At 39.1% G+C, this 57,671-nt stretch carries 55 protein-coding genes and 1 tRNA gene (2 of these 56 running past the window's edge); 21 read left to right on the top strand and 35 right to left on the bottom strand.

The annotated features are described in order from the left end of the window. Positions 1-989, top strand: partial view of an adenylate/guanylate cyclase domain-containing protein gene (locus tag K345_RS0102600; RefSeq protein ID WP_028972855.1) — the 3' portion only. Its footprint begins 1,024 nt before the window's first position; 989 of the gene's 2,013 nt are visible here — the last part of the coding sequence; the start codon falls outside the window, past its left edge; the stop codon is at positions 987-989. Here the strand turns inward: K345_RS0102600 and K345_RS0102595 are convergent, their stop codons facing one another. Both K345_RS0102595 and K345_RS22065 read right to left on the bottom strand, forming a co-directional pair. Next, positions 990-1,385 carry a hypothetical protein gene (locus K345_RS0102595; protein WP_028972854.1) on the bottom strand — a complete coding sequence of 132 codons (396 nt, stop codon included), beginning with the start codon at positions 1,383-1,385 and terminating at the stop codon, positions 990-992. It abuts the gene before it with no gap. Beyond that, complete coding sequence (locus K345_RS22065) at positions 1,378-1,962, bottom strand: pentapeptide repeat-containing protein (RefSeq protein WP_053228000.1); 585 nt, start codon at positions 1,960-1,962, stop codon at positions 1,378-1,380. Before K345_RS22065 ends, K345_RS0102595 begins: the two co-directional genes overlap by 8 nt. Before the next feature lie 137 nt (positions 1,963-2,099). Between K345_RS22065 and K345_RS0102585 the strand changes: the two genes are divergently transcribed. Genes K345_RS0102585 through K345_RS0102570 form a run of 4 tightly spaced genes read left to right on the top strand, consistent with a single transcriptional unit; the run spans position 2,100 to position 5,752 of the window. Next, on the top strand, positions 2,100-3,569 hold the full coding sequence (locus tag K345_RS0102585) for a phytoene desaturase family protein (RefSeq protein ID WP_028972853.1): 1,470 nt from the start codon (positions 2,100-2,102) through the stop codon (positions 3,567-3,569). Beyond that, positions 3,547-4,380 (top strand): phytoene/squalene synthase family protein, encoded by an 834-nt coding sequence (locus K345_RS0102580; protein WP_028972852.1) that lies wholly within the window; start codon positions 3,547-3,549, stop codon positions 4,378-4,380. The genes K345_RS0102585 and K345_RS0102580 overlap by 23 nt, the downstream gene beginning before the upstream one ends. Further along, entirely contained in the window at positions 4,380-5,039 is a 660-nt protein-coding gene (locus K345_RS0102575; protein ID WP_028972851.1) for a lycopene cyclase domain-containing protein, read from the top strand. Before K345_RS0102580 ends, K345_RS0102575 begins: the two co-directional genes overlap by 1 nt. Beyond that, positions 5,036-5,752 (top strand): tyrosine-protein kinase family protein, encoded by a 717-nt coding sequence (locus K345_RS0102570; RefSeq protein ID WP_028972850.1) that lies wholly within the window; start codon positions 5,036-5,038, stop codon positions 5,750-5,752. Before K345_RS0102575 ends, K345_RS0102570 begins: the two co-directional genes overlap by 4 nt. On the opposite strand, the gene K345_RS19380 is transcribed toward K345_RS0102570, so the two are convergent. The 7 genes from K345_RS19380 to pyk are packed head-to-tail and all read right to left on the bottom strand — an operon-like array spanning position 5,745 to position 13,807. Then, entirely contained in the window at positions 5,745-7,502 is a 1,758-nt protein-coding gene (locus K345_RS19380) for a putative glycoside hydrolase (RefSeq protein ID WP_053227999.1), read from the bottom strand. The two genes, K345_RS0102570 and K345_RS19380, sit on opposite strands and share 8 nt — an antisense overlap. Next, the gene (locus K345_RS0102560; protein WP_028972849.1) at positions 7,483-8,517 is read right to left on the bottom strand and encodes an A/G-specific adenine glycosylase; all 1,035 of its coding nucleotides are present in this window, start codon (positions 8,515-8,517) and stop codon (positions 7,483-7,485) included. The genes K345_RS19380 and K345_RS0102560 overlap by 20 nt, the downstream gene beginning before the upstream one ends. Positions 8,518-8,522: 5 nt before the next feature. Continuing rightward, the gene (locus K345_RS0102555; RefSeq protein ID WP_028972848.1) at positions 8,523-9,356 is read right to left on the bottom strand and encodes an EamA family transporter; all 834 of its coding nucleotides are present in this window, start codon (positions 9,354-9,356) and stop codon (positions 8,523-8,525) included. Between the two features lie 9 nt (positions 9,357-9,365). Then, positions 9,366-9,824 carry a phosphohistidine phosphatase SixA gene (sixA, locus tag K345_RS0102550; RefSeq protein ID WP_169714748.1) on the bottom strand — a complete coding sequence of 153 codons (459 nt, stop codon included), beginning with the start codon at positions 9,822-9,824 and terminating at the stop codon, positions 9,366-9,368. An 18-nt stretch (positions 9,825-9,842) separates the two neighbouring features. After that, positions 9,843-11,387, bottom strand: coding sequence for a 4-alpha-glucanotransferase (gene malQ, locus K345_RS0102545; RefSeq protein WP_028972846.1), 1,545 nt, complete (start codon positions 11,385-11,387; stop codon positions 9,843-9,845). A 26-nt stretch (positions 11,388-11,413) separates the two neighbouring features. Next, positions 11,414-12,370, bottom strand: coding sequence for a serine/threonine protein kinase (locus K345_RS0102540; protein WP_028972845.1), 957 nt, complete (start codon positions 12,368-12,370; stop codon positions 11,414-11,416). Next, positions 12,371-13,807 (bottom strand): pyruvate kinase, encoded by a 1,437-nt coding sequence (gene pyk, locus K345_RS0102535; protein WP_028972844.1) that lies wholly within the window; start codon positions 13,805-13,807, stop codon positions 12,371-12,373. It lies immediately after the preceding gene. 131 nt (positions 13,808-13,938) lie between these two features. Between pyk and K345_RS0102530 the strand changes: the two genes are divergently transcribed. Then, the gene (locus K345_RS0102530) at positions 13,939-14,808 is read left to right on the top strand and encodes a VIT1/CCC1 transporter family protein (RefSeq protein ID WP_028972843.1); all 870 of its coding nucleotides are present in this window, start codon (positions 13,939-13,941) and stop codon (positions 14,806-14,808) included. Here the strand turns inward: K345_RS0102530 and K345_RS0102525 are convergent. Then, positions 14,805-15,374, bottom strand: a complete 570-nt coding sequence (locus K345_RS0102525) for an HDIG domain-containing metalloprotein (protein WP_028972842.1) — start codon at positions 15,372-15,374, stop codon at positions 14,805-14,807. The two genes, K345_RS0102530 and K345_RS0102525, sit on opposite strands and share 4 nt — an antisense overlap. A 53-nt stretch (positions 15,375-15,427) precedes the next feature. Continuing rightward, positions 15,428-18,355 (bottom strand): helix-hairpin-helix domain-containing protein, encoded by a 2,928-nt coding sequence (locus tag K345_RS0102520; RefSeq protein WP_028972841.1) that lies wholly within the window; start codon positions 18,353-18,355, stop codon positions 15,428-15,430. 87 nt (positions 18,356-18,442) lie between these two features. Between K345_RS0102520 and K345_RS0102515 the strand changes: the two genes are divergently transcribed. Further along, positions 18,443-19,663 (top strand): MFS transporter, encoded by a 1,221-nt coding sequence (locus K345_RS0102515; RefSeq protein ID WP_028972840.1) that lies wholly within the window; start codon positions 18,443-18,445, stop codon positions 19,661-19,663. A gap of 17 nt (positions 19,664-19,680) precedes the next feature. Here K345_RS0102515 and purU read toward each other — a convergent pair whose 3' ends face one another. From purU to K345_RS0102475, 8 genes are all read right to left on the bottom strand, one after another. Continuing rightward, positions 19,681-20,526 carry a formyltetrahydrofolate deformylase gene (gene purU, locus K345_RS0102510; RefSeq protein ID WP_028972839.1) on the bottom strand — a complete coding sequence of 282 codons (846 nt, stop codon included), beginning with the start codon at positions 20,524-20,526 and terminating at the stop codon, positions 19,681-19,683. Between the two features lie 97 nt (positions 20,527-20,623). Next, a complete protein-coding gene (gene rd, locus K345_RS22730; protein ID WP_083963590.1) occupies positions 20,624-20,788 on the bottom strand; it encodes a rubredoxin in 165 nt (54 codons plus the stop codon). A gap of 74 nt (positions 20,789-20,862) precedes the next feature. Then, entirely contained in the window at positions 20,863-21,351 is a 489-nt protein-coding gene (locus tag K345_RS0102500) for a ferritin (RefSeq protein ID WP_028972838.1), read from the bottom strand. Positions 21,352-21,353: 2 nt separating this feature from the next. Next, a complete protein-coding gene (locus K345_RS0102495; RefSeq protein ID WP_028972837.1) occupies positions 21,354-21,728 on the bottom strand; it encodes a desulfoferrodoxin in 375 nt (124 codons plus the stop codon). A gap of 11 nt (positions 21,729-21,739) precedes the next feature. Next, a complete protein-coding gene (gene rbr, locus K345_RS0102490; RefSeq protein WP_028972836.1) occupies positions 21,740-22,315 on the bottom strand; it encodes a rubrerythrin in 576 nt (191 codons plus the stop codon). A gap of 72 nt (positions 22,316-22,387) precedes the next feature. Further along, the gene (locus K345_RS0102485) at positions 22,388-23,194 is read right to left on the bottom strand and encodes a TIGR02757 family protein (protein WP_169714747.1); all 807 of its coding nucleotides are present in this window, start codon (positions 23,192-23,194) and stop codon (positions 22,388-22,390) included. Then, the gene (locus tag K345_RS0102480) at positions 23,166-23,543 is read right to left on the bottom strand and encodes a Fur family transcriptional regulator (RefSeq protein ID WP_037570971.1); all 378 of its coding nucleotides are present in this window, start codon (positions 23,541-23,543) and stop codon (positions 23,166-23,168) included. Before K345_RS0102480 ends, K345_RS0102485 begins: the two co-directional genes overlap by 29 nt. 52 nt (positions 23,544-23,595) lie before the next feature. Then, the gene (locus K345_RS0102475) at positions 23,596-24,165 is read right to left on the bottom strand and encodes a glucosaminidase domain-containing protein (protein ID WP_028972833.1); all 570 of its coding nucleotides are present in this window, start codon (positions 24,163-24,165) and stop codon (positions 23,596-23,598) included. Positions 24,166-24,271: 106 nt separating this feature from the next. Between K345_RS0102475 and K345_RS0102470 the strand changes: the two genes are divergently transcribed. Continuing rightward, a complete protein-coding gene (locus K345_RS0102470) occupies positions 24,272-24,850 on the top strand; it encodes a LiaF domain-containing protein (protein WP_028972832.1) in 579 nt (192 codons plus the stop codon). Here the strand turns inward: K345_RS0102470 and K345_RS0102465 are convergent. Next, positions 24,828-26,663, bottom strand: coding sequence for a glycosyltransferase (locus K345_RS0102465; protein WP_053227997.1), 1,836 nt, complete (start codon positions 26,661-26,663; stop codon positions 24,828-24,830). The two genes, K345_RS0102470 and K345_RS0102465, sit on opposite strands and share 23 nt — an antisense overlap. A gap of 257 nt (positions 26,664-26,920) precedes the next feature. On the opposite strand from K345_RS0102465, the gene K345_RS0102460 reads away from it, so the two are divergent. Next, the gene (locus K345_RS0102460; RefSeq protein ID WP_028972830.1) at positions 26,921-27,190 is read left to right on the top strand and encodes an RNA recognition motif domain-containing protein; all 270 of its coding nucleotides are present in this window, start codon (positions 26,921-26,923) and stop codon (positions 27,188-27,190) included. Positions 27,191-27,245: 55 nt separating this feature from the next. Here K345_RS0102460 and K345_RS0102455 read toward each other — a convergent pair whose 3' ends face one another. Beyond that, positions 27,246-27,554, bottom strand: coding sequence for a putative quorum-sensing-regulated virulence factor (locus K345_RS0102455; RefSeq protein WP_037570969.1), 309 nt, complete (start codon positions 27,552-27,554; stop codon positions 27,246-27,248). Between the two features lie 53 nt (positions 27,555-27,607). Between K345_RS0102455 and K345_RS19375 the strand changes: the two genes are divergently transcribed. From K345_RS19375 to adhE, 7 genes are all read left to right on the top strand, one after another. Further along, positions 27,608-27,970, top strand: coding sequence for a thioredoxin domain-containing protein (locus K345_RS19375; protein WP_053227996.1), 363 nt, complete (start codon positions 27,608-27,610; stop codon positions 27,968-27,970). Positions 27,971-28,119: 149 nt separating this feature from the next. Beyond that, a complete protein-coding gene (locus K345_RS0102445) occupies positions 28,120-29,706 on the top strand; it encodes an ABC transporter substrate-binding protein (RefSeq protein WP_037570967.1) in 1,587 nt (528 codons plus the stop codon). A gap of 78 nt (positions 29,707-29,784) precedes the next feature. Beyond that, entirely contained in the window at positions 29,785-30,801 is a 1,017-nt protein-coding gene (locus tag K345_RS0102440) for an ABC transporter permease (protein WP_028972827.1), read from the top strand. A 9-nt stretch (positions 30,802-30,810) separates the two neighbouring features. Then, complete coding sequence (locus K345_RS0102435) at positions 30,811-31,683, top strand: ABC transporter permease (RefSeq protein ID WP_053227995.1); 873 nt, start codon at positions 30,811-30,813, stop codon at positions 31,681-31,683. Between the two features lie 13 nt (positions 31,684-31,696). Continuing rightward, positions 31,697-32,686, top strand: coding sequence for an ABC transporter ATP-binding protein (locus K345_RS0102430; RefSeq protein WP_028972825.1), 990 nt, complete (start codon positions 31,697-31,699; stop codon positions 32,684-32,686). Beyond that, positions 32,679-33,659 carry an ABC transporter ATP-binding protein gene (locus K345_RS0102425; protein WP_028972824.1) on the top strand — a complete coding sequence of 327 codons (981 nt, stop codon included), beginning with the start codon at positions 32,679-32,681 and terminating at the stop codon, positions 33,657-33,659. Before K345_RS0102430 ends, K345_RS0102425 begins: the two co-directional genes overlap by 8 nt. A gap of 325 nt (positions 33,660-33,984) precedes the next feature. After that, positions 33,985-36,573 (top strand): bifunctional acetaldehyde-CoA/alcohol dehydrogenase, encoded by a 2,589-nt coding sequence (adhE, locus tag K345_RS0102420; RefSeq protein WP_028972823.1) that lies wholly within the window; start codon positions 33,985-33,987, stop codon positions 36,571-36,573. A 385-nt stretch (positions 36,574-36,958) separates the two neighbouring features. Here adhE and K345_RS0102415 read toward each other — a convergent pair. The 4 genes from K345_RS0102415 to K345_RS0102400 all read right to left on the bottom strand — a co-directional run bounded on the left by K345_RS0102415 (position 36,959) and on the right by K345_RS0102400 (position 41,444). Further along, positions 36,959-37,042, bottom strand: a tRNA-Leu gene (locus K345_RS0102415). Positions 37,043-37,089: 47 nt separating this feature from the next. Beyond that, entirely contained in the window at positions 37,090-38,484 is a 1,395-nt protein-coding gene (locus K345_RS0102410) for a glycosyltransferase family 4 protein (protein ID WP_028972822.1), read from the bottom strand. Positions 38,485-38,521: 37 nt separating this feature from the next. Beyond that, a complete protein-coding gene (locus tag K345_RS0102405) occupies positions 38,522-39,223 on the bottom strand; it encodes a 5'-methylthioadenosine/adenosylhomocysteine nucleosidase (protein ID WP_028972821.1) in 702 nt (233 codons plus the stop codon). Continuing rightward, positions 39,213-41,444, bottom strand: coding sequence for a methyl-accepting chemotaxis protein (locus tag K345_RS0102400; protein WP_028972820.1), 2,232 nt, complete (start codon positions 41,442-41,444; stop codon positions 39,213-39,215). Before K345_RS0102400 ends, K345_RS0102405 begins: the two co-directional genes overlap by 11 nt. A gap of 106 nt (positions 41,445-41,550) precedes the next feature. Here K345_RS0102400 and K345_RS0102395 point away from each other — a divergent pair, with 106 nt between their 5' ends. After that, complete coding sequence (locus tag K345_RS0102395; RefSeq protein ID WP_028972819.1) at positions 41,551-42,285, top strand: lysophospholipid acyltransferase family protein; 735 nt, start codon at positions 41,551-41,553, stop codon at positions 42,283-42,285. 480 nt (positions 42,286-42,765) lie between these two features. Beyond that, positions 42,766-44,262, top strand: coding sequence for an acyl-CoA dehydrogenase family protein (locus K345_RS0102390; protein WP_169714746.1), 1,497 nt, complete (start codon positions 42,766-42,768; stop codon positions 44,260-44,262). 1 nt (position 44,263) lies between these two features. Here K345_RS0102390 and K345_RS0102385 read toward each other — a convergent pair whose 3' ends face one another. The 9 genes from K345_RS0102385 to K345_RS0102345 form a co-directional block, all read right to left on the bottom strand. Next, positions 44,264-46,672, bottom strand: coding sequence for a DEAD/DEAH box helicase family protein (locus K345_RS0102385; RefSeq protein WP_028972817.1), 2,409 nt, complete (start codon positions 46,670-46,672; stop codon positions 44,264-44,266). Positions 46,673-46,737: 65 nt separating this feature from the next. Beyond that, positions 46,738-47,421, bottom strand: coding sequence for a LipL32 family surface lipoprotein (locus K345_RS0102380; protein WP_028972816.1), 684 nt, complete (start codon positions 47,419-47,421; stop codon positions 46,738-46,740). Between the two features lie 27 nt (positions 47,422-47,448). Next, complete coding sequence (locus tag K345_RS0102375; protein ID WP_037571024.1) at positions 47,449-47,892, bottom strand: hypothetical protein; 444 nt, start codon at positions 47,890-47,892, stop codon at positions 47,449-47,451. A 109-nt stretch (positions 47,893-48,001) separates the two neighbouring features. Beyond that, positions 48,002-49,477 carry a helix-turn-helix domain-containing protein gene (locus K345_RS23410; RefSeq protein ID WP_211227817.1) on the bottom strand — a complete coding sequence of 492 codons (1,476 nt, stop codon included), beginning with the start codon at positions 49,475-49,477 and terminating at the stop codon, positions 48,002-48,004. Between the two features lie 131 nt (positions 49,478-49,608). Next, entirely contained in the window at positions 49,609-51,351 is a 1,743-nt protein-coding gene (locus K345_RS0102365; RefSeq protein WP_028972813.1) for an NADH-dependent [FeFe] hydrogenase, group A6, read from the bottom strand. A gap of 14 nt (positions 51,352-51,365) precedes the next feature. Beyond that, positions 51,366-53,159: an NADH-quinone oxidoreductase subunit NuoF gene (locus K345_RS0102360; protein WP_028972812.1), complete on the bottom strand. Its 1,794-nt coding sequence runs from the start codon at positions 53,157-53,159 to the stop codon at positions 51,366-51,368. Between the two features lie 11 nt (positions 53,160-53,170). Beyond that, positions 53,171-53,557, bottom strand: coding sequence for a (2Fe-2S) ferredoxin domain-containing protein (locus K345_RS0102355; protein ID WP_028972811.1), 387 nt, complete (start codon positions 53,555-53,557; stop codon positions 53,171-53,173). Positions 53,558-53,567: 10 nt separating this feature from the next. Continuing rightward, complete coding sequence (locus K345_RS19370; protein WP_037570964.1) at positions 53,568-54,116, bottom strand: ATP-binding protein; 549 nt, start codon at positions 54,114-54,116, stop codon at positions 53,568-53,570. A 5-nt stretch (positions 54,117-54,121) separates the two neighbouring features. Continuing rightward, the gene (locus K345_RS0102345) at positions 54,122-54,730 is read right to left on the bottom strand and encodes an NADH-quinone oxidoreductase subunit NuoE family protein (protein WP_483852531.1); all 609 of its coding nucleotides are present in this window, start codon (positions 54,728-54,730) and stop codon (positions 54,122-54,124) included. A gap of 171 nt (positions 54,731-54,901) precedes the next feature. On the opposite strand from K345_RS0102345, the gene K345_RS0102340 reads away from it, so the two are divergent. From K345_RS0102340 to K345_RS0102330, 3 genes are all read left to right on the top strand, one after another. Further along, entirely contained in the window at positions 54,902-55,246 is a 345-nt protein-coding gene (locus tag K345_RS0102340) for a DRTGG domain-containing protein (RefSeq protein WP_028972809.1), read from the top strand. After that, positions 55,247-56,185, top strand: a complete 939-nt coding sequence (locus K345_RS0102335; RefSeq protein ID WP_028972808.1) for a CBS domain-containing protein — start codon at positions 55,247-55,249, stop codon at positions 56,183-56,185. Between the two features lie 61 nt (positions 56,186-56,246). After that, the gene (locus K345_RS0102330; protein WP_028972807.1) at positions 56,247-56,678 is read left to right on the top strand and encodes a flavodoxin family protein; all 432 of its coding nucleotides are present in this window, start codon (positions 56,247-56,249) and stop codon (positions 56,676-56,678) included. Here K345_RS0102330 and K345_RS0102325 read toward each other — a convergent pair. Next, a protein-coding gene (locus K345_RS0102325) for a methyl-accepting chemotaxis protein (protein ID WP_028972806.1) crosses the window boundary here: on the bottom strand, positions 56,665-57,671 show its 3' portion. Its footprint extends 862 nt past the window's final position; the window shows 1,007 of its 1,869 coding nt (coding positions 863-1,869); its start codon lies beyond the right edge, outside the window; the stop codon is at positions 56,665-56,667. The genes K345_RS0102330 and K345_RS0102325 overlap by 14 nt on opposite strands.

Here is a 57,671-nt window from a genome sequence, read left to right as displayed (position 1 = left end):
TGTTGTTTCTATCTTACCTAAGTAAGAAAATCTCCAAACCCATTATCCTACTGGCTAAGGAGACGGAACACATCAAAGGTTTTCATCTTGAACGTGTGCGCTCTATTGAAAGTCCTTTTAAAGAAGTGCATATCCTCAATCAGTCTATACTCTCTATGACCAAAGGATTAACAGCCTTCGGCAAATACGTTCCTTCAGATATTGTGCGTCAATTAATACAAACAAAGAAAGAAGCCCGATTGGGAGGAGAACGTCAGGAACTCACCCTATTCTTTTCCTCTATTAATGGCTTTACCAAGGCGAGTGAATCATTGACCCCGGAAAGTCTCTTTCTCCATCTATCAGATTACATGGAACAAACCTCCCAGATCATCATGAACCATGAAGGGACCATAGACAAATACATTGGGGATACAATCATGGCCTTCTGGGGAGCCCCGCTACCTCAGGAGAATCATGTCTTTAATGCTTTGAAAGCCTCCCTGGCTCTTCAGGAATTGATTCATACACTGAACTCTCGCTGGTTAGGGGAAGTTAAACCCATTATGGATACACGTATCGGGATTCATACGGGACCTGTAATGGTGGGTAACGTAGGTTCCCGTGATAGGATGAATTATACAGTACTAGGTCATTCGGTGAATATTGCCAGCCGTTTAGAAGGTTTAAACAAATACTATGGAACAGACATCCTCGTTTCTGAAGATACCTATCTAAAGGGACGTGACCATTTTGCCTTTGTTCCTATTGATGATATTCGTTATAATAAGACTGAAAAGATAACCCTGTACTGGTTATTGGGGGAAGGTTATGCGGAGAACTTATCTCCCCACAAAAAGGCGATTCATCATTTATGCTGGAAAGTATACGATGCTTACCACAACCAGAACTGGTCAGAAGCGAGAGCCATATATGAAGAGCTTAGGGAATACCCCTTAACAAAGCCCCTCAGCACGTATATGATCCCCCGCATTGACAGACATAAATAATTAAAAAGCTTTCTTATCGACTAGTATCTTCATAATAAACTGAAGAGTGTCCAAATCAAGGTCCTCAGCAAAATCATTAATAATAGCCCCTAAGAACTGCCAGAAGGAATCTTCCAGAAGACTGGATTCTGGAGAGTATTCTTCATTAAGAAGATCGATCACATCCATAAGTTTGGCTGTTAAATCAAAATACTTATCCCAGTTAGCTTCCCCTTCTGCTATCAACAGGGAAGGTCTAAAGTGTAGATAGATCTCTTTTACAAAATCCTCTGGATAACGTTTAAGACTATCCTTGAAGATAACCCCTACTTCATCAGTTATGTTCGTCAGATTTTCTTGAAATAATCGTTTCTTCAACTGCTTGAGCTGCTGTTCAAATCGATGGGTATTACTCATTGTCCGGTTCCTCATCCAGTTCAAATAATCGGGAATCCTTCTGAAGCTTATGAGCATCCTCTTCCTGCTTCTTCTTGGCGGCTTCTCTTTGAACTTCTTTGTTATAGGCTACTGCACTTTCCTGCATTTCTAATTGCTTAAGCTTACGCCATAGGGGATCGTCTTTATCAAGATCATCGGGAATCTTTGTCTTGGGAATAGCTTTGACTTTAACCTTCCGACCTAAGACAATACCCCTTAGTTCGGTATCCTCAAAAGAAGCGGCTTTGATATTGACTCCCCCAAAGTTAGCCCCTGATAGATTACAACTGTTAAAGGTGGCATCTGTGATATCAGAACCGGAAAAATTAGCACCTGTCAGATCACACTGCTTGAAAAAAGCCCCTTGAAGACGAGCAAAACGCAAGTTAATCTTAGCCAGAGCTTCTGCTTCCAGGATTAATCCTTTGAGGTCAGCCTTAAAGTAAGGGCCCTGCTTACGGACAAATGAATTCCATATACTGACATCACTTTTTTCGATACAGTCTAAGAGCACCTTTAAGTGTTTTCCATTGCCAATGAAATTATCCTGCTCCATATCCCTCCCTCATCTATATAAGAATAGCATTTTTACTGCATTTTACCTCTTTTGTAAAGGTCGTATCAAATCTATATTGCCAAATTACCTATTTGGAATCACACTCTATATAGATTATAGCTTGAAGGAGTGTTTTCATGGATATTATTGTTATCGGTGCTGGTTTTGCAGGTCTTAGTTGTGCAGCTCGTCTAGCCGCTGAGGGTAACAAAGTAACAATACTGGAAAAAAACGAATCCCTCGGTGGCCGGGCCCGGGAATGGAAGACAGAGGGATTTACCTTCGATATGGGTCCTTCCTGGTATTTGATGCCCGAGGTATTCGACGAGTTATTTAAGGACCTTAATCTCAATAGGGAAGATTACTATGAACTGGTAGAATTGGACACTTATTATAAGGTGTTTTTTGAAAACCATCCTCCCCTGACTATATCCAGTGATTTTGAAAATACCTTAGAAGTCTTTCGCTCCCTGGAGGACCAGGGTGACAAAAAGCTCAAAGACTATCTTGATAAAGCAGCCTATAAATACAATGTGGCCATGTCAGAGTTTCTTTATAAGGACTATAAACATATCGGCCAGTTTTTTAACAGAAAGATGATGACAGAAGGTCTGAAGTTGGACATATTCTCACCTCTTGATAAATTTGTATCCAAGTACTTTAAAGATATCCGAGCCAAACAGATATTAGAATATGCTATGGTTTTTCTCGGGAACAGTCCTAAGAATGCTCCTGCGCTCTATAGTTTAATGAGCCATGTGGACTTAAATCTGGGGGTTTATTTCCCCAAGGGCGGAATGCATGCCGTAGCCAAAGGCTTAGCCCGTGTCTGTATGGAAAAGGGAGTAAGCATTCATGTGAATCAGGAAGTCACTTCCTATAAGATGGAGGGAAAGCGTATTCGTTCGGTAGTCACAAGGAATAAAGAATATCCAGCGGATCTGGTGATCATGACCGGAGATTATCATCATGGGGAAACAGAACTTCTTCCTCCCTCTCATCAAACCTACCCTTCCAAGTATTGGAAGAAGAAGACCATGGCCCCTTCTATGCTCCTTGCCTACATTGGAACTAATAAGAAGTTTCCCGAACTGGAACATCATAACCTTTACTTCAGTGAAGACTGGGATGCCCATTTTGATACTATATTCAAGACTAAGACATGGCCTGATAATCCCTGCTTTTACTTGAGTGTGATCAGTAAAACAGATCCTGAAATGGCTCCTTCGGAGGGAGACAATCTTTTTCTCCTCTTTCCTGTAGCTCCCGGGATGGATGATAGTCAAAGAGAAGCCTACTTTGATAAAGCCCTGGCCCATGTGGAACAGCGGACAGGACAAACCATCAAAGATAGTATTATTGTCAAACGTCTCTATAGCCATAGGGATTTTACAGAGGATTATAATGCTTATAAAGGAACCGCTCTGGGTTTAGCCCATACCCTGTTTCAAACCGCAGTCTTCCGACCAGGACATAAGAGTAAAAAAGTCAGGAATCTGTGGTATAATGGACAGTACACTCATCCAGGAGTGGGAGTCCCTATGACTTTAATCAGCTCCAAGATACTAGCTCAGGAGATCAAAAATGAAAGCAAAAGACTTACATAGACAGACTTTTAAGAAGGGAAGTAAAACTTATTTCAATTCCAGTCTGTTCTTCCCCCCAAAGGTAAGGGATAAAGTCTTTATATTATATGGTTTTGTAAGGGTAGCTGACGATTATGTAGATGCCACCCCCCAGCAAGCACAAGAATTCGAAGACTTCTGTCAGGCTTATAATCAGGCGATGGAGGGAAAACCTTCAGGCAATCCGATTATCGATGACTTTGTAGAACTTTGTAAACAGGAAGAGATCCCTCCCCGATGGACAGAAGGTTTTCTTAAGTCTATGAGAATGGACTTAACAAAGACAGAGTACAATACCATCGATGAGACCTTAGAATATATCTATGGATCTGCCGAGGTTATCGGTTTATACATGTCCAAGCTTTTAGGTTTGGAAGAGGCTAGTTATCATGCCGCCCAGATGCAGGGTCGTTCTATGCAGTATATCAACTTCATAAGGGATATTGCAGAAGATATTGATTTAGGCAGACGCTATATTCCTCTTCCCGAAGAAGGGCTTAATAGCTTTGAGGAAGAACATACGAAGGAGCATCCTAAGGAATGGGAGGACTTTCTGGTTAAGGAGATAGATCGGTATAATAAGTGGCAGGCAGAAGCGGAATCGGGCTACCACTATATCCCCTATCGCTATCTTGTTCCTATCAAAACAGCATCGGATATGTATAACTGGACAGCAAGGCGTATGGTGAAGCATCCCTACCTTCTTTATAAGGGTAAGATCAAACCTTCCAAGGGAAGGATTATCCTACAAATTCTCAAAAATAGTATTATCTTATTATTCAGGAGGCATTAATGAGCTTATATATCATTCTCAACATTATCATATTGGGTTCCACACTCATCTTTTCTTTTGATAAAAGAGTGAGTTTTTATAAGGTATGGCCCAAAATGGGATTGATATATCTAACGGTTAGTGTGTTCTTTATTGTTTGGGATATGTGGGCGACTCATCAGGGGCATTGGAGCTTCAATCCCCGCTATACAGGTGTTAAGATTGGGAATCTACCCTTAGGAGAGATTCTCTTTTTTATATCTGTCCCTTATAGCTGTATGTTCCTCTGGGAGATTGTTAATTATTTCTTCCCTAAAACACATAACAGGAAGAAATCCAAATCTATCGTAGTAACAGTTATTGTTATGCTTCTCTTTGCTGTGGCGGCTATTGTCTTCTGGCAGTATGAGTACACACGCACCGTTTGTATAGTGGCAATTCCCCTTCCTTTGCTTTTGTATTTTTACTACCCCTACCCTCTTGTTGACACAAGGTCAATCGTATATTGTGGGGCTATTACAGTAGCCTTTGTTATAACCAATGGAATCTTAACAGGTTTGCCAGTAGTTAATTACGGTGAAGGGCATTATCTGGGACTGCGGGTACTAACTATCCCTGTTGAAGATTTTGTCTACAACTTCTGCCTCATTGGTTATAGTTTGCTGATTAGGATTAAATGAAAGCACATAACATTTACATAACGTCTATGAGGGGAGGTTCAGGCTGTTCCTTAATTGCGGCTCATCTGGCCATTGTCCTGTATCAACACAATAAGAAGGTTCTGGTTGTTGATGGGGACCCTCTGAATCCAACCCAGGCTTTGTATTATCATATTAATGAAAACTACCCCGCAGAAGCTTATCTGACCGAGGGTAAGAGCCTAAGCCAACTCATACAAAAAGGTTTGGGAGGGGTAGATGTTCTGACCAATCTTCATCCTATTAAGAAGAACAAATTCGACTTAACAGCTTTTTATAATAAGCTAGATGATATCAAATCAGAGTGTTCTGGACTTTATGATTATATTGTCTGGGATATTCCTGCCCTGGCTTTTGTGTCTTCTTCCTTTACCTGGAACAAGAGAGATATAATCACCTATGTAGGTAGCCCGGGGGATTTTGCCTATCTATCCCGCTTTATTGAACACTATCGTAGAATGACAACAAAAGGGGATATGACTTATCTGGTTAATGGATATACCCAAAAGGCAGATGTGATCGCCTATCAGGATATATTGGGACAGGACAGTGATGTTACCTATTTAGGTTATGTATCCCATGATGAACAGGGTGTTCAGGAAGCACTCACCAAAGGAATGCTTCTCACCTACAACGAGGAGACTAGCCCTATTATGGAATCTTTGGAACTACTCTCCTCTTATTATCTTACTTAGTCTGGGAGTGATATTCACTCAGATCTTTCTTGACCATATAATAGCGGCCGGAAGCATTCCATAAGAGGAATCCTCCTGCACCGGCCTTCTTATTACCAGTTAATTGTTTGTATAAATAATCCGTATACTCAGGTTCTTCCATTTTAAGTTCTTTATAGATCAGAAAGGATTGGACATAAGGACGAATGAGGGCTTTGTTGTTCACGATTCTCTTGGCCCGTGTTACTCCTGTGAAGTAGAGTTTTTCTCCCCATTCATTGTAACTTTCCTCTCCTCTCATAAAGGCGCCATTAAAGTGACTGGGATAAGTCATAGGACTGATAACGTCTACATAGGAACTGATGCGCTGGATATTCTGGCCTAGATAATCCATGACATACCAACCATTAAATCCAAAGACATCTGTTCCAATAGGAATGGATATATTTTCCCGGCTCTTTTTAAGGAAGGATTCCAGGGCATCCATATAATCCATATTACTCTTCTGATAGCGGAATGTTATGTTCTGGGTAGGCCCTTCTGAGGGAAAACGTATGTAGTCAAACTGTATCTCACTAACTCCGGCAGCTTCCATCTCCTTGGCTATGGCGATGTTGTAGTCCCAGACTTCTTCAGAATATTCATCAACCCAGAACTCCCGCTGTTCTAACTTATCTTCTCCCGTTTCCTCATCTTTGACCTTGATGAAGTGGCCCCAGGGGGCTTTACGGGTCTCATCCCAGAGGGCGTATTTATTATTATCATAGGCATAGAGCTTAGGATCCTTGAAGACCACCACTCTTCCTATCAAATACAGTCCCGCTGCTTTTGTCTTAGCCACTATGGTATCAATGTCCAGGAGGGAATAGAGCGCTTTCGTATCCTTGACCATAGGCAGCTTGGAATTATAAGTGACACGTCCGAGGTCATCTTTGAAGTCAATGACGATAGCATTAAGTCCATGGGATTTGGCAAAGGCAATATGTTCATCTAAATGGGCACTAGCCTGCCATGCAGATAGATAAAGCCCTGCCTTGTCATTGGCTAAGGCACGTCTGGCCTTTTCCTCTGCTGTCAGTGTTAGACCTTTATCCCAGGCCGTAAGCTTAGTAGCCTCACCGTCAGCATATCCGTAATGGCCCCAATCCGTGTCAAAGCGAAGTCCCTCTTTCCAGGAGAGCCCTCTGATTTGTTCATTCAGCGTATACTTTAACTTGTCAAATTGAAAGCTTGTCACATTGTATTTATATAACTCGGATCCTAGTCGGACTGTCATATACAGATTGTCCTGTCCATCAAAGACAAGACTGTCTATATCATCAAAATAACCAGCCCCGGAACTTAACCCTGGAACATGTTCAGAATGATCAGTCCATTTCTTTTGAGCGGCATCAGATAAATACAAACCATGAAAACTGGTTCCTATAGCAATACGGTTCTGACTGTCTATTGCAATAGCCGTTAAGTAAGCCCATCGTCCGAATTGGGAGCGATAAACGATACTTGTCCAGGATTGACCAGCATCGATACTCTTATAGATCCTAAAGGGACTTGTCACATAGATAGTATTAGCATCCACCTGAGCCAAGGAGGTTAGGAGAATAGGCTCTGTCCCGTTAAAGGGATAGATCTGTCTTTGGGGGAGGGTTGTAACAAGGGTTCCCCCGGCCTCTGTTTGTTTATATAAATGTCCTTGCTCCAAATAAAAGTCATTGGACCAGAGACTAAAGTGGCAGAGAACTATAATTAAACTAAGTATGATTTTCTTCATGATGATCGATAGCCCTAAGGGCTTCCTCCAGAATTTTGCGGTACACCGAAGGCATGGGGTAAGTGTTGATTTGATGAAAGGGTACCCATTGACTACCCGGATAAACAACGCTTTTATTATCACTTCGGTAGAGGCTAGGATATAATAGATCTTTGTATTTTGTATAGGTATGCGTACGTTCCTTAAGGTCAAGTAAATGAACGAATCCTGATCTTAGTAGTTCCTCTCCTTTTTCGTAGGGCCGTTGGGGAAAGCCCCACATTCCCCGGAAACGTCCCTGACCAAAGGGAGTGATCAAAAGGGAATCTCCATGAACCAGCAGAAGAAGAGCCGTCTTCTTCGTGGTGATAGTTCGGACTTTCTTCTGAGGGATAGAATCTACCAGGTTCTGATCCAGGGCAGAACAGAGCTGTTGTAAAGGACAGTTATCACATAGGGGGTTGGTAGCACGACAGACTTGCTGGCCCAATTGCATGAGGGCTTCACTCCAAAAGCGGGGGGTCCCTTCTTTACTCCAGGACTCATACATTTGCTGAACCTGGGTTTCAAAGGTCGAGCTCCATTCCTTCTGAAGGAAGAGCCTCATGAAGATCCTCTTCACATTTGCATCCAGGACCAGATAAGCTTTGTTATAAGACATACTCATTATAGCGGAAGCCGTATAAGGACCTATGCCGGGTAGCTTAATCAGCTGATCATATTCCCGGGGCATTCCCCTTTGCTGATCATGTAATAATTGAGCAGTCTTAAGTATATTCCTGGCCCGGCTATAGTAACCTAATCCTTCCCATAACCTAACCACTTCCTGTTCAGAGGAGGAGGCGAGGCTCTCCAAATCCGGGTAGGTCTCCATCCATTTATCAAAGTAGGGAACCACAGCGGTACGGACTGTTTGCTGGAGCATGATCTCTGAGATCCATACTTTGTAGGGAGAATAGTCCTTCTGCCAGGGAAAGAGGACTTTATTCTTATCAAACCAATTTTTGAGATTCTTATAGGGGGATATCAAGGACATAGTTCTTAATATAACAAATAAAGCCCTATCAGACTGGCCCCAAGGAAGATAAAGTTATGGCGATACCATTTTTCCTGCCATATTAAGATTCCTGAGAGAAGACTTCCCAGAATGACTCCGATACCATTAATGGGATAAGCGGCCATACCTGGTATGCTTTTTAACCCTACTAATAAGAATTGAGCCGATCCAAAGTTAAATAAACCAACCACAGCTCCTAACAGAATTCCCACCAGGGTAACCCTTTTTCGCTCTATAACGAACCAGACCAGGGAGATCAGGAGGGCCGCCCCAAAGACATAAAAAAGAAAGTTCTGAGAACCGACGTGAGAGAAGAGTTCCGTTTTGAGCTTAAGAGAAAAGTCACTCAACCCTACCACAATGAATAGTACGATTCCCCAGAGGAGTGCCTGACGAACTTCTTTTGTACTATTACGCCAAGGAAGCTGAGAACCGGCAAAGAGTAATCCCACAAAAATCAAACCAATGGCGATCACCTGAGAAATCCCTAACTGCTCATGGAACAGGATGACCGATCCTATTGTAGGAATAAGGGCAGATAAACGCATGTAGATAGAAGCCAGTCCCACACCTTGTAACTTGATGTTATAACTAAAAAGGAAGAACCCCAGAACAAAAAAGACACCTACAAACGTTCCCATAGCCACAACGGGAAGGGAATAGACAAAAGGGTCTCTGATTAATAAATAAGCGGTTACAGTAGCAACCAGATAATTAACAACGAAAACATGAGATTGGGGAACATGATACTTACTAGCCACTTTGAAAAGATGTCCTAATATGATGGAACAGATAATGGCTAAGAGTAGATAAAACATGAAGAGCTCCTAATTAGTTTCTTTGACGAATAGAATTTGGCCGGCTCCTGCCTCAACTTGATGAGGGAATTGAAGACCAACTGCGGTTGCCGTTCCTAGAGCATAGACCTTATTCTGTCTATCAAGAGCAGTTACAAGATAGCTAAGGTGAGGATTATGTCCCACCAGCATTATCCGCTCTTCCCCATGACTATTAATCTCATCCAGGATATCAAAGATTTCAGAGGAAGGAACCAGATCGGGACTTATATAGAGATGGGATGACTTAACATACTCCTTGAGAAGCTTCGCTGTCTGACTGGCTCTCATGTAGGGACTATGAATAATCACATCGATAGGTTCCTGCTTTTGAAGGAAGGTCCCTAATTGATGGACTTTATCTAGCCCCCTTTGGGTTAGTTCCCGATAATAATCGCCTCGGGAATGGTATGTATCTGCTTCACTATGCCTGACAACAATGAGTTTCATCCCGGCCATACTAAACAATTACTCAGGTAAGCGTCCATATAGTTGTACAAGATATCTTATGCTTCCTGCTAATTCATGATGCATATGATCCTCATACATTCGCCAACCCCAGTTGCCTCCCAACTTACCGGGAAGATTCATACGGCAGTCACTCTCCAGGTTGAGCAAATCCTGCATGGGTATGATGGCATATTGGCACACAGAAGCAATGGCCGCCCGTACAAAGGCCCAGACCACATCCATGTCATTACAAACAAAATAACTCTTAACGTGATCCCTGTCTGCTTCACAAGCTTTATCATACCAACCTCTGGTGGTATCATTGTCATGGGAGCCTGTGTATACCACAGCATTAGGGTTATGATTATGAGGAAGAAAGGGATTCTGTCCATCAGGATCGGAAGCGCTTCCTTCAAAGGCAAACTGAAGAACATTCATACCAGGAAAACCAAAGAAATCCCGTAATTCAATAACTTCCTCTGTGATCTCGCCGAGATCCTCCGCCAGGATAGGTAAGACTCCTAACTTGGAACGGACCTTGGTGAAGAGATCCTTACCAAGAGCTTTTACCCATCGTCCTTTGACAGCGGTTTTTTCTTCAGCAGGAATCTCCCAATAGGCCTCAAAACCTCTAAAGTGATCCACCCGAATGATGTCGACTAGTTCCAGGGTAGCTTCAATACGTTCAATCCACCATTTAAATCCGGTAGATTTCATTTTGTCCCAGTCGTAGAGGGGATTCCCCCAACGTTGTCCTGTGGCACTGAAGTAATCCGGGGGAACACCTGCCACAACAGAGGGACTGCCCTTCTCATCCAGACAGAAGATATCCCTGTGAGCCCAGACATCAGCACTGTCAGGGGCAACAAAGATGGGAATATCACCTATGATTTGGATGCCCTTAAGATTGGCATATCCCTTGAGATCCATCCATTGGCAAAAGAAAAAGAACTGCCAGACTTTCTGAATCTCTATCTCTGATTTCAATTCACTCTTCCATTTTTTGATAGCTAGAGGATCTCTGAGGGCAATATCTTCATCCCAATAGTTACTCCAAATAGCCCCGTCCACCCCTTCTGATTGAGCCTTGGCCTGGAAGTGTTCCTTTAAAGCCATGAAGAGAGCAAAATCATCTAGCCATTTTTTTTTGGACTTGCAAAAATGTTTATAAGCTTCATGTCGTGTTTGTTTGTTTTTATGGCTGAGGAAATTCTCAGCGGCTAAACGTAGCTTGGGGATTTTCCATTCTATGACCTTACCATAATCTATGCGATCTTCCGGAAAATCAGGACGATCAGCCAGATCAATCATGGACAGATCTTCATAACCGACAAGGTTATCTAAACTAATTAATAAGGGATTACCTGCAAAGGTTGAAAAACTGGAATAAGGACTATCACCATACCCAGTAGGGCCTAGTGGTAATACTTGCCAGATGCTCATTCCTGATTGTTCCAGGAAATCTATAAAACGATGAGCTTCGTAACCCAATTCACCGATGCCGTACTTGCTGGGCAAAGATGTAGGATGAAGTAGAACGCCGCAATGCCTATTATGCCTCATGAAAACCTCCCGGGTAAGCTATTATATCAAATTCTATTCAACTGTTCTTGTAAGTCAATGATTTCCTTATTCCAGAAGGCATTAGTCCCCCAATCAGGGAAATGTTTATCAAAACCTTTGTCCTGTCGCTGTTTAACCTGCCACGCGAGGAAATAAATCATACGCATAGCTCTTAGGGGTTCTATCAGATCCAGTGTTTTGTAATTAAAATCACAAACAGAAGTATAGCCCTCCAACAAGGCATTGATTTCGGATTTACAAAACTCCCTGTAATCCGGAAGGAGTAGCCATAGGTCCTGAACAGGGGGACCCATCATCATATCATCAAAGTCAATGAGAAGTAGTCCCTGTTCCATGCGATCCAAAATATTGGCTCTGTGCAGATCTCCATGGATACGCTGCAGGGGTACATTGTGAAAGGCTTCCGTTAAGCGTTGAACCAGTATGTCACTTAAAGATTGAAAGGTTTTGCCCAGTCCAGAGGGCATGAGGTCTTCCTCTATAATGTTTTTCAGATATTCATGCACAGAAGAAGGTTTCATTCGGAACCTATGTTCTGCGGGCTTTTGACGCCCTATAAGATGAACCCGCCCAATAAGGGTGCCCAATCGCCTGTAACTGTTGAAATCTTCTGCTTCAAAACCACGACCTGAGCGTTTGGGGAACAAAGCAAAGGGAATGCCCTCAGCCGAGACAAGAGAGGTTGTGTCCTGCAGATAAAAGGGAGCCACCACAGGGATTTCCGCTTCGTCCAGTTCGTAGAGAAAGTGATGTTCCTCTAATAGACCGGCTCTGGACCACCGTCCAGGCCGGTAAAATTTAGCAATAATACGTTCACCATCTTCTGTGTGTACTTCATAGACTCGATTTATGTAGGACGGATAGGCCTGGGTAAAACCTGTGAGGTTCTCATCCAGGGCGGCTTCTACAGAGTCAATAATCAGATCAGGAGATAGCTTTTCAAAACCAATGCTGTTGCTCAACTAGCGTACCGTCTCAATGCGGAGCATATTGGTATCCCTTTTTGCTGTAAAAGGTAGTCCTGCTGTTACAACAAGGATGTCACCTTCCTTGGTCATTCCTTCCTTCTTTAATTCATCAATGACTTCTTGAACAGCATGGTCAATATTGTCATTAAAGTCCGGAACAAGAACACCTCTCACACCCCAGTACACAGCTAGAGACCTTAGGGTCTCCAATTTATTACTTAAAGCAATGATGGGCTTTGAAGGACGAAAGTGACTTATAATTTTAGCGGTAGATCCGCTGGTTGTTAAACAAACAATGGCCTTAGCCCCTACGACTTCCGCTGTCAGACTGGAGGCATCACCAATAGCCAGGGGAACAGAGTACTCGCCCTTATGCTTTGGCTTACGCCGATCCAAAGGAATAATATCCTTGCTTTCAATAAGGCTGATTATTTTGCCCATGGTAGCGGCTGCTTCCACAGGGAACTTACCTGCGGCTGTCTCTCCTGACAACATAACCGCATCAGATCCGTCTAATACAGCATTAGCTACATCAGCTGCTTCTGCGCGGGTTGGTCGAGGGTTGTATATCATAGACTCAAGCATCTGAGTGGCTGTTATGACAGGTTTTCCTAGATTGTTACATTTCCTGATAATCTCTTTTTGAATAGCCGGTACAACTTCTGTAGGCATTTCCACCCCTAAGTCACCACGGGCAATCATCACACCGTCTGTTAGATCAATTATCGCGTCTAATGATTCAACAGCCTGGGGTTTCTCGATTTTGGCAATGACGGGAGTCTTTTTGCCATAACCACTGATTAGTTCTTTGATCTCAGTAATATCTTCAGGCTTTTGAACAAAGCTCAATGCCACATAGTCCACACCAAGGGACATACCAAACTCTAGATCCTTTTTGTCCTTCTCTGTTAAAGCAGCGATAGACACGATGCTTTCAGGAAGGTTTACCCCTTTGTTATTCTTCAGAATGCCTCCGAAGACTACTTCGCAATGAACATCCTGATTTTCAATGCTTAAAACTTTGAGTCTTAAGTTACCGTCATCAAGAAGCACACTTTGACCTACACTTACATCATTATGCAGATTTTTGTGTGATACAGAGACAATGTCCTTCGTTCCCGGAACATCTCGTGCCGTTAAAGTGAATCGAGCTCCTTCAACTAACTCTACCTGTCCTTCTTCGAACTTCTGAACACGAATCTTTGGACCTTGAAGATCCTGGAGAATAGCGATAGGGTGCTTTAGGTCATCAGCCACTTTACGAACGATATCATAATTTCTTTTGTGATCATCGTAGCTACCGTGGGAAAAGTTAAATCTCGCCACATCCATTCCAGCCTTACCCAACGCCAAGATAGTCTCATAGTCGGAGGAAGCTGGACCTAAGGTACACACCATCTTAGCTCGTCGCTTGGTGAAATCGATTTTCATTTCCCTTACCTCTTTATTTTGGTTATTCTTCATTACTCGCATGGAATTATATATTTTGTGACTATCCAAAGCAAGCAAAACAAACTGTTCAACTCACGCTATATTGAATATAATGACTAGGGAGGGCAAAAATGAATATTTCTAAAGAAGCGCGTAAAATTATACTTAAAGCTCAAAAAAGTGAAATAACCGAGCATTATATCTATTTAAAACTAGCAAAAAGAGTTAAGGATGAAAACAACAAGCAAGTTTTGATTCGTATAGCTAATGAAGAAAAAAATCATTATGAGATCTGGAAGGAATATACCAATATTGAAATAAAACCTAACCATTTCAAAATTATTTTCTTCTATCTAATAGCAAGAATACTAGGCCTTACCTTTGGTATTAAGTTGATGGAAAAGCGTGAGGAAATAGGTAAAACAGGTTACAGGCAATTAGCCAAAGAAGTCCCGGAAGCACTTCAAATAGCCAATGAAGAGGATGAGCATGAGCAGACCCTCATCAATATGCTTCAGGAAGATCTGCTTAACTATGTAGGTTCCATTGTTCTGGGCTTAAACGATGCTCTTGTCGAACTGACAGGAACCCTGGCGGGATTAACCTTTGCCCTTCAGAATACAAGGCTCATTGCAACAGCCGGTTTAATCACTGGGATTGCTGCTAGTTTTTCTATGGCAGCCTCAGAGTATTTGTCTAATAAAGCTGATGAAAATGAGAACGCCCTGCGAGCTTCCATTTATACGGGTTTTGCCTATATTACAACGGTCATCGCCCTCATATTGCCTTACTTGTTATTTAACAACCTCTACCTTTGTCTAGGTGCGACACTAACCATAGCCATCGCCATTATCTTCTTCTTTAACTTCTATATTTCAGTAGCTAAGGACCTTAATTTTGGTAAAAGATTCCTTGAAATGGGAGCTTTAAGCTTGAGTGTGGCAGCCATATCCTTTGGTATTGCCGTTGTCATCAGACAAGTTTGGGGAATCGATATTTAAGATTCCCCGGCAAGTCCTAATTCGGGAGCTATGCTTTTCATAGCTTCCAGGGACTCTTTAATAACTTGATCCAATTCCATGCCCATCATATCGCATCCTTTTTGAATAATAGATCGATCGACACCAGCAGAAAAGGCAGGGGTCTTCCATTTCTTTTTCACAGACTTGAGTTGTACTTCCCTTATGTCCTTACTAGGTCGAACCAGGGCTGTCGCCGTTATAAGACCTGATAATTCATCAATAGCATAGAGAACCTTTTCCATATCATGTTGAGGTTCTACATCTGTCACGATATTCCAACCATGACTTTCTATAGCCCTTATGAGTTTATCTGAATACCCTTCTTGTTTTAGGATCTCAGAAGACTTGCGACAATGTTCTTCTGGATATTTTTCCCAATCCAGGTCATGAAGTAATCCTACATTACCCCAAAATTCTGGATCTTCCTTCTTTATCTTGGCAAAATGTCTCATAATGCTTTCAACAGCTAAGGCATGTTTGAGCAAGCTGTCCGATTCATTATACTGTTTTAATAAGGCCCAGGCTTTCTCTCTGTCTTTATCCATACTTCATTCCTCTCCAGTATAACATAATTCCCATTTAGCCTTAAGGAAAGTGATTATGTTGTAACTTTCATGCGGCTAATGGGAATAAGGTGGTCCACCTGAACAGACAATGCGCCTAACTCATCCTTGACCTCCCCTGAGATAAGAAAGGCTGAATAATCATCAAAGTAATAAGCATAATCTGACCAACTATCAGGAAAAAACACAGTCTCAAAGATACCATCCTCATCTTCAAAGCTTACAAAACTCATATCCTGCTTCTTCTTGGTTCGTACCCATTTGCGCGTAACAAAGGCTCCTGCAAGGGTAACCTGTTTGTCACGATACTTGTCGATATCCCGGGAGCGAATATAGGAAGGGTAAGAATCTTGAGATAAGATTTTTTGGACTCGAGGGAGATATATCTGAATCGGAAGGGTTGATAACACCACTCCCAGAGTATCAAACTCATCCCGTAACTTACGGCTTTGGTCATAATCTCCAATAAAAGAAGGGGCTTTAGGCGGATCCCAATTCAGTTCATTACCCTTAAAATGATAATAAACCCAGAACAATTGGGGCCTGGTATATGCCCTGGATATAGGGTCCAGAGTCCCAGAACGTATCAAGAGACGCATATCCCCAAAACTGGGTTGGACACGGCATATAAAATCACCGATATCCTGAAAGGGAGCCTCCGAACGTGCCTCTAAAATCTTCATTATTAGATCCCGAGTTAGGCCAATTATCTGGGAGAAGCCTGCAATGATCCCTTCTTCACAGAGTGTATACAGTACTTCACTTCGATTGATATGGGGAGGAAGAACCTGATATCCCCTACGTTTAAGCGCATTTATATAAACCTGTCTGTTGTAATATCCTCCGCCATTATTTATAACAGCCAGGTAAAAGATCCTTTCATAGCGAGCTTTGATGTAAGCCAGGCGGTAGGAGATAAGAGCATAGGAGGCACTATGTGCTTTACAGAAAGAATATCCTTCAAAGGATAGGATCATCTTCCATAACTGGTCCAAATCACTCTTATGTAATCCCTGCTTATACCCTCCAAGGTAGAAGGATTCTTTGTAATGCTTGAGTTTAAGACGTTTATTCTTCTTGGACAGTACTTTACGCAACTGATCCGCTTCTGCCCCTGAAAATCCAGCGGCAGCCATAGCCACTCGGGAGACATCCTCCTGATACACCATCAAGCCCATTGTATCTTTGAGAGTCTCTTTTAATGAGGGATGAAAGGGCTGCCATGCTTTACCCTTCCTTCGAGCCACGTATTCATTGATATAATTATTAGCCGCCGGCCTGATAATACTGGAGGCGATAACCAGTTGATCATAAGACCCTTCGCGCATCTTCCTTAGTAATTGTCTTGTGGCAGGGGATTCGACATAGAATATCCCTAAGGTCTGCCCTTCTTCTATCAGTTGCCGGGCTTCAGTATCCTGATATGGTTGAAACTTTTCCCATTCCAGATGTTCTTCTTCATGATCATTGATCAAAGTAATAGCATCTCTTAATACGGAAAGGGAACGATTTCCCAGGATATCAATCTTTATAAGTCCCGCATCCTCAGCCGAATCTTTATCCCAGGGTAACAGGGGATAATCAGAACCTGTTCGATGAAGGGAGGTTGTGCGATACAAACTATCAGGTGTTATAACAACACCTCCCGGGTGGGTTCCTAAGTGACGGGGCATACCGTATAACCTTTGGGCAGCCTCCATTATATAGGGAGGAATCTTTTCCAACTCTCCCCGATGACGCCATCTGAGGATCTGGGAAATTTCCTCCTCTTCCATTCCCATGGCTTTAGCCGGTTCCCGGAAACACAGATGATCCGCATAGGTGACATGATCTGCTACCATAGCAGACCGGCCTTTATATTTTTTGAAGATATGCTCAAATATTCTATCCCTTTCATCCCAGGGAAAATCCACATCAATATCAGGAGGATCTATCCGTCCATAATTCAGGAAGCGGTCAAAAAATAAATGATTTCTAATAGGGTCCACATGGGTGATGCCCAAGCAATAAGACACGAGGCTGGAGGCGGCACTTCCCCTTCCGCATGTCCGGGGAGCCACATTGACAATATCCTGAACCACAAGAAAATATCCACTAAATCCTTTATCCCGAATGATGGTCAGCTCATATTCCAATCGCTTAAGGGCCACATCCATCATATCAGGATAACGTTTTCTCAGTCCTTCCATACAGAGAGCTTTTAAGTGTTGGTATTCCTCCTTACGCTCCATGTTATTAAAGGAAGGAAAGATATAACCATCATAGAGAAAAGACTCACCTATACTGGAGGAAGCAATTCTCCTCTGGTTACTAATAGCATCAGGAATAGAGCCAAAGCTGTTATACAAGGCATTCTGCCCTGCCATACAACCCCACACATGACTAGTGGCAATCCTGTCAATGTGACTATGGGTCGCCAGGGACCGGATAAGACGATAGAAGGAATAATCTTCTTCCTTCCAGGCTACTTCATTTAAGGCGACTACAGGCAGGGATTTGGACTGAGCCCATTTAAGATCCTGATAATAGGGTTTGCCCCAATACATCCCCCAATACAGATCTCTCGTGCTAACTGTTACAAGATAATCTCCTAATGACTGATTAGCCACGACAAGAATAAGCCCTTCCCATCCATCAATAAAGGCTTCAGGCCAATACCAGGAAGGATCGTTATTCTTCCTGGTAAGAATAGTATTTAACAGGGCAAGACCATTACGATTTTTGGGGTAGACCGTAAGAAGGGTTTGTCCATTCAAGCTTAGCTCCACACCCGGAACAGGAATAATGTTATGTTCAATGGCTGATTTAATAAAACGAACCATTCCTGCCCAGTTATCCAGGTCTGTCATGGCCACATAGGGACAGCCCTGAGCTACAGCTCTTTTTACGATATCCTCAGGGCTGTAGATACCTTTACCCCAGGAAAAATATGATCTATTAGAAAGCGAAATCCATTCATACATACTATACACTAGTATAGTATTTTTGTATAAGTTTAAATAGTAAAAACTATACCTATTACAATAATGTCATAAAAAGGAGAGCCCTTAATGAGGATAAAAAATCCCATGACAACCTATAAGGCTTTGGATCATCGTATATATTTTATGTTTGTAGCACAGATCATCACAAGAATGGGGAGTTTTGTATCTGTCTTACTCGCTTTGCTTTTAACAAAACGCTTGGGTATGGAAGAAACCACTGTAGGACTCATCCTAGGACTAATTACCTTTTTTCAAGTATTTGGTGTTCTGGCAGGAGGACACTTGGGTGACAAGATTGGACGGAAAAATACCATACTGATATCCCATTTTTTGGGAGGTATCATCTATATCATTGCGGGATTCTTTGTGAATAACACCATACTTCCTTTAATCCTCATTCCTGCTTCTTTTACTATGGGTTTTACTCGTCCTGCAGCTAATGCCTTGGTGACAGACATCAGCTCAGGAGAAAAACGGCAAAGTGCCATGTCTTTAATCTATTTAGGAACGAATATAGGAGTAGCCGTTGGACCTATATTAGCAGGTTTTCTTTTTGAGAATTATCCTGCCTGGATATTTTGGGGAGATGGATTGACTTCTCTTATTTGCGGAACTCTTATTATGATCTTTGTAGCAGAACCTGCCAGTTCCCAACGAAGCAAAGATTCGAAAGAGGAAGATGAAGATCTAAATCATAGTCTACGTGCCTTCTTTAATCGTCCTATGATCTTACTGTTTTCTTTTATGGGTTTGATTCTCAACCTGATCTATAGCCAGCATAGCTTTGCTATTCCTTTGCAGATGGAATTTCTGTATCCTGATAAAGGAGCGCAGTATTATGGTTGGCTAATGTCTTTTAATGCTATTGTAGTCTTATGCTTTACTCCTCTTATTCTGTCTCTAACAAAAAAGCTCAGAGAATCCAATAATGTAGCCTTAGCCGCCATGGCCATGGCCATTGGTTTTGGATTACTAATCAAACCCGTTGCCAGCATCATCCTTGTCTTGTCAGCTCTATTCTGGACGTGGGGAGAGATTCTCTTTGTAACTAATTTTAGTGTTTATGTAGCAAAACATACACCACAGAATCACCGAGGTGCTTTTTCCAGCTATAGCAGTATGTTCCTTCAGGCTGGTTGGGCTATATCTCCTATTATAGGAGGAATGTCCTTGAAATATCTTAGTTATAGCACTCACTGGACTATAGTCCTTGTGGTCGGCGTCATCCTGAGTCTCTGTTATATGGCATTGGCTAGATATCAAAAGAATAAGGTCAAGATAGGGTAAGCCCCTATCGACCTTTTTTAATTAATGATAAAAGTACGATTTTCATAAACAAATACCGAGTGTTCCAGATAGAGTTTCAATCCAGTATAGAGGGTCTTTCTTTCAATATCCTTCCCTTGTTGAACAAACTCGGTAATAGAACATTTATCTGTTATATGTAGGACATCCTGGGCGATTATAGGCCCCTGATCTAAATCTTGTGTTGCAAAATGGGCTGTGGCACCAATGATCTTTACCCCCTTGTACCAGGCTTGATGATAGGGCTTTGCCCCCATAAAGGCCGGTAGGAAGCCATGGTGAATATTAATGATCCTGTTATTCCATGCTTTGGTAAAATCAGAACTGAGTATTTGCATATATCGGGCCATGACAAGAATATCAATCTTATACTCTTCCAGAATTTTTTGTTTACGCTTTTCCGCCTTTTCCTTTCCTTCGGACATATCCAAATGATAAAAGGGTATCCCAAATTGTTTTGCTATGGGTTCATTGATAAGATGGTTACTTATAATGACTGGAAACTCACAGTTTAATTCCCCATCTTGATGTTTAAGAAGAAGTTCCCATAGGCAATGATTCGTTTTACTGACAAGGATAGCTACTTTCAACTTTTTGCTTTGATTAAACAGATCCCATTTCATGGAAAACTTATTGGCTATAGGGGAGAAGCTATCAGTAAAAGCGGCTTCATCAAAATCATCTACGACACTAAAGATCGCTTTCAGAAAAAACATATCGATATCACCGGCTGAATATTGATTCAAATCGATGATATTGGCTCCACTCAGGGAGAGGGCTTGAGAGACTTCAGCAATTATTCCTTTGCTGTCAGGACAGGAGATCTTCAGAACATATGTATTCATGCTTCAGGAGGTTAATATTTTTTAAAGCTCTAAACAAGATAGTAGGTTCAAAAAAAAGGGAGCTATTTAAAGCTCCCTCTCCAAATCTAATTAAGATTTATTCTTCATATTCAGAGAAATCATCTTTCTCAGCGCCACACATTGGGCAAACCCAGTCATCTGGGATTTCTTCAAAGGGAGTGCCTGCTTCTACATCGTTGTCAGGGTCACCTTCAGTGGGATCATAAATATATCCACAAACGTCACATACATACTTCTTCATGGAATCCTCCATATAAAATTAAATTAAAGATAACGCGTGATTTCAACAAATTGCAAGATGAATTTGTAAAAATCTTATGCTCTGGCACCTAATTCTTTATCAAGAAGATAAAGAGTACTAGGTGAACCATCCAATACTTTGAGTTTATCAAGAACTTCCTGAACAGAAGCTTCTTCCTCTACTTGCTCACTAACAAACCAGCCGAGGAATTGCTCTGTAGCTAGATCTTTTTCGTCTCTAGCAAGAAAAACTAACTTATCAATGCATGCAGTTATATGCTGCTCATGAGCCAATGAGGCTTTAAATGTTTCTACAACACTAGCATAGTCAGCTTTTGGTTGAGGGATAGCCTGGAATACAGCCTTTCCTCCTCGGGAATTGATGTATCCATAAATCTTCCAAGCATGAGACATTTCTTCCTCTGCTTGTTTTTTCATCCAACCTGCGAATCCTAAATAACCCCTAGCTTCAAAATCTGATGCCATAGATGCATAGATATAAAAGGAATTAAGCTCTTCATACATTTGCTGGTTAAGCTTGTCCAGCATGTTCTTTGATGTCATTTTTACCCCTTCCAGAGACCGTGAAGGTTGCAGTACTCCCTAGCGGAAACTGTGGATGCTTCTACATTAAACACGGCCACAGGTTCATCACCGGGATTTAGGAATTGCTTATAGCTTTTTCCATCTGCAATCAACTCAATCCACTGTATAAAATGTTTTTCCAACATTGGATGCAATGTTGATCCTACAGTGACTTTGTAACCACCATCTATTTTCTCAATCACAGGGACATGCTTTTCGTTGGCTGAATCAGCTGTCTGCTCTTCTAGTCTTTTCATAGCTTGTCCACAGCAAACAAGCTCGCCATCACCGCCCTGTAAAACTTCTACCAAATTACCACATAGTTCACATAAGTAAATTTCTGATTTAACTGCCATTTTCAACCTCCTTACCAGTTCTCACCAAGAATCTCAAAATAGGACTGAGGAAATAAACAAGCAGGACAAGCTTTAGGAGCTTCTTCTGCTTCAAGGATATAACCACAGTTCAGACAACGCCACATGACTTTATTGTCTTTTTTGAAGACTTTCTTGGCTTTTACATTAGCCAGTAAGTCGTTGTATCTTTTTTCATGCTGTTTCTCAGAAACAGAAATATTTTCAAATGCCTTAGCTACCATCGGAAAGCCTTCTTCTGCAGCTACCTTAGCGAAGGATGGGTATAGATGTGTCCATTCCTCATGCTCCCCTGCAGCCGCTTCTGTCAGGTTTTCCTCTGTTGTTCCAACTTTACCAGCAGGATAAGCAGCCGTAATTTCCAGCATCCCTCCTTCAAGAAAACTGAAGAACCTTTTTGCATGTTCTTTTTCCTGATTAGCAGTTTCCTCAAAGATGGCCGCAATCTGATGATACCCGTCTTCCGCAGCTTGTTTGGAAAAATAGGTATATCTCATTCTCGCTTGAGATTCACCTGCGAACGCTTTGAGAAGGTTTTTCTCAGTTTCCGTTCCTTTAACACTCTTCATCTCACAACACCTCTTTTCTATGTTTTATGAGACTGCAATAATTACCATACCCCATAAGCCAACAAGGGGTATTCAAATGACTCCAGTCTCTGTGTCCACTAAATTGGTTTTGCGTATCCCTTCCCGGGTTAAGGCAAAATCATACTTTACAGGATCATCAGGGCATAGTTGTTTGAAAAAGGAGGTCATATCTGAAACACATTTGCCAGAAGAATTTTTTCTTACAGTCATACCGTATTTCAATCCTATCTTATGCATATGTGTGTCTAAAGGAATTAATAACTTAGATGGTGATAATGACCATAATCCAAGATCAACGTTATCCTTCCTTATGACCCAGCGCAGAAATAAATTCAAACGCTTCTGAGCACCTCCCTTATCTGAAAAACTAAGAATATGTGACCAATCACCATCACTATTCTGCTGTATACACTTCTGTAAGTAATCTAATCCACTAAGATAGTTATCTTCCTTGTCCTTTAGACCATGATTAAAACACAGTTCTAAAGATCCATATTTCTTTATTATACCAGAAATTCCACTGAGAAAGCGAATCAATTTATTATCAGAATAAAAGCGATAACGAAATCCCTCATATGTTCGCTCTAACCATCTGATATCACTATTCAGGAGGACTTCAGCCGGGTGTTTTCCCAAAGGGACTAGTATGCTATCAATAGCTTTAAGTATAGCATCCACCCGGCCGTAGGCCATTACTGCTGCTATGAAAGCAACCAATTCTTGATCCCCAGGTTCATTATAATCATAGACAACCTGTAAGGGATCTGGACAAACAAACTTTTTATGGTTCCATTTTAGGTAAAGTTCTTCAAAATATTCTTGAAGCAACTCAGTTCTCAGAACAGTCCTCGCAGACACCATAAAAGCTTACACTGAACCCATCTATACGACCATTAATATGGTCAAAAGGCAGGCTGAGAGTTTGAGGTTCTTCTGATAAGGGCACGTCTATAATCTTGCCGCACTTTCTGCATTCAAAATGATGATGATCGTCCATATCACCATCAAAGTGCATCTGTCTTCCTGACACATGCAAGCGTTTGATCAGGCCCTGGTCTGCCAAGAAATCCAAATTACGATAGACAGTTCCCAAGCTTATATTGGGCATTAACTTTCTAACTTCGTAATACAGGCTTTCCGCATCAGGATGAGTTTTATCCATCTTAAGAACATCCAGAATTGTTTGTCTTTGCTTTGTCATCCTCATGAACACTCTCCTAGTAATAATTACTATTAAGAATAGAACGAAAAGTCAAGTCTTATGATTTTTGATTATAAAATTGAAGAAATCTTTGAGCTAGTGAAGCGATTTTTTTGCCATAATCCGGATCAGAAGCCCAACGTCCTGATAAGTCATAGACATTATGAACTTCTCCCCGAACCACGTATTGAAATCTTGGATCGATTAGGGGGTTTATTAAATCCTCTGTTGATGCATAGGCCTTTAAATGTTGTATATGAGCTCTAACTCCCATTTGTACAGAAGGAAAACTAGCTCCTGCTTCTCCCCCATCTAAAGCACCTAGTCCACAAAAATTATTCTGACTGGCTTTAACCTGCCCACCAAAACGTAAAAAGCCTGTCTCAAGAAGCATCTGAAAAAAAGCAATGTCATGATTAATACCTTCTTGCCTGGCTTCATCCACATAATAGTAAGCTAACTTGTAGGCATATTCTTTATCAACATCCGGGTTATAATGGAGTAAAAACAAAGCCAAATCTTCTACTCGACTCTGCCCTGTACCCACTAACATAGGAGACATACTGAAGGAATATAAGGGAGATAATAAAAATATAAGGACAAAAACCTGTATGTAGCTTAAAATCATGCCTTCTTAGCATATCGGACATTGAAGTATTAAGGAAAGAAAAATAAATTAAAACTTCTCATTAAATTGTTTAATTAATTATATTTGAACACAATGGAGTTACAAAGTGGAGAAAGAAAGTAAATACATAACAAAAACTTATAGAGACCAAGTCGCTAGTGTTTTATCTGAATGTTTTAGCCATGACTATATGGATGTTAGTGAGTTTGAAAGAAGACACGATCTATTAAATCATGCCTCCACAAAAGACGATTTGGATAAGCTCATCATAGATGCTCCCCAGGATATTATTAAGAACATCATTACAACAGTACCTGTTCAAAACCATAGTATTAAACGATTCAAAAGAAATTCTGAATCCCATTTTTGCATAATGGGTTCTCAAATAATCAAGGGCGACAAACTCAAAGCCCAAAAGACTAGTGATATTACGATTATGGGAGAAAGCACCTTTGATTTAAGAGGAATTGAACTTCCTCTAACACCTGTTAACATTGATTTGGTGAATGTCATGGGCAAGATCACTATTATAGTACCTCATACTACTGAGGTTGATATACAGGTAGCTAATATATTGGGATCTACTAGTGACAAGACCCTACCCCAACGACAAAAAGACGGGGGTAAGATCATAGTTCAAGGGATTTGTGTTATGGGGGAAATCACAGTAATGGCGAAGAATTGAGAGCCAATTTATAAGCTTGATTATAATGAGCTACCAGCTGCCCCCAATCGAAGCGTACAGAATGGGTTTCTGTAGAGTTACGCAAGTTAATTCTCTCTCTACGATTCTTTACCACCATTTCATAAAGGACATCGGTTAAGTTCTTAATAATCTCCTGTTCCGTCATCTCTGAACGGGGAATGACAAAGATCCCTTTTCTCTCTGGATCTTTGATGTGGGTTTGCACATATTCTCCGAATCCCGAATAATCACTAGTAACAGTAGGAATACCACTGGCAATGCATTCTAAGGGAGTGTAACCCCAGGGTTCATAATAACTAGGGAATATTCCCAGATGGCAACCTCTCACAAATTGTCCATATTCCATCTTAAATAGAGGATTCATGGGTGTAATAAAATCTGGATGATACACAACTTTGACGGGATCTTCTTTCTTGTTATAGAACTGCTTCTTGCGAATAAAATTCAGTATAGGATCCGGTCCATCATCTATAAGATTGTGAGTTATAACGGTTGGTAGTTCTTCTGATTTCCACGCAGAGACTGTTCTCCTTAATCTCAAGGATAGATAGTCATCCACTAAGCTGTTAAGATTTGGTAGCCCGAATTTGTCTTCACTAGCAGCCGCCTGAAAAATCCTTTGTCCAACTCCTTTTACGATATCATCACAGGTTTCTCTGATTTCATTCATAACGGCTCTGCTTTGCAGTACTTGCGGATTGATAGAAGTAAAAGGTTGCTTGGTAATAAAAAAACAGACAACAGTAACATCCAAACTTTCTTGCTTGATGATTTCATTCAGACGATACAAGGCTTCTAAAGTGATATCAAAGCCCTTGTTGCGATATTCAAAACGTCCAGAAGTAAAAAAGTAAAGTGTCTTTTCTAAGTCAAAGGAGTAACTTCGGAAAAAATGTCCCATAACAAACTCATTAATCTTTTCCTTGTTATCCAGATGTTTTAATTGGAACTCATGAAAGGCTGTGAAACGTTGTATGTTCAAACCGTTAGGAAGAATCACATCAGGGGTTCTCCCTAACAAAGCGGTACACTCCTTAGCTGTGACTCCACTGACAGTAGTGAAGACATCACAGTTTTTGGCAGCAGATCTTTCAATGGACACAGGACACAAGATTCCAAAATGTCTCGCATTTGTCTGCCAATCATAACTATCCAGATGTTCATAAAAGGCTCCATCATTCATCGCTAAATATCGCCCTAGTAGAGTAGCATGAGTGGTAAAAACTTTCCTAAAAGTCCACCAAGGACCTGTCATGTCCCCGATAGAACTGGCAGACATCCATTCGTGAAAATGACCTATAAGATTTTTGCGTCCTAATTGGAAATCAAGGATTTCTCGAAAAAATTCTCTTATCATTGTTCCAAAGGCAATAACTTGATTATGTAGTTCATTTTCAGGCTCTACAAGGATGCCTTGAGTCTCGTATATATCTTGCCTTAATTTGGCTCGATTTACCCGAATAGACTCAGGATCCAGGAGTACAACTTGAGGACGACCAGGAATAAGCCAACGGCCATAATGGGCTTTTAATCCTCTGGAATTCAGTTTGTTAACTGCTATTGCAAATGGTGATTTATCATCATGTATTTCTTCAAACTCTGCTGTTACCTTTTCATGGACATAGGGACCTAAAACACAATAATTCTTACCCCATAACTCTTGCATGGCAGGCACTTTACTTCGAATGACAGTATATATACCACCAACTTGATTACAGACCTCCCAAGCGGCTTCTATAAGAAGGGTTTTCTTACGTTCTTTCTTAGTTATTTCAGTCAAACGATCCGGCATTTTACTACTCCCTTGTTGCTACTATAGGCCCCGAATATTAGGATAACAATACATATTGTACTTTTTAACTGATTACTCTCATTTTTTCGAATTTTTTTTTTGTAAATGAAAGTTTCTTGTTGCAAAGTAGTTAACCTCAGCTTAGGATAATAGGCGGATGTTTAACAGAAAATAAGCACAAAAAGTTTGTAAAACCTACCTTTTTATAGTTCTTTATGTCGCTTGGACCTGTTAAAAAAAAATCCTAGGAGTTACTTTTGAAAAATATTTATGTAGGCAATATTGCCTATGGGGCCTCTGAAGAGGACCTTCGAGACGCGTTCAGCGAGTATGGAGATGTGGCGTCGGTCAAAATTATCATGGACCGAGACACTGGTAGATCTAAAGGTTTCGGATTCGTGGAAATGGAGACAGAAGAAGCAGCAGCTTCTGCGATCGAAGCTCTTAATGGTGCTGAATTAATCGGTAGACCACTTAAAGTAAACGAAGCCAGAGGTCCACAACCAAGACCTCGTGAAAGGTATTAAATATAGTTTTAAGACCTCAGAGGGTTATTCCAGAGTTCTGGAATAACCTTTTTTTTTATTCTTCTTTACTAAAATGCCATTCCTTTTGGCGTACTTTTCTGAAAGAGGGACGCCCCCCCCTTTCCTCCCACCATGGGTTAAATAATTGTTCCGCCCCATCCCTTTTGATGTCATGTACGAATTCCATCACTTGTCCTAGAGGCCCTTTAGGAAAACCTCCTTTTTTTAGAAACCAAGCCAGGTATTCATAAGGCAGATCATAAACATAACGTCCGGCATGCTTACCAAAAGGCATTTTCATTTGATATGTCAGTCCTAGAAGCTTTTCAAATTCTTCTTGGGGAGTTTGCACTTTCTTCTCCATTAGATTATCATTAAGGCACAATTTAACAGAAAAAAGGTTTTTAATCAGTACACATGGCGTTAATAGAATTAAATGATTCCGATTGCTTAGAAGCTATAGAAACTCACAACTTCAGTGATGAATTACTGAGTAAGACAAACAAGACCATCATCGTCCTTACACAAAGCTGGTGTCCACAATGGGTTTACATGAAAAATCAGTTAATGGAAATAGATGAAGAGAATTCGGATATAACTATCTATTATATTGAATATGATTTAAAAGATTATTACCAACAGTTTATGTCCTTCAAAGAAGAGCATTACAATAACCATCATGTACCTTTTGTTCTCTATTATTTAGACAGTCAATTAATCAATACATCCAACTTTACTTATAAAGATGGAATTCTCAACCTTATCAAACAGACCACATAAAATACTTCCCACAAGTAGATTACCCAGCTTCAACATATACAAATTTGTAGGATTATAACTTTGTACCAACATTTTTAGCTTTTTTTCTTGACATAAACTTTGATATTTATTCATCATTTGCATATATATTCAAAAAAGGGAGTGTGTTGATGAAAAGATTGGCAACAATTTTACTGAACATCCTAATCGTATCATCATTCGCGATGGCGAATGGTCAACAGCAAAAGTCTACTTCAACAGGAAAGTCTGGAGGTGTCCTTGTTTTCGCTCGATCTGGAGATTCAGTTGGACTAGATCCTGCCAGAGAAACAGATGGTGAGTCGTTTTATGCCACTGGGAATATTTTCGATACTTTAGTAGAGTTCAAACCAGGAACTACAGAAGTTCAACCAGCTTTGGCTAAAAGCTGGGATATATCCGATGACGGTCTAACTTTTACTTTCCATTTAGTGGAAGGAGCTATGTTCCATGATGGAACTCCAGTTAATGCAAAAGCTGTTAAATTTTCCTTTGACAGACAATTTGTTAAAAGCAATCCTTATTACAAATTAGGACCCTGGAAATACTGGGGGTACATGGACATGGACAGTATTGTGTCTGAAGTTATAGCTAAAGATGATACAACTGTCATATTTAAACTGAAAAAAGTGGAGGCTCCCTTCTTAGCGAACCTTGCTATGGATTTTGCCGCAATAGTTAGTCCTACTGCACTTGAAAAATACGGAACTGATTTTGCCTCCAACCCTGTAGGATCAGGTCCTTTTAAGTTCGTATCCTGGCAAAAAGATGACAATATCATCCTTGAAAGAAATGAATCATACTGGAGAAGACCTGCCTATCTTGATAGATTGGTGTTAAAAGTTATCCCTGACGCCACAGCACGTTACTTAGCTCTTCAAAAGGGTGAAGTGGATGTTGTAGATTTCCCATCAGTTGAAGATTTAGCAGATATTGAATCAAACCCTGATATCAAACTCATTAGTCAAGCGGGTATGAATGTTGGTTATTTAGCATTAAACAATGAAAAAAAGCCTTTTGATAATGTCAAAGTACGACAAGCCATAAACTTTGCTATTAACAAGAAGGAAATCATTGCAGGGGTCTATGGTGAAGCGGGTACAGCAGCTAAAAATCCTCTCCCACCTAATATGTGGTCTTATAATGATGATATTACTCCTTATGAGTATAGTCCTGAAAAGGCTAAGAAGCTATTAGCCGAAGCAGGCTATCCTGATGGATTTAGTACAACCCTCTGGGCTATGCCTGTAGCACGACCTTATAATCCCAATGGACGTAAAGTCGCAGAAATCATGCAAGCACAACTAGCAAAAGTGGGTATTCAAGTTGAAATAGTATCCTATGAATGGGGTACTTATTTGGACAAGACTGACCAAGGTGAACATGATATGGCACTTATGGGCTGGACTGGTGATAACGGGGATCCGGATAACTTCTTATGGGTATTATTGTCCGCACCTGCAGCTGTAAAACCAGCTGGTAATATAGCCTTCTGGAAAAACGATGAATTCACATCAGTAATAAAGCAAGCTAAAGAGACATTTGATATTGAAAAAAGAACTGAACTTTATAAAGAGGCACAGGTTATTTTCCACAATCAAGCCCCTTGGGTTCCTTTAGCACACTCCGTTGTATATGCACCAGTTAAAAAATCTGTTATGGATTATGTCCTCTACCCTACAGGTAGCAGGAAGTTCTATAACGTCTATTTTCAATAATCAGCAAAATCATATTTTCTAAAATTAAACCCGGGTTCGTAGCCGAGCTCGGGTTCAATTTTTCTTGAAGGACTATTAATGTTTAAATTCATTTTAAGACGATTGGTACTTCTTATTCCAACTATCTTTGGGATCATAACCTTGGTTTTTTTAATGATAGCCCTGTCTCCTGGAGATCCGGCAAGAGTTATGTTGGGCGAAAGGGCTAACAAAGAACAACTAGAAAAATTAAGAAATGAGTTAGGCTTAGATGAACCTCTTTATCGACAATATGGACTATATCTTGAACGTATTGTCAAATTAGATCTGGGCAATTCTATAAAATCCGGACAACCGGTTTTACAAGAAATAAAAGAAAGATTCCCCGCCACTATTGAGCTTTCTTTTTTCTCGATAATTCTAGCAAGTTCTTTTGGGATCTTTATAGGGGTATTATCAGCTACTAAGAAAAATACCTGGATAGACTATACCTCTATGATGGGAGCACTTATTGGTGTCAGCATGCCTGTGTTTTGGCTGGCATTAGTGCTTATCATGATATTTAGTGTGGGCTTAGATATGTTTCCAACAGGAGGACGTATTGATATAAGAATGTTTTTCCAACCAACAACAAACTTCTACTTAATTGATACTTTGGGTTACTTCTTTAAAAAGGGAGATATTTCTTACTTCCTGTCTGTGTTGCACCATCTTGTTCTGCCAGCCATAGCTCTTGCTACCATTCCTCTAGCTATTATTGCAAGGACAACCCGGAGTTCCATGCTCGAGGTGCTAAAGCAAGACTATATTAAAACCGCTAGAGCAGCTGGTATTGATGAAAAAAAGATTGTCTACAACTACGCACTTAAGAATGCTCTATTACCAGTTGTAACAGTTATAGGAATACAGTTTGGATTGCTTCTGTCCGGAGCCATATTAACTGAGACAATATTTGCATGGCCAGGTATTGGCAAATGGATTTATGGAGCGATAGAAGCACGGGATTACCCTTCTGTACAAGGAGGAATTATTTTCATATCTGTTGCCTTTGTGTTAATTAATTTGGCTGTTGATATTTTGTATTCCTATATAAATCCAAAGATAAGATTAAAGTAGGAGGAATGAATGAAAGAAAAAAATAAAAACATTGAAGTTCCTTCTGCATGGCAGGAATTTCGCTATAACTTTATGAAAAACCCTTCTGGGAGAATTGGATTAGTCATCATAATCATCTTTCTCCTATTAGCCATATTTGCCCCGTTATTCACGCCCTTTGATCCACTTGAACAGAATATAGACTTAAGGAAGACAGTTCCTTTTGCATCAAAATATATTCTCGGAACGGATGATTTAGGACGAGATCTTTTATCAAGAATCATCTATGGATCAAGAATATCCATGACCATTGGTGTCGTATCAGTTTTAATCTCACTAGTTGTGGGAGGAACAATTGGACTTATTAGTGGATATTTTGGAGGATGGATAGATCGAATTGTCATGCGACTAATCGATATCATGCTAGCCTTTCCTTACATTCTTTTGACTATCGTAATTGTGGCTCTCCTTGGTCCGAATTTAGTGAATGCCATGATTGCCATAGGGATAAGTCAGATACCAAGCTATGCCCGTATTGCTCGAGGAGCGATAATAGGTGAAAAGGAAAATGATTATGTTCAAGCAGAACGTTCCCTGGGAGCCTCTGATTGGAGCCTCATATTCAAATCCATATTGCCAAACTGTTTAGCTCCCATCTCGGTACAAGCGACCTTAGGTATTGGGGATGCAATACTAAGTTCTGCGGCACTAAGCTTTCTAGGTTTAGGAGCTCAACCTCCTACTCCAGAATGGGGATTAATGGTTGCTTCCAGCAAAGAATTTGTCACTAATGCCTGGTGGATTGTAACGTTCCCCGGTTTTGCTATCTTGCTTGCCGTACTAGGTTTTAACCTATTAGGTGATGGGTTGCGAGATGTATTAGATCCTAGGATGAGGGATTAATTAAGGTTTAACTATGAATGATATACTTAAGATAAACAAATTGAATGTCGCCTTCTATACTCAGCGAGGCAGACTTCATACGATTAGAGATTTAGACTTGTCCATAGGAGAAGGCCAAACTGTCGCCTTGGTAGGAGAATCAGGATGTGGGAAATCTGTAACGGCCCACTCTATTACAGGATTAATCCCTACCCCTCCAGGGAAAATAGAAAGTGGTGTCATAGAATATAAAGGAACTAATCTTACCGATCTTAGTCCCAAAGAACTGAGAAAATATCGGGGTAGAGAAATATCCATGATATTTCAGGAGCCCATGACCAGTCTTAACCCTGTATTCACCATTGGACAGCAGATTGCTGACGTTTTTAGATCACATGAAAGCATCACAAAGAAAGAAGTTATGGACAAAGCTGTAAAACTTTTGGATCTAGTTAAAATACCTGCACCAGAAAGAAGAGTAAAAGAGTATCCACACCAAATGTCCGGTGGTATGCGACAACGGGTCATGATAGCTATGGCCTTGGCCAGTCCCAACCCTGGTCTCATTATTGCTGATGAACCAACTACAGCTTTAGATGTAACAATACAGGCCCAGATACTACAGCTTCTAACAGATTTAAAGAGTCAACTAAATGTATCGCTATTACTGATTACCCATGATATGGGTGTTGTTTCTGAGACAGCAGATAAAGTGATTGTCATGTATGCAGGACGAAAAGTGGAAGAAGGTCCCGTTGAAGAGATTTTTGCCAATCCCAAACACCCTTACACCATTGGGTTATTAAAATCACTCCCTTTAAGCAAGGAAAACAAAGGGAAAAGTAGACTAGAAACGATAAAAGGAACAGTTCCTGATCCTTTGGCGATTGGAGAAGAATGTCCTTTCAGTAATCGTTGTTCCCGTAAAACAGAGGCTTGTTCAAAATTTCCTGTACATGCAACAGGAACGGACGATCACATGGTATTCTGCCATAATCCAATTAAAAGAGGCCAGGATGAGTAAGATAGTCACAGTAGAGAGTCTAAGAACATACTATACCTTGCCCAGAGATACTTTTACAGGACCAGTTCCTACGGTTAAAGCTATCGATGATGTTAGTTTCAACATTAACCAAGGAGAGATACTTGGTGTGGTTGGAGAATCTGGTTGTGGGAAATCAACTTTGGGCAGAACACTCATTAGGTTAGAACAAAAAACAGCTGGTACGGTATTGTTTTCCAATGCAGCTTATACAAACCAGGATATTTTTGATATGTCATTACAAGAATTGAAGGATTTTCGCAGGAATGTACAAATGATATTCCAGGATCCTTTTAGTTCCTTAAATCCTCGAAAAAAGATTGCCCATCTATTAGAACAACCTATGAAGATTCATAATATAGGAAGCTATAGAGATCGTAATGAACGAATTAATCAATTAATGAAGGAAGTGGGACTTGATCCAAAATATAAAAATAGATTTCCTCATCAATTTTCAGGAGGCCAACGACAAAGAATTGGAATAGCACGAGCTTTGACAGTAAATCCAGAGTTTATCATTTGCGATGAAGCTGTGAGTGCCTTAGATGTATCTGTACAAGCTCAAATTCTTAATTTATTGCTGGATCTTAGAGAAAAACATAATCTGACATACTTATTTATATCCCATGATTTGGCTGTTATTGAATTTTTGTCCACACGGATACTAGTCATGTATTTAGGTAAGATTGTTGAAGAAGCTCCTAAGGAAGAGCTAATGAAGACTCGCTTACATCCTTATACGATAAGTTTATTCAAAGCATACCCATCGACAGAGCCTTCAGCTAAGAATTTGAAAGAAAAAATTATTGTAGGAGACGTCCCAAGTCCCTTACATCCACCTAAGGGATGCCATTTTCATCCTCGTTGTCCTTTAGCTAAGGACAGATGCAAACAAGAGGCTCCTCAATTAAGAGAGATTTCGCCAGGACATAAAGTCGCTTGCCACTTTGTTTGATAAGGGTGGCACTGGAAAAGAGTCTGTTGCAATATGGCATTTGTGACAGCTCTTTTTCATTTACTATATTTTGAGAACAGGATACTACAGTTCTAATATCAAAATCTTCGCTTTTAAAAAAAAGAATTCCAGATAGTAATATGACTTAAACTGATCATATAAATAAATTACGGCAAAGACGATTTTCTTCTACGAATCATTTATTTTCATAAAAAGATATTTTTTTATCGAAAGTACTTGTCATACTCAAAGACTATCTATAAGATATTTTTTATCGGTATTTATATATCGATATATATTACTCCATACCCATAAGGAGAAGATTATGGACGCTGTAAAAGAAAAACAATTAGCCTTATTAGATCAAAAGATCGAAAAACTTAAGGCCGCTCAAAAAGTTTTTGCCACTTACTCACAAGAGCAAGTAAACGCAATTTTCAGATCCGCAGCACTTGCTGCTAATGCAGCTCGTATTCCACTGGCACAACAAGCACATGAAGAAACAGGAATGGGAGTAACAGAAGACAAGATCATCAAGAATCACTTCGCTAGTGAATACATTTACAATAAGTATAAAGACTTAAAAACTTGTGGTGAAATAGAACGTGATACCGTAGCTGGAATTATCAAAGTTGCTGAACCTATCGGTATATTAGCTGGTGTTGTTCCTACCACTAATCCAACTTCAACTACCATATTTAAATCATTAATAGCCTTAAAAACTCGAAATGGAATTCTCTTTTCTCCACACCCTAGAGCAAAAAAATGTACCATAGATGCAGCAAAACTAGTACTTGAAGCTGCGGTAAAAGCCGGGGCTCCTGAAGGAATTATTTCCTGGATCGACGAGCCCTCAATCGAAGTATCCAATGCCTTAATGACGCACAAAGACGTAAACCTCATTTTGGCAACAGGGGGTCCCGGTATGGTCAAAGCGGCTTATTCAAGTGGAAAACCTGCTCTTGGAGTAGGCGCTGGGAACACTCCGGTTATTATTGAAAAGTCAGCAGATTTGCCTATGGCTGTCAGTTCAATATTAATGAGTAAAACCTTTGACAACGGAATGATTTGTGCTTCAGAACAATCCTTGGTAGTAGAAGAATCAATATACAATGAAGTAAAACGACTCCTCACAAATCAAGGGGCCTACATACTTTCAAAAGAAGAAAAGAAAAAAGTAGCTGGAGTTATCCTAAAAGACGGTAAACTAAATCCTGGTATCGTCGGACAACCTGCCTACAAAATAGCAGCATTAGGCGGTGTGACCGTACCCCAATCAACCAAAGTAATTATTGGTGAAACTAATGTGGTCGATCATGCGGAAGCTTTCAGTATAGAAAAACTAAGCCCTGTCCTTGGCTTATTCAAAGTGAAGGATTTTGATTCTGCACTAGATAAAGCCGTTGATCTTATCCGATTAGGAGGAATGGGACATACATCTGTACTTTATACCCACCCTGATAATGGGGAAATGATCAACAGCTTTGGAAACAAAATGGAAACAGGTAGAACGCTTGTTAACATGCCCTCCAGTCATGGCGCTATTGGAGATTTATACAACTTTGCCCTTAATCCTTCTTTGACTCTAGGATGTGGTAGCTGGGGAGGAAACTCTGTGTCTGAGAATGTTAATCCTGAACACCTAATCAATGTTAAAACGGTAGCTATGAAAAGAGAAAATACTTTATGGTTTAAATTACCTGCCAAAGTATATTTCAAGCCAGGTTGTTTAACTGAAGCACTTAAAGACTTAAGAGGTAAACAAAGAGCCTTTGTTGTCACAGATAGATACCTATCTGGAACGGAGATGTTCCAAACATTAATTAAAACACTGAATGAAAATGGAATGTCAGTTGAAGCTTTCACCAAAGTATTACCTGATCCAACTCTTAGTACAGCAAAAGAAGGAGCTGCTGCAATGGAAGCCTTCCAACCTGATGTAATATTAGCCCTAGGAGGAGGATCTCCTATGGACGCAGCTAAGATTATGTGGGTGCTGTATGAACACAAGGACATTGATTTTGAAGATTTAGCTCTTCGATTTATGGACATAAGAAAACGAATCTATACCTTCCCTGAAATGGGTATAAAAGCTGATTTTGTGGCTGTACCAACTACTAGTGGAACAGGTTCTGAAGTCACACCTTTTGCTGTAATAACTGATGATACAACAGGCAAGAAATACCCCATCGCAGACTATGCGCTGACACCTACAATGAGTATTTGTGATTCCAATCTAGTATCAGATATGCCACCTGCCCTAACTGCTTTTTCAGGAATTGATGCTGTTACCCATGCCCTGGAAGCAATCGTTAGTGTGATGGCGTCCCCTTACACAACACCTATTGCCATGGAAGCCATTCGATTGCTATTTGAATACTTACCAAGAGCCTATAAGGATGGTGCTAAAGACCCAGAAGCACGAGAGCAAGTTCACAATGCTTCAACTATGGCTGGTATGGCCTTTGCGAATGCCTTCCTTGGGGTCTGTCACTCGATGGCTCACAAATTAGGTGCCCGTTTCCATGTTCCTCATGGCTTGGCTAATGCACTTCTGATCAGTCATGTTATTAGATATAATGCTTCTGAAGCACCAACAAAGCAGGGAATATTCCCTCAATATAAGACACCAGAAGCCAAAGAAAGATATGCTCGTGTAGCAGACTACCTTAGTTTGGGTGGTAGAACAGCTGATGAAAAAGTTGAAAAACTTATAGAGGCCTTGGAAGAATTGAAAGCTAAGATTGATATTCCTGCTACCATAAAAGAAGCAGGAGTTAAAGAAGCTGATTTTGCAAAAGCTGTTCCTTCCTTAGCTGTTGAGGCATTCGATGATCAATGTACAGGTGCAAACCCTCGTTTCCCATTAATTAGTGAATTGGAGACATTATACTGGGATGCATTTAGAGGTTAAGTTCTTTATCAAAATATAATAATGTCCAAGACCGTCGTTCACTCCTGTCGACGGTCTTTTTTTATTTTGAGTAAGGATAACTTTCTCGCTAAAATGGGACTTATTATCAATATCAATAGTCAGTAAAAAACTACTATAAATACCAATGCGAAATACAGACATCAAATAAAATGATCCATGACTTTGTGCTATTCCGACCATACGATAAAAGAGTGCTGTTGAAATACCGGCATCGCGACAAATCTTGCTCGGCCTGTTTTAAGTAACCAATAATCTGGTTGTTTGTGAATTGTTACTTTCTGATGTGGTTTTAACATCCCAAGGTTTAGTAGATTTTTCTACTTATATGTCCACTGCTTTTGTGGGGAGAATACAGGTTTAATGTTGCCCAGAAGAGGACTTGAACCTCCACAGGGTTTCCCCCACTAGAACCTGAATCTAGCGTGTCTACCAATTTCACCATCTGGGCTAATGGTAAGAGGTTATCCCTCAGTTTATTAATTGTCAATAAGAGGTTTATACAGAATATTCTTTTCTTGCTTTGGCTATGCGTCTTCGACTTGCTTTGATTTCATCCCCATAATCATTCAAGGCTTTAGACAAACACTCTTTTAACTTTCCATAACCGAACTCTTTGTTGGCAATATCAAAATTGTGTTGAACAATTTGCTGAACCTCTGAAGGATGGTTTAGCAAATGCTTAATATCTAATAAAACAGAATCTGGAATTATTAAGTTACCATCTTCATCGTATTCATCACGAATTTCTATATTTTGAATACCCGTACCTCTAATATCGGTTTTATAAACAAGATAGGTGGTGGTAACCACAGGCACTCTTGCGGCTATCGCTTCTAATAAGGCATTCCCAAAGCCTTCCCATATAGGAAGATAGGTAACTAAGTCAGCATTAACCAGAACATCTCTATTGGTATAAATTCTTCTATTATCTTTATCTAAACTTCGTACAGAAGCGACTCGATCTGATATGAGGTCCATCGATACATCTTGTTTAAGGGCCAAACTCTTTATCTCTTCAACATAGTTATCATCAAGCTCATCCCCTTGATAAAGACTTATTATGAATTTTATTCTTTGACCTAATTCAGGGAATCTTTTCTGTAACATTCCTATAAGTCGAATAGAATCTTCAATGCGCTTACGAGGAACAATCCTTGTTGGTTGTACAATCAGAATATCGCTTTTAGAGTAACCAAAATCTTCTCTAAAACACATGTTATAATCATCCTTAACTGGTGCTTTGGAGAAATCTTCACAATTAGGTACTATTTTGGGATTTACCCTTTTAATTGAACGTAAAATGTGAGCTGCATAACTAGAGATAACAAGATGATCTACTCCGATATCAACAGGGGGCATTATCTCATTCAACAACGCCTCTATTTTATTGGCACTAAAACGGCTGCGTTCCCACCAAAAATCATGATGATGAAAAATAGTTGCTACTCTTTTTTCTGTAGCGACCCTATGAATAGCTATAGCTCCTAACAATGTCATTGGCATGGCATTAGTATTTTCTCCAACCAGAACATCTATATTATATCGTTGAACAATTTCAAAAAGATCCAGTGCAACAGCCTCTCCTTTTATAAGAAGATCTTCCACAAGTTCCTCCGAGTATATTTGCCTGATAGGCTGAGGTCTTCTCCGTATATGAGGGAAAAAAGCATTCTCCCATTTTTTTTGATAGTCCGTGCCAAAACGTATGGCTTCCAGAGTTATCTGATTTTCCATAGGAATATTGGAGAGAGTACTTGCATAGAAACCGGCAATGGTAAAGACTTTGTGCCCAAGTTCATTAAGAACATCAATCCATTTATCAACTTCAAGTGAGACACCATCCACATCACCTAACTTACCAGATACAATGGCTATAGAAAATGAATCCATAGAATCCCCTCCAACATATTAGTTAGGATAAGTATACCTATTGGATAAAATCATTTTCAATGGTATTTATGATATGTTTTACTAACATATGAGAACGATGACTAACTTGAGGTAAGAACTTTTTCATGTTAGGGAAATTTTTGCCGTCACTATTATCACTTATCGATCGTATAACCAAATGAGGAACATCATTAATATAACAAGTCAAGGCTACTGCAGCACTTTCCATATCAACACAATCACCATCGAATTCTAAAAGGTTTTCTTTTTCTGTTATGAATTGATCACCTGATAGGATTAATCCTTGATAAAGAGAAACATCATCGAACTCACATGTCATGGCATGAAGAACAAGTTTTTCATTAGCAGGAATTACTTGATAGGTAGTATAAGGAATATGTCCTTTTGAGTATCCAAACTTGGTAGCATCAATATCATGCTGCATAGTAGAATTACCGATAATAATGTCTCCCATTTGATATTTACTTTTAAGGGAGCCTGCAATTCCTGTGAATAAAACAGCACAAGGCTTGTACTCATCAATCAGCTTCTGAGTAACAATAGTAGAGAGAACCTTACCTACTCCAGATCGTGCAATTACAACTTTCTTATGACAAAGGACACCGACATACCATTCGAACTCTTTCCATTGTATTTTTTCTTTTACTTCAAGTTCTAGAAGTAAACTTTTTATTTCACCAGAGAGAGCTCCGATTATTAGGATCGTATCATCCTTCATTAGTTAATTTCACCAGTGTATCAATAGATTGTCTATTCTTTATTTCCGTTTGTTGCACTCTATTTATAGAATCAGCTAATCCAGTTGTAGAGCTAATAATTTGATCCATACTATGTGATACTTGATCTGATATCTTGCTTAATTCTCCCACGACACCATCTATTTGGGTTGTTCCAGCACTTATAACAAGAGACCCTGAACGGACATTCTTACTAATAGATTCTATAGAAGCTATAGCTTTTTCTATATCATCCCCTCTTCGACCTTGTTGATTCAGAGTATCTAGTAATAATTTAAGAATTTGCCCAACCTCTCCGGTTGCTTCCGTAATATCATTAAATGCCTTTTCTGTCTCATCTGTAGATATAACGATATCATTAATCCCTTTGGAAATTGTTTCTAACTCCTTTTTTGTTTCTAATGATTGTAAGGTCGTTTGTTCTGCTAAACTCCTAATCTCATCAGCTACAACGGCAAAACCTTTTCCTGTATCTCCTGCATGTGCGGCCTCAATTGCGGCATTCATTGCCAATAAGTTAGTTTGCTCTGCTATGGAAGCCACAAGACTATTGGTTTCAATAAGACTCTCTGAACGTGTACTCATATCTTTTACCAATATAGACACCTGATTTACACGATCACGTCCTGTCCCTGCATTATTTTTTAACGTATCAAAAGCTGTTTCTAATGATAAAAACTGATTCTTTAAAGCTTCAACACCATCAAGAAGAGCACGTGTAGCCTGGTTAGTACTTGATATCTCAGTATCCTGTAATTTAATACCAGCTTCCAGTCCTGACAGAGAACTCTGCATATTTTGCACAGCATCTGCTGTCTGAGTTACACTCTCAAGCTGTTGATGAATAACGTTTCCTACTTGACCAATATGATCTGTAATATCTTTTGTTGAAGACTCAGCATGTTCCATACTCATCCTCAGCTCTTGTCCTGCTGAGAATAATTGAGAACAGGCTAATTTAATCTTTAGCACCATAGCTTCCAGTCTTTTGTTTGAAGACTCGATGTCACGACTTAAATCCAGAGCTTGCATTTTTGCTATAGAGGAACGCTTTGCTAGTAGCGTGGCTTGACTGAAAAAGAACAATAAAGTTCCTAGAGGTAATAAAGAAGGAGTATAGAGGAGATGCATGGCATTAAGCATATCATTTATAAAAGTTAACAGGAGGAGTACAAAACCAATAAAGACAATATAGGCTCCTTCTCGTTTACGTACAAAAGCCATAATAATAGCGAATAGAACAAACAGAACTTCAAAAATCAAAATAATTTGTTGTACAACCATTAAACTTGTAAAAATAGTGGCTGGAGTAACTACAATAATCAAACTATACAGTAGCCCCTCCCCCATACTAATCCGATCGAACCACTTGTTGACTTCCAGGGGGAATACTTTACGTAAAAAGGAAATCAATACAGGTGCCATCAGAGCCAAACTCAAATACTCAATCTTTATTAAAATAAACCAAGGAATAGAAGAGATATACTGGAGGGCCACAGAATCTGTTACAAGTCCACGTAAACTAGCTATCATAGTAAATAAGAAGAAATAAATTATTGAGAGTTCCTTTCGTTCATAGTAGAACAAAACAAGATGATATAAAGATATGGCAAGCAACGCTCCAGTGATGAGTAAATCTTTCACTAATGACGTCAAAAAATCTTCCTGAAGAGCATCATAATTACCTATTTCTAATTGAGTAAGGATTCCCCCCTCACGATGATGATAATTAGAAACTTGAATGGTTATTGTCGCTTGCCCTGAAAGAGCCCCTAAAGGGTAAATCATCCTTTTAAACAAAGGGGTTTCCTCCCCTTTGCTTTCTCCAACAGTACCAATAGATCCAAGTAGTTGATCGTTTATATATAATGTAGCGGCAGTATTAATTCGTGGTATATAGAGACCGAGGTTTTCATGATTCTGACCTAAATTTAAGTTTAATTTATAGGTACCATATCCAGAACTAGGATGATTAGAATTGTTGGATTCTGACCATTGTCCGGGAATATTTAAAAATTCCTTTGAGGAACCTTTCTGAAAAGGTTCAAGAAACTGCTGCCAATAAAATTCCCATTCCCCAGCAAGCTTAATAGGGGTACCATCCCAGTTTCTTAGATCTACAGTTCCCTTACTTATATTATTTTGAGCCATCAATGAATGGGCAAAAATGAGTCCAATGATAAGTACAAACTTTATTTTCATTAATTATTTCTCCTATTTTTCCATTTTAAAATAGTAAAACACTTTGTCAAATAACTATTCTCTTCTATAATCGGGAAAACATTCGGATCTATTCAAGGAGTTCCCCGTGTTTTATGGGATATTATCTATTTTTGTTTGGTTATTTGTAGCCATTACATCCATTATTTTTTTTCCAATTGCACTTTTAATATTTTTAGTCACCCTGCCTTTTGATCGAAACAGAAGAATTCTCCATAGTTTTAGTTGTTTTTGGGCTAGTTCATATGTATGGATTAACCCTCTATGGGATCTACACTGGGAAGGGAAAGAATTAATAGAGAAGGATAAACCTTTTGTATTTGTTTCCAACCATCAATCCCTTTTAGATATCATATTGTTGTACAACCTATTTACTCACTTTAAATGGGTATCAAAAGACAGTCTCTTCAATATTCCCTTCATTGGCTGGAATATGTCTCTTAATGGTTACATAAAACTACGTCGTAAAGACCCTAAAAGTCATTTAAACCTTATCAAAGAAGCCGGTAAGCATTTACAAAGAGGCTCCTCTATAATTTTATTTCCAGAAGGGACAAGGAGCCCTGATGGGGATATCCATAGATTCAAAGATGGGGCTTTCCTTATCGCCAAGAAATACAGAGTGGGGGTCCAACCCATTGTTCTGGATGGCGCGTATCAAGCTATACCTAAAAAAGGTTTAATGATGAATCACAAACAAAGGATCAATATACGCGTTCTCCCCCCTATAAGTGCAGAAACTGTAGGTCAACTCAGAGTAAAAGACCTTTCTATAAAAATCAAAGAAGATATGGATTCAAACCTCAAAGAAATTCGTGTTTAACATTATTAACAACTGGTTCTAACTAACAGCATTAGCCTGGATAACTTAATCAAAATATTAAAAATCAAGCTAATGTTGTCTTAGAAACATTTTTGTATATCTCGGGTAAAGTCAAACTAATATCTTCTACTAATTCTCTTATTAGAACCAACTATGAAAAGATTTCCAGAGTTACCAGATACGTATGCTGAAACAAGGATGTACAAATGAAAGAGGATAAGCTTCACCTGCTATTTCCTCCATTAAACCATGAGCATAAGTCCTGTACAAAGACATTTTAGCATTCCAAACCTATAAAAAGTATCATCCCTTCCTTTCGAGTTATCAAATGAACTCTAAAGCGTTAGAGATAGTTGCGGTAAATTAAAACTTACATAATTGAACAAAATGATCAAAATATTTGACAATTTACCTATTTCGCCTTGCTCAAGTATTTCTTAACTATTATTATCAGAATTATAAAGCGAGGAACTTATGAACATGAGAAACAAATCAGATAGAAAGTCATTTATAGCTGACTTTGAACAAAAACTAACAAACCTGTTTACTCTTCGACTAGATCCCTTAAAACAAAATCTACAAAGAGGGATACCTCCTTTCCTTTTGAATGAAGTATTAAACCTAAAACCCTTATCAGCCTCTATTCCTACGGAATTTGGAGGAAGAGGAGCAGATCCAGTAGAAATCCTTTCTATACTGGAAACAGCTTCCTATCATTCATTACCATTATCCTTAATGTTAGGAATAAGTGGAGCACTCTTTTCAGAGCCACTGGCAAAATATGGAAGAGAGGATGTCAAAAGAAAGGTCTTTAGCCAATTAATGAACAACAATAGGTTGGGTGGTTTGATGATAACAGAACCCGATTTTGGAACTGATGCATTAGGAATGCAGACCAATTATAAAAAAGTCGAGGATACTTATCACATCCAAGGAACAAAACATTGGGCAGGATTATCCGGCCATGCGGATTATTGGTTAATGACAGCAAGAAAACAAAAGGATGACTTATCCTTAAATAGGGATATTGATTTCTTCCTTTGTGACTCTTCAGATCCTAACCAGCAGGTAATAGCCGAAGAATACTACAACAACTTAGGTCTTTATTTTATTCCTTATGCCAAAAACCGTGTTGATATCCATGTACCTGTCAATTACAAGCTAGAACCTAAAACAACGGGAATAAAACTCATGCAAGATTTGCTACATAGAAGCAGAATGAGATTCCCTGGAATGGCACTTGGTTTTATTAAAAGGATGATGGATGAAGCCATTGCTCACACTAAAGAACGATTTATTGGTGGTCGTCCATTAACAGCATTCGATCAAGTACAACGAAGATTAGCTGAACTCCAAGCATGGTTTACAGCAGCTTCTGCCTTTAGTAAAAATGCAGCAGAGATATCTGGGATCCAGAATGATTTAGAAAAGCAAGGTCTCATTGCAAATGTACATAAAACAATGCTAAGTGAAATGATGCAAAAAGCTAGCCAGTCTCTATTGACCCTTGTGGGGGCAGCGGGATACAGACAAGATCATTTAGCTGGTAGATCAATAACAGATAGTCGTCCTTTTATGATTTTTGAAGGTTCAAATGATGTAATTTTTAATCAGATAGCAGATTCTTTTGTTAAAGGGATGGAACGAATAAAAGAAATGAACCTTCTTAACTATATCAAGACACATCCTTTGACAACAAAGGCAAGTGATTTGTTTGCTAAGCACATTAATTTTAATATCTCAAGTAACCTTAATCAACGTAAACGAGTTGATTTGGGAGAATTATTAGGTTACATAGTTACAGCTCAGCTAACGCTTGAGTTAGGAGAATCTGGTTTCAACAAAGATTTGATTAATAATGCCTTGAGTGTTTTCAGGGAAAAAGCTGCCTCATTGGTAAATTCTATACATGAAGCCTCTGAAGCATTCTGTCTAGAAGATTACCTACCCCATTCACAATGGCAGGAATCTTTCTAGATTATAACCATATTTCTTTATTATAAGCTGTCATCAACATGGATTTCTTACTGTGAAACTTGTTGATGATAGCTCTTCCTTCCTCACTCCAGGCTGATACAGTGTAAACAGATTTCCAAGAAAACATTCTCCACTTTCTCATAAAATAGTTAGCTCTATCCTTATTCACTCCAAAATAAGTTGGGACTGGAAATACAGTTTTTTGACCCAATGCACTTTCATGATCCTCAATAATCATAAAATATCGTTGTTCATATAGGGGACTGAAAAAATCCTGTAGGGATTGGGCAAATAAGTCCGCACTTGATGGAGCCACTAGGTAAACACGAAGGATGTTGGTATCCCGCCATTCGATTTTGAATTTGCCATAATTTGCATATTGATATACATACTTCATTCCTCTCAATATAGCATTAGCTGTTCGTTTTACTAATCGATATACTTTTCTTCGGGAATACATTTTTTCATCAAATATTATCTCAAAATCATAAGTCTGTTTATCTTGATAAGAGCCTCCGACCTTCCATCGTTTATAAGCACCGAGTCTATCATTGGCACGATTAAGCATAACTTTATTAATAGTATCACGTTGTTTAACAACACTTGAAACAGATCCAGCTCCTAATAAGGGATGAACATGTCCAAGACCTTTCTCAACAACACCATCTTCACTCAATCCATAGAATTGGGAGAACTTCTTTCTAAGACGCATTAAGTCATAACCACCCTGTAGGTTATCCTCATGAACTGTTAGAATATCCCAATTATTAGCTGTCTTAAGAGGTGATTTTTCGTTTAAGCGTATTGTTCTACCCCTAATCTGATTAACATAGGCAAAGCTAGACACAACAGTCAGATCCACCAAAGTATTTAGGCTAATCGAGTCCCATCCTTCACCTAATAAGTTTTTAGTACTTATTAGACACTTGGTTACTCCATCTTCTAAAAGTTTAGAAACAAAAACAACATAGTTTTTACTGTTCCAATCACTGCCAGATCCTACTATCTCTACAAAACCATCATAACTTACCGCTTCTAAAAGTATATTAAGATTTTTTTGATTTACATAATCAAGAGCCCATTCTTTTATACGCTCATAAAGATCATCATCGATCCATAAGGATTTGCCCGTAACCATTATAGGATCTGCTTCATCGGTTTCAGGATCAGTAACCAATTGCTTCATAACATCAACAGCAGAAGTCCCTTCTCTATAGTCCTTGTCCCCCAGACTTTTGCTATTAACTTCCAAGTCTGTAAGTATTAATGCGCGTAAGGAGTCACCTTGACATCTAAGTTCTTGGCGTATCACTTCTCTTGCGCCTATGGTTTTACTTTTGCTAAATGAGAGAAGATCCTTTAAGCCTCCATCTATCGGTCGAATTCCATTACGTGTTAATGAATAGCCGATATTTTTCAAAATATCTTTAACCTTTTTGTAATGGATTTTGCCCTCTTTCTTTGGATATAAATAGCGTAGACAATATAACTCTAAAACTTTTATTAATTCCTCCAGAGTGAGAGGGCTTTCATATTCTGTATTTGGAATAACAGAGAAAGGAAGCTCACAATGACTTTCCATAAGAAACTTAACAAGTCCAGAAGTAAGTAAGGGATCATATTTATAGAGCTCACTAAAAGTAAAACTTTTGTCTTTTACAAATGGATCTTCAAGATAATCTGAGATATAAAGTTGGATAGGAGTCAGATCCTCTAAATTTCGTAAAACACATAACAAATCATCGAGCTCTTTACTAAGCCGACGCAATAATTCAACCTCATGATCGGTAGGCTCTACAACATAAACCAGATCCTGATAGGGAGCAAGATACCCTTCTTTAACAACGGGAGGAAGAAGGATTTCATAATCAACCTCCTCTAATAATCGTGAGTATTGATCAATATCCTTCAACCCTTTATCAAAGGGGGGTGTTGCTGTTAAACCGATTAAAAAGACATCCTTCTTTAACAGATCCTCAATAACTTTAGCCCAATGAGCCGTTAAATGATGACACTCATCCAATATGATGACCTTCCTATTGTCTAAACTCTTTATGAGTTCAATGGAATTTGGATGCAATTCCCCCTTACTATTTTTCACACTAATACTTTGATAAGTTAAGGATAAAAGATCACAATCCTCACCAATATCTGAAGCGACTAAAAATTCTGATAATTCATTCAGTTTATTAATCCACTGGGCTTGTATAGCCAAATTTGGACTAAAAACAACGGCTTTTAGGCCCAAACGTCTAAACAGTTCCAGCCCAATTAAAGTTTTACCAGAACCAGGTGGTGCAACATAGTGAAATATTTTATCACCAAGAGAAAGTTGCTTTTCAAATGTTTCAATCATATCTTCTTGATACTTGCGAAAAGTGATTGGAAATAATTCTTTGTATCCCACCATAAAGCCTCCAAATAAAAAGGGGGCCCTAGGCCCCCGGTAATTGTAACTATAAGATTGTTTTTTTTCTATTCAGATTCTGTTCCATTAACAGCTTTGTGTAATTCTTCCAAAGAGGAAGCGATAACAACTCCAGGAATATTAGTTCCTACTTGAGCAGTAAACGAACCTTCTATATCACCTCTGAAAGAAGTAAACGCTATGCGATATACTCCTCTAGTTAATGCCTTTAACGGACTACCAGCATCTGACTTATGTCGAAGTAAAGAATTGTAACTTTGACCAGCAGGATTCTTTGGCATTTCACCAGAGTCATCGTTTGTAGCTAGTTCGGAGACAACAGATCCTCCATCTTTAATTTTTTCTGGATCAAAAATATCCATTTTTTCTAAAGCAATAAAAGTATCAAAGAAGGCTTCAGAATCTTTTTCATACGCACTATCAAATATAGCTGATTTATAATCTCCTTCACTAGGAACTTGATCAGCAGGGGAATACATAGCAACACCAACCTCATCTATTACGGCAGGTACCCAAAAATAAAGATAGTAAGAGTCCTTACCTTTATATTCTCCATCCGCTTTCACATCAGAAGCAACATACCCATAAAAGTTGGTCATATTAGCATAGGGAGCATGTACAGTTAAGGGACCAACTCCTTTCGTAATAGAACTAGTTAATCCACTTGTTGAACAACCAACTGCCAAAAAAGTTGTGATCGTTAATATACTAATTACAATTTTATTTCTCATTTTATCTATTCCTTTATTCCGATGTTTTTATAATTGGATTATTCCTCGAAGTAACACACTATATAGAATTACCCAAACACCAAAGATTAAAGCCACGATTCCAATTTTTGTTTGAAAGCCAACAAGTTTGTCTCTTAAGATTACAGCTTTTGCTTGAGCTTCTTCTGGAAGTTTAGACAACATAAGCTTTTGAATCATTCCAAAGCCCAATATTAGACCACCTGCAAAATTAATAATGTTTGCAACTAGAGAACTCACCCATTGCACTGGCCAAGTGCCTATAATTCCTAAAGAAAGAATGGAAGATATAATGCCCCATAATCCCCATACGAAAACAACAAGTCCCAGAGTTCCTTGAAATGGAGTAATCTTATCTAAAAACTCCTTTGCTTTTGGGCTTTTCTGAGCCACCAAACTAGGAAGGCATAAACCTCCCAATACTATTAAAACTATTCCACCAATTAGTCCCATCTGACTAACCTCCTTTATGATATGACATAAAGCTACCGGTATATGAGCAATTAAAAAATGACATTTAGGGGGTAAAAACATACCCCCCTGGGGGGTATTTAGGGGGTAATTAGCTTTTTTTCTTAATATAATGGGATACAAGTACAAATATTTCTAAGCGTGATTTAGTATTAGTCTTCTTCATTATGTTCTTAATATGTTTTTTTGCTGTCTCTGGAGAAATATACAAATCCTGTGCAATTTCCTTAGTAGACTTACCATCAATTAAAACATTCAGAATATCCTGCTCACGTTTGGTGAGTTCATATTCTTGACTAAATAGGAGTAGTTGAGCTGTATTCATTTCATCTTTTGGAAGTTGGATCTTTTTCTTCTTTGTAATCTTCTTAAGATACAGATAGAAGAAAAATATTCCTCCAATGAAAAGAAAAGCAATTACACCTATGAAAGAGATAAAGGCTATATAATTCACATTGCCATCAATAGGAGCGAAGCCAAGTTCATAAGTATCAATAGTTCCATCTTTTTTCTGAAAAGGAATAATCAGATCACTAACATTATATCCTATGTAGGACTCAGCCCGTCCCGCATATTTAAAATTTAGAACCCTTTCAGCATGATCATCATTCCATACTATTTTTTGACGTAAGACTTCTTCCTCTAAAAATTTAGGTAAGGAAATATAAGGTCTAAGACTTTCGAAGGTAAACAAACCATCTGTTGCCAACTTTATATAAAATTCAGTCTTAGTATCATTCTTTAATTTTTGGGGATAATCCTTTGTTTCAATTGATAGATAATCTCCATAAACAGGATATTTCTCATCCAATGCTACTTTTCTAACATTTAAAGAGTTTTGATATACAGGTAATTCTTTATATATGATCTCTCTCTCTGAAGATCTGAATTCGAGAAGTAATTTATCTGGAAGTATTTTATATTCACCCTCGTTTTGGAATACTAGGGAAAGTGGGAATGAAAAAATCCTGTATTCTTGGTTATTATAAATAAGGGACCTATTTAAAGACCAAAAGGCTTCCACCGCCAAGGCCGTTTTTATATTATCAATCATTGAAGTATAGCTTTCAGCTAGATAATCATAGGATATGACCTCAATCATGGCACTACCAGGAATTCTAGCAGTATATACACTATCAGTCATATTAAGAATAACAGCACCCAACTCCGTTATGGATGGGACTTTAAGTACATTGATATAAATATAAGGAGTAGTATAGACACTGCCATCATCATAGGTAATATAGGCACTTATACTTACCTTGTCATTTGATGTGGGATACATAGTGAATATTCTGTTCTCCCAGACCTTCTGTATATTCGTGACCACATCAAAAGAATATCCAGATCCGGATTTTTCTGACTGAATACGTAAGGCCCCACTTCCAAGACTTAATTTAACATCCTGTATTGTTTTCAATTTATTATCAGGAATCACGACAGTTAAATCAAAAATCTCACCTTCATATGCCCATGTTTTATCAATTTTTATATGAGGCAAATCCTGACTAACAACAGAATATATCATGATATTAAATATAAAAAATAAGAAGATAAACCTTTTCATAAAGAAGTTATAGCATAATATTTGTCGTAGATTAAGTAGCGAACAAGGTAGGCTAAGTACTTATATTTCAAGTTCATTTTTGATATTAGAATAAAACATCCCCTGACTGTTAAAGTCAGGGGATAGTTATATTATTTTGTATATAACGGACGTGCTGTATAATGAGTGTGAAGAAGCTTATGGGCTTTTTCACTATTAGGACTTCCTAGATACTCATCATATATTTTAACAATATCCGGGTTTAGGTGAGAACACCTTTTGGTTGAAGAGACATCATCCTGATAAATACCAGCAATACGTTTAGCTCTTACTTCATCTGTTGTTCCATAAGGTTGACCACCACCAGCAATACAACCACCACGACATGCCATAACCTCAATAAAATGATAAGGTAATTCTTTACCCTCTTTTTGAGCCTTCTTTACTTCATCAAGTACAGACTTCACATTGGCAATACCATGAGCAACGGCAACTCTAACCTTAGTTCCCTTAATATCAACTTCTGCGGTTTTTACACCATCTAAACCACGAACATTCATGAACTCAACTTTGTCCAGCTCCTCTTTAGTGATTAGATGATAGGAAGTTCTTAAAGCCGCTTCCATTACACCACCAGTAACCCCAAAAATAACACCGGCTCCAGAATACTGACCTATGGGACTATCTGCTTGCTCATCAGGTAAGGAATTAAAATCAATACCTGCTTGTTTAATCATTCGTGAAAGCTCACGAGTTGTGATACTTAAATCCATATCTGCATAACCAGAAGATCTCATAGCATCATCACGATCTATTTCATATTTTTTTGAAGTACAAGGCATAATAGCAACAGAATAGATATTAGCAGGATCCAACTTACCTACTTCAGCATAATAAGTTTTAGTCATTGCTCCTTGCATCATCATAGGTGATTTAGCAGTAGAAAAATTAGGTATCATATCAGAATAGTACTTTTCCATATAATCAACCCATGAAGGACAACAAGAAGTTATCTGAGGGAGAATACCACCTTTCGTAAATCTTTCAACAAACTCAGTACCTTCTTCCATTATGGTTAAATCCGCAGCAAAGTTTGTATCAAAAACAGCATCTACACCGAGACGTCTAAGAGCTGCGTATAACTTACCTGTTGAGATAACTCCAGGCTCTAAACCAAAAGCTTCACCGATAGCAACACGAACAGCTGGGGCAACTTGAACTGCTACATGCTTAGCAGGATCACGGATAGCATCCCATAGATCCTGTGTTTGATCTCTTTCAAATATAGCACCTACTGGACAATGGGCTGAACATTGGCCACATTTAATACAGGGAGAATCATTTAAAAGAACACCAGCTGCTGGAGCCATTTTTGTTTCATCTCCACGATCGAGGAACTCGAGAGCCCATACATCTTGAAGTTGTTGGCAAACAGTTACACAACGGCCGCATCCTATACATTTTTCAGGATTTAAAACAATAGAAGGGGTAGAAGTATCACGGGGTAACTTCTTAGTTCCGCGTGAAAAAGGAATCTCGCGAATACCAAAATCAGCACTAATTTTCTGTAATTCACAGTTACCACTTCTTCCACAAGTCAAACAATCATTAGGATGATTCGCTAATATTAGTTCAACAACACTTTTTCTAACTTCAACAATTTCTGGGTCATGGGTTATATAATTGACCCCTTCAGTACAAGCAGCTGCACAAGCCCTAACCATTTTAGGACTACCTTCTTGCTTGACAACACAAATTCCGCAGGAAGCATTGGGAGGCAGATCAGGGTGAGCACACAAAGTGGGGATCTTTACTCCAGCCGCTTTAGCTGCATTTAGAATAGACGTACCAGATTCTACCTGAACAGGGGTACCGTTTATTTTAACATTAATCATGACTAATCTTTCTCCTATCCGACTATAACCGCATTGAATTTACAAGCATCAAAACAAGCACCACATTTAATACACTTATCTTTATCAATGACGTGGGGTGATTTTCTCTCTCCAGCAATACAGTTGACGGGACATTTGCGTGCACAAACAGTACAACCAATACACTTATCTGCATCAATAGAGTAGGAAACTAAATCCTTACAAACTCCTGCAGGACATTTTTTATCCACAATGTGCGCTCGGTACTCATCGGCAAAGTACTTCATAGTTGACATGACAGGATTAGGGGTAGTTTGTCCAAGACCACAAAGGGAAGCTTTCTGCATAGCCTTTCCTATTTTTTTGAGGGTCTCTAGATCTTCCATCTTACCCTTCCCTTTTGTAATCCGATTAAGAATTCCATGTAGCTTCTTTCCTCCAATACGACAGGGAGAACATTTACCACAAGATTCTTCTACACTAAATTCAAGGTAGAACTTAGTTACATCCAGAATACAGTCATCTTCATCCATAACAATCATTCCACCTGATCCCATCATAGAACCTAGCGAGATAAGATTGTCATAATCTATAGGAGTATCCAGATAGTCTGCAGTTATAACACCACCAGAGGGTCCTCCTGTCTGAACAGCTTTGAAAGCTTTACCATTAGGAATACCACCGCCGACATCATAAATGATCTCACGTAGAGTAGTCCCCATAGGAACTTCAACAAGACCGGAGTTATTAATTTTACCAGTTAGAGCGAAAACCTTGGTTCCTTTTGATTTTTCGGTACCAATTTTATTAAACCACTCTCCACCTTTCGTTAAGATCACAGGAATATTGGCGTAGGTCTCTACGTTATTTATCACTGTTGGACGTTGCCATAAACCTTTGACAGCAGGAAAAGGAGGTCTTGGTCTTGGCATACCCCTTTCTCCTTCTATGGACGCTAAGAGGGCTGTTTCTTCACCACAAACAAACGCACCAGCACCGAGACGGATCTCCAGATCAAAATTAAAACCAGATCCTAGAATGTTTTCTCCAAGAAGACCATATTCTTTGGCCTGTGCCATGGCAATCTTTAAACGATCAATAGCCAGAGGATATTCAGCTCTAATGTAAATAAAACCTTGATTTGCCCCTGTAGTAAATCCAGCAATGGTCATAGCTTCAATTATGGAGTGGGGATCACCTTCCAATGTGGACCTATCCATATAGGCACCCGGATCACCTTCATCAGCATTACATACTACATAGCGAGGACCACCATCATCAGGAACAGATTTGGTAAAGTTCCATTTCATCCAAGTGGGAAAACCTGCCCCACCACGACCTCTTAAACCAGCTGTTTTTAATTCTTCAACAACCTGATCAGGAGTCATCTCAAACAAAACTTTTTCTAATGCCGCATATCCATCACGAGCAATATATTCAGTTATATCTTCAGGGTTAATGACACCACAGTTTCTAAGAACAATACGTTTTTGTTTTTGATAAAAAGGAATATCATCTTCTTTATGAAGAGCTTCTTGCTTTTCATTCTTATAAAGAAGTCTTTCAACTTTACGACCCTTTACAAGATGTTCATTAACTAGTTCATCAGTATCTTCAGGTTTTACTTCTACATAAAATGATTCATCAGGCAGGAACTTTACAATAGGTCCCTTTTCACATAAACCAAAACAACCTGTTTTTACAATCTGAACGGTTTCTCCAATACCTGCCTTGTCTGCAGCAGCCATAAGGTTCTTATAGATGGTATCGGATTTGGTGGATTCACAACCTGTCCCACCACAAACTAAAACATAGTTACTAATTCCCATATATATTCTCCTTACTTAATGTCCGTAGCAGGTTTGTCAAAGACATGACCGGAAACGAGTTTTTTACCTTGAATATGATCACCTATAATTTTTCGCGCTACTTCAGAATTAACATTGCCATAAATTGTATCAGGCATTCCTGCCATATGAACTTCAACAGTAGGTTCAGAGTGACATAGCCCCATACAACCTGTCTGTTTTATTACGATACCTTCTAATTGTTTACTATTGATCTCTTCAACAAATGTATTAAGAACATCTTTTGCACCAGCTGCAATTCCACATGTTCCCATTCCAATAATGATATCGACAATTTTTCCTTCACTTGTTCTTCTAGCCATCTCGGATCGTTTCTGATCACGAAGGGCTTTTAAATCAGCTAAGCTCATCTTTGCCATTAGGATCTCCTTAATTATTCTCTTCTTGAGAACAGATAAAATCTTTCAGAAGTCCTAGATTTGCAGCATCGTTTAAGTCCCCCAAAATTGCTTTTAATTCTGAGCGAACCAGGGTGTAATTAATATTGTTCTCCCTATGGTCACAAATGCGTTGGATTATCATTTCATGCTCCCCTTCGAGTGTCAGGCAAGAAAAGAAGGCGCCCATGAAATCTCCCAACGGGGGAGTATCAACATGTTCCCTATTAAATACTGCTTCCAGAACCGTCCCTTTATTTAATTGGGACTGAATTTTGAAAACACCGCCAGTCATATCTAATGTTTGCATCAAGAATGGAAGCCCTAATCCAACCTTACGTTTAGAATGTTTCTTTCCATTTGTCCAAAAAGGGTCCAGAGCCATAGCTAACTCCTGTTCAGACATTCCACAACCATTATCAACAACAGACATGCATAATTCTCTTTCACTCTCCTCCCAACGTATGTTGACAAGAGAAGCCTCTGCTTCAATGGAATTTTGTACAGCATCCATCAAAAAATCACAGAGGGAATAATGCATTCCTTTTAATCCTTATATTTAGCAATGATTCCAGGTAGTTCATCAGGTTTGACTTTACCAAATACCTCGTCACCAACTGTCATAACAGGTGCAAGTCCACAACAGCCAATACAGCGAACTGCTTCCACACTAAATTCTCCATTATCAGTTACTTGATTAACAGGTACCCCTAATATGTTCTCCAATTCTACCAAAAGGTCTTGGCCTCCCTTTAGATAGCAAGCAGTTCCCATACATACAGAGATTTTGTGTCGACCAGGTTTAGTCAATTTAAAAAAGTGATAAAAAGTCACCACCCCATAGATCTTTGCTAGAGGTACATCCAGCATTTGTGATAGCTTTATTGCTCCCTGTCGGGGAATATAGCCGAACTCTTCCTGCAGTTTATGCAGAATCATTATCAAGTTACCCGATTTGTTTCTCCACTCTTCAATGAAGGCGACGAGTTGATCAGAAAACTTGAGCTCATCTTGGGTGTCCACAGCCATCCACTTCTCCTTAAAAATTAAGTTTCTATTGTCCGCTTCTCTAGAAGCTTTATCAGTATAGGCTATGGTTTCTGGCAAATCAATAAAAATGTATCGAAAAAGAATCATTTTTTTATCTTTTAACAAAACCTTAGCAGGGAAAACCTGTTAACACGAATTAAATCATTATTATATATAGGAATAGTATAGTATAATGATAATGTTTAAATTATTTTCCTTAGGGAAAAGGGATGATATTTGCACTATAAATGTAGTATCATTGGTAAAGGTATTGTAAGTAAAAGGAGAGCTCGATATATGAAAGTCACCTCAGTAATGACTCCACTAAAGGCTAATATAGCAGTTGATGTTGATGGATATGAAGATATAGAATTCGAAGATATAATTGCCTGTGATTTAATGAGTGATGTGCTAGTCGTGGACAAAGAAGACTTTCTTCTTGTTACGAGCCTTACTAGTGATCAGGTAGCCAGGACATCAGACATAGTGGGCGCTGTAGCCATTATGTTAGTAAATGGAAAAACCCCTCAACCAAAGCTTAAGGAACTGGCAAAAGAATCCGGGATCCCTATACTAACCACACCATTGGGTTGCTTTGAAGCTTGTTATGCACTTGGACAACTTCAAAAAGGAGAACGATAAATGACCTCATCAGGTGGTATTCCCATCAATACGGATTCCAGTCCTACTGTTGTACTTGAGCTCATTTATAGATTAAAAATCAAAGATGTCATGACCTCTGAACTGCATTTAGCAGGACCCTCTGATACAATGAGATCCATACAAAAAATAATGAAGGAAAACTCTATTACAGGAGTTCCTGTTGTTGATAATGGTAGATTAATTGGGATCATTTCTGTGGATGATATTATTAATGCTCTTGATCTAGGTTATATAGATGATAGAGCCCAAGATCATATGAGTCGTAATATTATTGTTCTCGAAGATGATATGCCCCTCTCATTCGGTATCACCTATTTTGATAAATACAAATATGGAAGATTTCCAGTATTAAATAAGGATAACAAACTTGTAGGAATCGTCACAAGCCGGGATATCTCTTCTGCTCTACTAGTCGAACTGAACAAAGAAATGGAACAGCTTGAACAGCGTATACGAGCACAAAACCCACCTCTTCCTGTAAGTCATATGCATAGAGAGTATATTGTAAGAAAATTTGATTTTGAAAATGCAGGTAAAGCATCAACAGAGATTAAGAAGATCCTTAAAAACAAAGAATTAGATAGAAAAACAATTAGGAGAATCGCTGTTGCTGCTTATGAGTTGGAAATGAATCAAGTCAAACATTCAGATGGTGGACGTATTATATTTCTTTTTGAAGAAGATCGAGTCGAAATAACAGCAGTGGATACTGGTCCAGGCATACCGGATATAAATCTGGCCCTACAAGAAGGATACTCTACAGCCAATGATTGGATCAGAAGTTTAGGTTTTGGAGCTGGTATGGGACTGCCCAATGTGAGAAGAGTAAGTGATGAGTTTAATATTGCCTCGGATTTGCAAAACGGGACCACAGCCAAATCCATTATTTTTTTGACAATCCAACAAGAGGAGGAATAATATAAGCGGTTTAACAGTCTTTTTTAGTAGAGATGGTAGTACCCGATTATTAGCGTCACTTATGAGCCAAAAATGGGATACTTGTAGCTATGAATTAAAAGAGGCTAAACCAAGTAGGAATTTTTTATTATCAGGTTTCAAGGCCATGCAAAAGAAAAGGTCTTCTATTGAAACCATACCGACAGACCTTATAAATGATGCAGATTTTCTAATTATCGCTTCTCCTATTTGGGCTGGAAATGGTAATCCCATAATAAATAGTTTTGTAGATCAAGCAGATTTGGATAAGAAACCAGTGTATTTATGTACGGTACAGGCTGATCCTCAGTGTAAAACAGCACCTAAGGTTTTTGGATACTTAAGTAAAGTCATTGGCTCAAAAGGGGGAATGGTAAAAGGGTCAAAAGCCTTTCATGGAGCCAGTCCAGGGAAAACCGCTTCACGATCTGATCTAGAAAAGCAATTAGCTCAATGGAATATCATTCAATCCTAGAAGTATCCTCCTGAATTTCAATTGTTTTGAATTGATTAACTATTTTATTAAGAATCAAACTTCCTTGTTCCATATTCATAGAAGCTTCTGTCACAGTATCCATCTTATTTTTTATTACTTCCATATTTGAAGAAATATCACTTCCTTCCTTTGTTACTTCCTGAGCGATTCTGTTAACTTTTTCTACCTCAGTCATCACCTCCTGAGTATTACCAGAAATACTTTGGGAAGTATGATCAACAGAATCAGAAAACTCTTTTAAATTAATTGTACTATTCTGGATTTGAATACCCCCTTGACGAAGTTCATCTACAGCGGAGTGTAGTTCTGAAAAAATTCGATCAGCCTGTTCAACTTCCTTACTAATGACAGTGAACGCAGAGAAGGTTACTTCACTAGATTCTGTAGCCCGCTGTATAGTATCCACTATTCTATTAATTTGAGAAGACATTTCATGAGTGCTGTCCCCTGAAGAATCAGCGAGTTTTCTTATTTCCTCTGATACAACAGCAAATCCTTTTCCCGCATCTCCAGCATGGGCAGCTTCAATGGCAGCATTCATGGATAATAGGTTAGTTTGAGAAGATATATTCTCTATAATTTCAACCATTCCCTTTATGGTCTCTATAACATCTTGAATATTTTCAATTGCTTCTTTTGTCTCAACTAATTTTTCTGTTCCATCTTGGCTAGTCTTAACAAGATTAGACATACGATCCCTGGTAGAATCGGTTGTATTGGCAATACTTTCTACAGAAGAGATCACCTCAGTAATCGCAGCAGAAGTATCTTCAATCATTCCATGTTGATTAGATATTTGATGGCTAAGACTATTTACCAATTCAAAAGTTGATTTAACTGCATTCACAGCTTTTTTCATACTAGTATCGAGTTCACTAGCACTTGAATTAATCATACCTACAGATTGATCAACACTTTCCAAGGATTCGTGAGATTCTTTAACAGAAGATTTCAAACTGTCTTTTGTGTGAA

The sequence above is a fragment of the Spirochaeta cellobiosiphila DSM 17781 genome (assembly GCF_000426705.1).
Lineage (GTDB): Bacteria > Spirochaetota > Spirochaetia > DSM-17781 > DSM-17781 > Spirochaeta_E > Spirochaeta_E cellobiosiphila.
The sequence above is the reverse complement of the archived record's forward strand: the minus strand, read 5'-3'. Positions and strand labels throughout refer to the sequence as shown.

Coding starts and splice junctions, on each gene's coding strand:
- K345_RS0102515 (WP_028972840.1), top strand. CDS start 18,443: ATGAGGATAAAAAATCCCATGACAACCTATAAGGCTTTGGATCATCGT.
- K345_RS0102410 (WP_028972822.1), bottom strand. CDS start 38,484: ATGGATTCATTTTCTATAGCCATTGTATCTGGTAAGTTAGGTGATGTG.
- K345_RS0102555 (WP_028972848.1), bottom strand. CDS start 9,356: ATGTTTTATCTACTCTTAGCCATTATCTGTTCCATCATATTAGGACAT.
- purU (WP_028972839.1), bottom strand. CDS start 20,526: ATGAATACATATGTTCTGAAGATCTCCTGTCCTGACAGCAAAGGAATA.
- K345_RS0102560 (WP_028972849.1), bottom strand. CDS start 8,517: ATGTCCTTGATATCCCCCTATAAGAATCTCAAAAATTGGTTTGATAAG.
- K345_RS0102360 (WP_028972812.1), bottom strand. CDS start 53,159: ATGGGAATTAGTAACTATGTTTTAGTTTGTGGTGGGACAGGTTGTGAA.
- K345_RS0102435 (WP_053227995.1), top strand. CDS start 30,811: ATGAAAGAAAAAAATAAAAACATTGAAGTTCCTTCTGCATGGCAGGAA.
- K345_RS0102595 (WP_028972854.1), bottom strand. CDS start 1,385: ATGAGTAATACCCATCGATTTGAACAGCAGCTCAAGCAGTTGAAGAAA.
- K345_RS23410 (WP_211227817.1), bottom strand. CDS start 49,477: ATGAAAAGGTTTATCTTCTTATTTTTTATATTTAATATCATGATATAT.
- K345_RS0102380 (WP_028972816.1), bottom strand. CDS start 47,421: ATGAGAAATAAAATTGTAATTAGTATATTAACGATCACAACTTTTTTG.
- K345_RS0102580 (WP_028972852.1), top strand. CDS start 3,547: ATGAAAGCAAAAGACTTACATAGACAGACTTTTAAGAAGGGAAGTAAA.
- K345_RS0102475 (WP_028972833.1), bottom strand. CDS start 24,165: ATGATTTTAAGCTACATACAGGTTTTTGTCCTTATATTTTTATTATCT.
- K345_RS19370 (WP_037570964.1), bottom strand. CDS start 54,116: ATGCATTATTCCCTCTGTGATTTTTTGATGGATGCTGTACAAAATTCC.
- K345_RS0102585 (WP_028972853.1), top strand. CDS start 2,100: ATGGATATTATTGTTATCGGTGCTGGTTTTGCAGGTCTTAGTTGTGCA.
- K345_RS0102455 (WP_037570969.1), bottom strand. CDS start 27,554: ATGGAGAAGAAAGTGCAAACTCCCCAAGAAGAATTTGAAAAGCTTCTA.
- K345_RS19380 (WP_053227999.1), bottom strand. CDS start 7,502: ATGAAGAAAATCATACTTAGTTTAATTATAGTTCTCTGCCACTTTAGT.
- K345_RS0102495 (WP_028972837.1), bottom strand. CDS start 21,728: ATGGCAGTTAAATCAGAAATTTACTTATGTGAACTATGTGGTAATTTG.
- malQ (WP_028972846.1), bottom strand. CDS start 11,387: ATGAGGCATAATAGGCATTGCGGCGTTCTACTTCATCCTACATCTTTG.
- K345_RS0102570 (WP_028972850.1), top strand. CDS start 5,036: ATGAAAGCACATAACATTTACATAACGTCTATGAGGGGAGGTTCAGGC.
- K345_RS0102375 (WP_037571024.1), bottom strand. CDS start 47,892: ATGGGACTAATTGGTGGAATAGTTTTAATAGTATTGGGAGGTTTATGC.
- K345_RS0102500 (WP_028972838.1), bottom strand. CDS start 21,351: ATGACATCAAAGAACATGCTGGACAAGCTTAACCAGCAAATGTATGAA.
- K345_RS0102430 (WP_028972825.1), top strand. CDS start 31,697: ATGAATGATATACTTAAGATAAACAAATTGAATGTCGCCTTCTATACT.
- K345_RS0102390 (WP_169714746.1), top strand. CDS start 42,766: ATGAGAAACAAATCAGATAGAAAGTCATTTATAGCTGACTTTGAACAA.
- K345_RS0102405 (WP_028972821.1), bottom strand. CDS start 39,223: ATGAAGGATGATACGATCCTAATAATCGGAGCTCTCTCTGGTGAAATA.
- K345_RS0102355 (WP_028972811.1), bottom strand. CDS start 53,557: ATGGCAAAGATGAGCTTAGCTGATTTAAAAGCCCTTCGTGATCAGAAA.
- K345_RS0102520 (WP_028972841.1), bottom strand. CDS start 18,355: ATGTATGAATGGATTTCGCTTTCTAATAGATCATATTTTTCCTGGGGT.
- K345_RS0102330 (WP_028972807.1), top strand. CDS start 56,247: ATGAGCCAAAAATGGGATACTTGTAGCTATGAATTAAAAGAGGCTAAA.
- rbr (WP_028972836.1), bottom strand. CDS start 22,315: ATGAAGAGTGTTAAAGGAACGGAAACTGAGAAAAACCTTCTCAAAGCG.
- K345_RS0102465 (WP_053227997.1), bottom strand. CDS start 26,663: ATGCCGGATCGTTTGACTGAAATAACTAAGAAAGAACGTAAGAAAACC.
- pyk (WP_028972844.1), bottom strand. CDS start 13,807: ATGAAAATCGATTTCACCAAGCGACGAGCTAAGATGGTGTGTACCTTA.
- K345_RS0102400 (WP_028972820.1), bottom strand. CDS start 41,444: ATGAAAATAAAGTTTGTACTTATCATTGGACTCATTTTTGCCCATTCA.
- K345_RS0102365 (WP_028972813.1), bottom strand. CDS start 51,351: ATGATTAATGTTAAAATAAACGGTACCCCTGTTCAGGTAGAATCTGGT.
- K345_RS0102445 (WP_037570967.1), top strand. CDS start 28,120: ATGAAAAGATTGGCAACAATTTTACTGAACATCCTAATCGTATCATCA.
- K345_RS0102480 (WP_037570971.1), bottom strand. CDS start 23,543: ATGAGGATGACAAAGCAAAGACAAACAATTCTGGATGTTCTTAAGATG.
- K345_RS0102575 (WP_028972851.1), top strand. CDS start 4,380: ATGAGCTTATATATCATTCTCAACATTATCATATTGGGTTCCACACTC.
- K345_RS0102440 (WP_028972827.1), top strand. CDS start 29,785: ATGTTTAAATTCATTTTAAGACGATTGGTACTTCTTATTCCAACTATC.
- K345_RS0102385 (WP_028972817.1), bottom strand. CDS start 46,672: ATGGTGGGATACAAAGAATTATTTCCAATCACTTTTCGCAAGTATCAA.
- K345_RS19375 (WP_053227996.1), top strand. CDS start 27,608: ATGGCGTTAATAGAATTAAATGATTCCGATTGCTTAGAAGCTATAGAA.
- rd (WP_083963590.1), bottom strand. CDS start 20,788: ATGAAGAAGTATGTATGTGACGTTTGTGGATATATTTATGATCCCACT.
- K345_RS0102340 (WP_028972809.1), top strand. CDS start 54,902: ATGAAAGTCACCTCAGTAATGACTCCACTAAAGGCTAATATAGCAGTT.
- sixA (WP_169714748.1), bottom strand. CDS start 9,824: ATGAAACTCATTGTTGTCAGGCATAGTGAAGCAGATACATACCATTCC.
- K345_RS0102425 (WP_028972824.1), top strand. CDS start 32,679: ATGAGTAAGATAGTCACAGTAGAGAGTCTAAGAACATACTATACCTTG.
- K345_RS0102335 (WP_028972808.1), top strand. CDS start 55,247: ATGACCTCATCAGGTGGTATTCCCATCAATACGGATTCCAGTCCTACT.
- adhE (WP_028972823.1), top strand. CDS start 33,985: ATGGACGCTGTAAAAGAAAAACAATTAGCCTTATTAGATCAAAAGATC.
- K345_RS0102525 (WP_028972842.1), bottom strand. CDS start 15,374: ATGGATAAAGACAGAGAGAAAGCCTGGGCCTTATTAAAACAGTATAAT.
- K345_RS0102530 (WP_028972843.1), top strand. CDS start 13,939: ATGAATATTTCTAAAGAAGCGCGTAAAATTATACTTAAAGCTCAAAAA.
- K345_RS22065 (WP_053228000.1), bottom strand. CDS start 1,962: ATGGAGCAGGATAATTTCATTGGCAATGGAAAACACTTAAAGGTGCTC.